Genomic DNA, 57,671 nt, shown 5'->3' with positions numbered 1-57,671 from the left:
TCGGCGCTACCACGACCCCTATTACGACCCCTATTACCGTCGCCACCACCCCCGGCGGGGCTGGAGAAGGGTCTGCCGTAGTTACTGGCGACATGGCCGCCGGCGCGTCCGATGCTACCGCAGGCGTGCGTGGGGCATGTATCGGTATTAGCAACTAGCCCGTGGATTCTAGCGATTGGGTTCGCCCGACGGCACTCTCGCGGCTGCCGACCAGAGCTAGTTCCCAGGGGCTGGGGCAGGGACCGTCGCTTCGCAAATGGGGCGGCGGCCTTCCATCGCAGGGAAATGGAACATTAGCGATCTCTAAAAGTTTCTCGTTTGCGGCAGGATGCTCACCCCATGCCTGTCGTAGATCGGGATACGCACCACCCGATCGGCCCGCGCCCCTCTAGCCGAGAGCGCGGGCTTTCGGACCAGGGGAAGCGATGAGCCGGCCACAACCTGCATCGTGAGCGTTTTCGAGAAGCCGTATTGGCGCGCCGCGTTAGGCGGCAGGATTCTAGACTAATCGATGCGCTTGATACGTCCCTTATCGAGGCGGAATACGCCGTTTTGCCCGCCCTGCTTCTCAAAGTCGGTCTGCAGTTCATCCCAAGTGCCGAGGTACTCTCCGCAATCATCGCAAAAGATTGGTGTCACCGGGCGAGCGTCGTGCGGGATTCTCAGCCTTATTGTGAGACAGTAGGGGCATTCCAATCGATGGTCGAGGAACTGCTGGTGGGACATAGCGACGGGAGAATGCACTCGTCGCGGTATCCCCACAAGGTGACCTGCAATGGATCGCGACGCTCGTTACTCCGCCGACCCATTGTCGGCAAAGGGGTGAGGCGCTCGGGATGCACTGCAGGGAGAAAAGTCGGTCGCGGTTGGAATGGAACAGCTGAAGTTTATGACCGACAAAAACGGTAACCGCTACCTCTACACAAACCTTACGAAGGAACAGCTCGAAGCGCAGGCCGCTTACGACAAGGGCACCCTATGCCCAGAATCGCGACAAGCAGCGCATCATTCTTGGCAAGTAAGCACATTTCGACCTGGCTCGCGTCCACCGTGGGACGCGAGCCGGTTATAAAAGATGCCGGTGGGCGAGAATCGCGAGACGGTTCCGAATAGTTGATTAATGCTTCGGATGCCGTTGCTTGGCTCCGTCGCAGGCTGGTGTGCAAACATCGTCGGCCCGCGCCATCGGTCCCTCCGTGGCACGGGTCTTTTCACGCATCCAAGCCGGCCGAGCTTTATGCCGCGTGATCCCAATGATGAGATGTGACGGTGCGCCAAAATGAGGACCGGCGCCGCGGCTAGACTAAATCTGGGTTGAATGTCGAAGGCGAGTGCAGTCCCACCTTCGAGTCGATCGAGTAGTGGCCGGCGTCCCCCTAACTGAAGCGCCGGCCGGGTTGGGCTTCCGCGATCACACGGCGGAAGTCCGCCTAAGCGCTCCCGTCTGTCTCGCTTTCATCATAGATCATCTGGACCGGCAGATAGGCGTTCGTTTCCAGCCACTCTCGCAGCACGATCTGAATGAGATCTGACTGACCGATTCCCATCTCGCCAGCTATGGACTTCAGCGCATCTTCTGTTGCCGGCTCCAGTGGCACGCCAGAGACGTTGCGGAGCATTAAGGCAGTACGGCGAAGGACGATCTGGAGATCGAAGCGGCCGGTTGGGAGCGTAGACAAGCAGCTGCAGCCGTCATGAATCTGGCGGCCAAGGAACTCAACTCCCCATGAGGAATTAGGGGTTGGAAACGCCCGCTGGTAACCGCTTCGAATCGTGGCGCGTAGCCCCTTGAAAAAATGCCAGCGCTTCACAAATTCTTTCACGCCGCGTTGCGGCCATTCATCAAACTGGAGCCGGGTTGCCGGCCAAGAGCTAAGGAGGTCACTATGCTTGCGAAGCCTTTTGAAAAGCCCGTCCGCGTATGGGTCGGTCTTGGCTTCCCTCGTCAACTCAACACCGTGGCCGATGCATATCAGTTCGTCACGGAATGGTGCGGAAACAGTCCTGAGCAAAGGGCCGCGATACGCGCCTGTAAGGCAGCGCTGACCGGTGACGTCGACGCCGAGACAGCTCGTGGGGTGCTTATCGCCTTCGCTCGCAGGAAAGACATCCTGTTCGAAGGAGAAAATACTCTCCCGTATGAAACCAGCGACTATGATCCGACGGTCCAGCACTGAGCCGATTGTGGGGAGCGCTGGATAAGGTTCAGGGTTGTACAGGAACCGTCAGGAACGTGGGCGGTGTTCGATGAGATTTTCGGTCTGCCGGCCGATTTCGCGGGTCGAACCTTGATCGGCCTGCCGCGCGATGAAGCTTATCGTCTCGCGGCAAATGCCAACCATGGGGTCTTGAGATGGAGGTCAGCGTTGACCTCACAGGGGGCAAGTCCATAGCTCATGTCAGAGGAACAAACCTTCGGTGGCAGGCGAGAGCTCGGTGTACGGGCTCAGCTGCCTTACACGGCTGTGCCCAAGCATGAATTGACGTTCATCATGAAGCTCGGGCTTCTCGATCGTGAGCAGACTCTTGCCCTGGTGAAAAAGCATCAGGGTGATCGAGAGAAAATATATGCCGACCTGGCTGCGCGAAAGAAGTAGCGCCCACAGGGGTATTGAAAGACGCAACTCTCTTGGCAGTCGGGGCGGCATTTTGCCCCTCATCGCCCCGGCTGTGAAGCCCCGCGCAGTCAGGCGTATTCCGCTTCAGAATAGCATCCTCAAGCAGCGCCGTGGTCTTGTTCGGCATCCCTTTGGACCGGCCTGGGCCAGGGCCTTTCAGGTTTTGGTATTTTTTTAACAAGTGCTGGCATTCTCTCTCGCCGACGGTATCAGGGGCCCGGTTGGGCCGGCTGTCTGTGTTGGTTTGCAGGTCGGCTAGTAGCGGCGAGGAACAGCCGGCTCCTGGAGGTTAAGATATTAGCGGAGGCTCATATGCTTGCGACTGTAGGCGCGGTGTTGGCTGCCAGGAATAACGAAGCCGAAATCATTGGTGTGGTTGACCTGGCGAGCAAGACGGAAGTCAAGCTCGGTACCACTCGCCTCGGGAACGCCATCCAGTTCGTCGCCAATGCATCGGTGCTTGGATATGACGTCCGGGCAGCGATGGTATTCTATGGCAAACCGGGTACGCCAAGCCTGAGGGCAAACGACTGCGAGCAGCTGTGGGCGCAGTATGGTGCTACCCTGCTGGATCATCGGCGTAAGAATGAAGCCTACATAAATGCCGGCGATGTAGAGGTTCTAGTCTGGGACCAAGATGATGGCATGTTCACCTTGACCGTTTCGCAACAAGCCTTGGAGGACTACGCTTCTCGTAACGGCCTTAGAGGCGACACCATGTCGACCTTCTATGCCGCATTCCCTACGATTATGGAGGTCGCGGACAAGCTACACGCTGTTTACGGGAAGCCAAGGAAGGTCCTTGTGAAAACCAAAGACCTAAACGGCTAAAATCAGTCTTTTAGACGCGTGCGGGGCAACTTCCCCTTCATCGACACGTTAGGCCCCCAGCTAACGGAGGAAAGTCATGGACGACGATCTGCGCATGAAATTGAAGGAACTCAGCACCAGCATGCAAACCAGGGCGGCTGAACTCGCATTGCCCGGCGGCAACACCGATATCTCCGCGCTGATGTCGGGCATTGCAGTGACACTTGAAGCGCTGTTGGTGATGGCCGAAGAGAGCAGGACGCCGCGGTCTGGACCGTCTGTCGAGCCTGTGACTTCGTTGTCCTGACAGGCTGGTAGGAGGTCAGTGTGACTGATTTTATTGTGACCACGATTGACGGAAGACAGCATCTCGGCCAGAGCGAAAATGCACCATTGGAAAGCCTTGTGGATCAGCTCAGCTCAAAAGGACACTTCGAGCTCGTCGTCGTTTCGGCAGAATTAGGCGCTCCTGGCAGCGAAACCAGCACCGTCTTCTTCAAGCACGGGATCATATCGATCAGTGAAAGAAAGCCGGAAGCTGTGATCGCACCAAGTCCGCCACTTGCTGGTTAAAAGACGAATGCGAGCTGACCCGTCTTCTCCTGTCGCGTGGCAAAGCCGAGCGAGGCGAGGCCGTGGAGCGCGGCAATGAAACAGCCTGGCCGATAGGCGGGATCTTTGCCTCTCTTCTCGCGAAGGTTTTCGTAGGATAGCGAATGGCGGACCTTGCCGGTCCAATAGCCTAAGGGGCGCTACATGGGCGCGCCTTTGTCACCTTCAAAGCCGAGAAGCGCCAGGCCCTATGGGATCGCGTGCAGGGTAGGGCGGGTGCGCTACCTCCGAAGGGCGTGGCGGGAACTCCATCGTGCCTAGGTGCTTGACGTCCTCCAACCCTATTAGACGTCTCTGATGTCGATTCCGATGATCAGGAGCTGTGTCGGAAAGGATGCCCGTTCCATACGTCGGCATAATAGCGCGCCGGACTTGCTCTGTTGTTTGCTTGCCATCGAAGCAATTTCAGAACGGTCTCGGGGAGACAACCATGCGAGAACATACGTCCTCCCAATTCGATCACGACGGTCCGGATGGGTCCGTTCCTCCTTATCCGCGGATGGACACCTGTCAGTTGTCATCGATCTTCCATGATTTCAACAACCTGGTCACGCCTGTTGTGGTCGTCCTGGAAGACTTGCAGCGCCGTAGCGCCGGTACGTCGAGAGAACTCGGAAAGATCGATGCTGCGATCTACTGCGCGTTTCGTGCCAAAGTCCTCGCCCGGGAACTTCTCGAACCCGCGGACGCGCGATCGGCACGGCCTGAGCCGACCGATGTTCGCCAGTTGCTCGAGGAGTTCCAAGTCGTACTTGCGAACGTCCTCTCGCCAAACATCAGATTGACTCTGCACGTCGCGGGCAGCCTCTCATTGGCCTTCATCGACCGGGAGCTGGTTGAACGTGCACTTCTCAATCTCGTCCTAAATGCACGCGATGCGATGCCCGCTGGCGGCGATTTCTCCATTGCCGCCGCTCTAGAGTTTCCACCTTCGAGCAAAACGGTTCGGCCAAAACGGATGATCCGCCTGTCCGTCTGCGACAACCGTGCCGGGATGGATGACGCGACCCTCAAAATGGCGGGTCGTAAGAATTTCTCGACAAAGGCGAACGGAAGCGGCCTTGGCCTCGAGATCGTCAGGCGGATTGTGGAAAGTTTGAGTGGCCGCCTCTCTATAATCAGCACCCTCGCACATGGCACTGCGATCGATCTGTGGCTACCAGCAATCGCCGCGGAATTGAGCAACTGAATGGGTTGCGATTCTCAAGCCAGGTCCGATTCTTGTTTAAGCCTGAATAATGGTGGGCCAATTGCTCGCCATCATTCGCCAACAGCCCCCCACGCTTCCAGTCAAGAATTTCGGTGCCCATGAGGCACGTAAACCAGGAATGAAACCTGGCTAGAATTCAACCGGGGGGCTGGGGCAACTGATCTCGACAACAACTTTGTGACACCAAAAGCGCCGAGCGCCGGTTCGCCGCTTGCTCACATCCTGGCGCACATTGGCAGAGAACGATCAAGAAAGGCGTTCGGGTGAGCTCGGATGCGATGGCCGCGCCAGGGGATCGCCAGTCCCAAACGAATTACCCGTGCCCGGCCCTACATGGGAGACTAGGCGACAACCGCCTTTCGGCGACAGGTCGCGAGACCTGGGTGAACCGTTGCCTCCTCGTCGGCGACTTTGGCTATCGGGAAAATCGGGCATTCAACACCTCGGTGTATGTTTCCTGAGTAAACGAATTAGGTAGACTGGCTGAACAGCAGATGTGCACTGGCTGCATGCTGTAGATGTTTAGTAGCCAGGGACTTCCGCGTATCGCTTGTCCCAAGCCGGCGGCGCTGAGCCGGCGCCACAATTCCTAGATCCACGATACGACAGGATAGGCAGGCCTGTCTGTTTGGTAGCGTAGCTTTTTTAGTCACCAGCTGCGATTTTCGGAAGCGATCTTCTTGCCGAAGTCGCTGACATGGTGATGGCCAATGTCTGGCACTTCGGAAGACAGGCCCGCATGACCACCAACCTACAGGAGTTTCGTTCATGCTACCTCTGCTGCAAGCATTGCATCGAACTGCTGCTCAGCGTGGCGATGGACTGCGGCCGGAATTTCTGCGGATGGCAGGGGAGGCACCCGGATGGACTTTCCCGATTCAAACGCAACTCGGCGCGCTGACCGGCGATCACCGCGCTCCTGCCGCACTGAGGGATGCAAGCCGAGAGGAAATTGCGACTGGTGAGCTTGGTCTCACGTTGCGCAACTCGGGCGACCGTTTGAGCACCTCCTTGCATCCAAGCTACCAGCCGGAGCTCCAACACATGCGTTGCCCGAGGTCTGAGTGCGGGGTTTGTGGAGGGATGTTCGACGCAAGATGCGCATCGCGAAAACTGAAGGGCGAGCATAGGCAATGACGAAGCACCTTCTCGACTCCGGAGCTATTTCCAGCGCTACTGTGAGCAGCGACCTTCGATCTCCAGTTGCAGCCCCTTTGCCGCTCCTGGCGCCCGTGACCTCAAACGAAATCGTAGCGCCGCCGGGGCGCAGGAGCTTCAAGCGCGTCCTTGCAGTCGTTGGCCTTTTGGCAGGGGTCATTGCCGGCGCCTATTACGGACACGGCTACTGGACGACAGGCCAATATCTGGAATCGACCGACGACGCCTATCTCAAGGCCGATTCGACGACGGTCGCACCGAAGGTCTCAGGTTACATCGCCGAGGTGCTGGTCCGCGACAACCAGAAGATCACGGTGGGGCAGGTGCTGGCACGCATCGACGACCGCGATTTCCGCGCCGCGCTCGACCAGGCCGAGGCCGACATGAGGGCCGCCGGAGCAACTGTTCGCAATCTCGATGCACAGATCGTGTTGCAGCGGGCGCTGATCGAGCAGGCGAAGGCAACGGTCGCTGCGACGCAGGCCTCCCTGAGGTTCGCCATGACCGACGCCGACCGTTACGCAACTTTGGCAAGGAGTGGCACCGGCACTGCCCAGAAGGCCGAGGCGAGCCGCGCCGGAGCGGACCAGCTCGCCGCCGGGCTGGCGCGCGACCAGGCTTCAGTCGTTGCGGCTGAGGTCAGGATTGATGTCCTGGCCACCGAACGCGACAAGGCGCTTGCACAAGTGGACCGTGCGGAGGCCGCGGGCGAGCAGGCCAAGCTCAACCTTTCCTATACGACCCTCACTGCGCCGGTCGACGGGACTATCGGCGCGCGCACGCTCAGGGTTGGCCAGTATGTCGGGGCCGGCACGCAGTTGATGGCAGTGGTACCGAGTGCCGTTTATGTCGTCGCCAACTTCAAGGAGACCCAGCTCACATATGTTCGCCACGGCCAACCTGTGCGTGTTGCTGTCGACGGCTTCCCCGGCGTTGAGCTTGAGGGTCACGTCGACAGCCTGTCGCCGGCAAGCGGTCTCGAGTTTGCACTGTTGCCGCCCGACAATGCGACCGGCAATTTCACCAAGATCGTGCAGCGCATCCCGGTGAAAATAGCGATCGACGACCACGAGCTCGGCGGCCTGCTGAGGGTCGGCATGTCGGTCGAGCCGACCATCGACACCAAGGCAACAGTGCTTGCCGAGAAGGACAGGTCCGCACAGACCGCTACGCTCTCGCTCAATTGGAGCGCCGAGGCCGCGACGGAGCGTGCCGAGTAGCAAATTCGCGGGCATCAGGCTCGTCCCATTGCACGCGAGGAATAGCAGCCATGACAGGCATCGTGTCGTCCATCCCAATTCCGGCTCGAACTGCGCGGAGAGAGGCCGCCGGCACCGCCGCCTCGCCCCGGGTCTGGGTTGCGGTGGTCGGCTCCACCCTCGGCGCGTTTATGGCTGTGCTGAACATTCAGATCGTCAACGCCTCGCTGGCCGACATTCAAGGCGCCATCGGAGCCGGCATCGACGATGGCGGCTGGATCTCGACAGCTTATCTCATAGCCGAGATCGTCGTCATCCCGCTGACGGGATGGCTGTCCCAGGTCTTCTCGCTGCGCAAATACCTCATCACCAACGCACTGCTATTCCTCGTCTTTTCAGTGGCTTGTGCGTTCGCCGCCAGCCTCGGGCAGATGATTGTCTTGAGAGCTATCCAGGGGTTCACTGGCGGCGTGCTCATCCCGATGGCCTTCACCCTCGTCATCACGCTGCTGCCCAAGGCCAAGCAGCCGATAGGACTGGCTCTGTTTGCAATGTCGGCAACCTTCGCGCCAGCGATAGGCCCGACAATCGGCGGCTATCTCACCGAGAACTGGGGCTGGCAGTACATCTTCTACGTCAACCTGGTGCCAGGCGCGCTGATGGTCGGCATGCTGTGGTTCTCGCTCGACCGCCAGCCAATGCAGCTCGCCTTGCTCAGCAAGGGCGACTGGCCCGGCATCGGTACCATGGCCGTCGGGCTCGCGGCGCTGCAGACGGTGCTCGAGGAAGGCAACCAGGACGACTGGTTCGGCTCGCCTTTCATCTTGCGGCTGGCGATCGTCGCGGCCGTGTCGCTCTCGCTATTTGTCTGGATCGAACTCACCTCGATCCACCCGCTGCTCAACCTGAAACTGCTCGGGCGTCGCAATTTCGGCTTCGGCGTCCTAGCTAATTTCCTGCTAGGAACAGCTCTCTACGGATCGGTCTTCATCCTGCCGGTCTATCTCGCGCGCATTCAAGGTTACAATGCCGAGCAGATCGGCATGGTACTGGCATGGACCGGCCTGCCGCAGCTCCTGTTGATCCCGCTGGTTCCGCGCCTGATGCAGCGCTTTGACGTGCGCCTTGTGATCGCGACCGGCTTTGCACTGTTTGCCGCCTCGAACTTCATGAACGTGGACATGACCGCCAGCTATGCCAGCGACCAATTGTTCTGGCCGAACATCGTGCGCGCCATCGGCCAGGCGCTGGTTTTCGCGCCGCTCTCGGCGATTGCCACAGCAGGCATCGAGAAGGAGCACGCCGGCTCAGCATCGGCCTTGTTCAACATGACCCGCAACCTGGGTGGCGCCGTCGGCATCGCGCTGCTGCAGACCTTCCTCACCAAGCGCGAGCAGTACCATTCGAATGTGCTGGTGCAGTCGGTCTCATTGTTTGAAGAGGCAACGCGTTCCCGCATCGACAGGCTCACTGCCTACTTCCTGTCGCATGGTGTCAGCGACCACGCGCTCGCCGCGCACAAAGCGGTGGTCGCGATTGCATTGAGAGTCCGGCAGCAGGCCTTCATCATGGCCTTCAGCGACACCTTTTTCCTGCTTGGGATTGGTTTGGTGATCGCGCTCGCGGCCACTCTGCTTCTGAAGAAGCCCGGCCATATCGAAGGCGGCGGCGCGCACTGAGCGACGTGGCCAGCGCGATCAGTCGGGCTGGAGACGACCAACAGGGCAACCTCTGGCAGTGTCCTTAGTTTGGTAGCTTGGCGCCTGCTTGAAATCGCAGGCCGGGTGCGCGATTGTCCGGGCTTGGGAGCGATAGGTTATCAATGGACATGGATCTCAGTCGGCACGAAAGGCAAAGCCTTTCAGTACGGCAGAGGACGAGAACGGCAACATAGGCATCCTTTCGATCCAGACAACCGAGGGCATCTTAGAATTGGCCATCGACCTTACGACCGCTGAAGCCATCACAAATGCCGTCGAGGAAATCAGATCTAAGCTGGCCTCGCAGACCCAAAAAGAAAGCCCGGCTTAAACCGGGCTGTGGAGGCAACTTGGGAACACCGAACTTGGGAGGATCGCGTCCCTTCGGTGCGCCAATTTGCGTCACCATCAGACGGCTGCATGAAGCCATTATGGCGCGCGCCAGGGGAGGCGCTCGCTTGCAGCGGATCAAGCTCCTCACCTACGCCACCGTCGATCGCTTTTGCCGTGCTGGCTCCCATACTTTCCGCTAAGCAATAGGCGGTTTCGCCTAGTGCGCAAAGACTCTCGAAACGTGATATCGGCCGGCATAGCTAGGCCACCTGCAGCGCTACGATCTTCGGCGTCCGGATGTTTTTGGCAGCCCAGTCGAGGGCGAAGTCCGCGACCTCCTCCCAGCCGGGCTGTAGACAGGTCCAGTGTGAACGGTTGGGATAGATTTTCAGCTCGGTATGCGACGGCGCCTGCTTCTGCTTCTCGAACATGGCTTTGGTCATCTTGGCCTCGGCAATGAGGTCAACGCCGCCGCCAATGAGCAACAGAGGTGCGCGATTGGGGTTGTCCCAGCGGATCTTCCCTGCGGCCGAGACCAGACCGTCCCAGTAGATCTTCCCCGGTGTGGGGACGATGTAGCGGTCGTACAAGGTATTGACCTGCCCCGCCGGCACGGTCTGTGCGAAGCGCGTGCTGAAGAATTTCCGCGGCATGGTCATGACGCGTCGCCAGCTTCCCCAGGAAAAGAATACAGGGAAGGTCGACTTGATGGTTTGCCACCCGACCAGCACGCCGGAAGTCGGCGCCGGGTCGATGGCGACGCCGGCGACGCCGAGCCCGCGGTCAAGCAGATGCTGCGTGACGGTGCCCCCGAACGAGTGCCCGATCAGGATTGGCGGCTCGGGCAATGCGCGGATGAGCTCGTCGTAGTGATTGATGAGCTCGTTGATGCCGATCTGGGCGAGGGCGGGGTTCGGGGACGCACGCAGGTCGGTCGGAGATCGGTCGTCGAGCGGCCAAGCTGGGGCGACGACAGTGTAGCCCCTGGCTTCGTAACGGGCCTTGAAGCCTTCCCAACAATGGGCGTTCAGCCAGGCGCCGTGGATCAGCATGATGGTTCTGGACATTGGTCTCTCCGTCGTTCTGCTTGGCACGATATGCCGTGTTCCTCATTGCTCGATCGAACACGCGCCGATCAGAGCGATGCGGATAACTATGTTGAGGGGGGCGCGCGCAGTCGACTGCATCAAGGCCGTTGGTGGCTAATACCTCGGAACAGGATGCCCCACCCGCTGGTGTGCCACCGACAGGGGAGAGTCACTGCCGCCGTTAGCTGGACGCCTGATGTTTGCGCGGGGGCACCCACTCTCGCGAAGGGGCTGCCATAGACCTTCGCATGGCATGACCGACGCTTCCGTTCGATGGTCGGGTAGGCTGCTGCGGGGCAATCTCCTTAGCAGACGCCGGATGGCCGTCCATGGAGGCATGTGCCAATCCACGGCGCCAACGGCGGAGGTGGCCGATACGGCCGTGGGTAAGGCGATCAGAAGGAGATGAACATGGACACAAACACGAGCATGGACAACATTTCACACGCCGGCCGATCGGGTCCTGACGAGCTGGTTCCGTCGCGCTACGCACTCAAGGTCGGCGAGATCGACGTGTTGATTGTCAGCGATGGGATACTGCCAATTCCATCCCCGACTATCGCATACAACGTCGACCCGGACGTCCGGTCAGCCTGGCTGGAGGACGAGTTCCTGTCGCCGGAGATGCTCGAGTGGCCGCTGAACGTGGTCGTGGTGCGCAGCAGCGGCCAGACTATTCTGGTCGATGCTGGGCTAGGGGCTGACCCGGACTTGCATTTGCCGCGGGCCGGGCAGTTGCTTCATCGACTGGAGGCCGCCGGCATCGATCTCGCATCGGTGACTGATGTGGTGCTGACTCACATGCACATGGACCACATTGGCGGGCTGCTCATCGACGGAGTGAAGGAGCAGCTGCGTCCGGACCTGCGGATTCACGTGGCAGCCGCCGAGGTCAAGTTTTGGGAGGCCCCCGATTTCTCTCGCGTCTCCATGCCACAGGGGTTCCCGGACGCGCTTCGGCGTGCTGCCAAGCGATTCGTGCAGGACTACCGCAGCCAGCTACGCACGTTCGAGGACGAGCACGAGGTGGCGCCGGGCGTAGTCGTTCGCCGCACCGGCGGCCACACCCCCGGGCACAGCGTGGTCCGCCTGGCGTCCGGCGGCGAGCGGCTGACTTTCGCCGGGGACCTCGTATTCCAGGTCGGGTTCGACCATCCCGACTGGCACAATGGCTTCGAACACGACCCCGAGGAAGCGACCCGCGTCCGCGTCAGTCTCATGCGGGAGCTCGCGGCGAACCGCGAGCCGTTGGTGGCCACTCACTTGCCGTTCCCGTCTCTCTGCCATGTGGCGGTGGACGGCGAGGCCTTTCGTTGCGTGCCGGCAGTCTGGGACTACTGAACGCTCGCTTGGCTAGGAGCGAACCAGCCTTGATGACGTTGCTGACGAGAAACATAGCGCCATGATCGTCTGTTCGTGCAATGTGTTGACTGATCAGGATGTCCGCTCCGCCGTCAAGGCGGGGCGGCCGCACTCTACCGGCCAGGTCTATGGCCGTCTCGGCTGCAGCCCCAAATGCGGCCGCTGCGCGCTCATCATCCGCCGCATCAACCGAGTGCTTTTGATCAGAATTAGCGAGGTTAGAGCACCAGGAACCTGGCACGCCGGCACGACGTCTCGGTACCTGACTGCGATGTTTGCGCTGATTGCCGGGCCGCTAGTCTTCGGGATCGCCCTTCGGTTGGGTGGTCAGGCACAGGCGCCGGTCACAGCGCGGCTTTCCGTGGGCTATGTAGACCCATACCGAAGCATAGGTTGGGCATCGAAACCTCTCTGCTCGATCGCACCTTGGCGTAGTAGCGCGGCCGATTCTAATTCTGCTATGTAGGTCTCGACGGCTCGTCACACGTTGGTGGGGCATGTGCGGGGTTACCTGTCACTCAATCGGTTCCCAGCGGCAGGCATGAAGCGCAGGTCATTGGTTGACGTGTGGCGGACGCCCGGTTGATAATATACAGTCTAAACGCAGCCAGTTTCGTGTCCAGCAGATCTCCCTGAGGCGAGGAGCATGGGCGTGCTAGATTCAGCACCCGGAGGATTTTCAGGAAGCGAAGGCAGCCCTGTGGCGATTCTCGTCGACGACGACACAGAGGTCCGCGACTCCCTCGCGGAGTTGCTTAATTCGGTCGGCATCGAGTCCATATCGTTCTCTTCGACACAGGAAGTGCTGGATGCAGAGCTTCCCGGCCGCCCGGCCTGCCTGGTTCTCGATGTGCGTATGCCGGGTCTGAGCGGCCTCGATCTTCAGCATCTCCTCCTGACAAAGGGCATACAGACGCCGGTTGTATTCCTGACAGGCCACGGCGACATCGCCATGAGTGTGCAGGCGATGAAAGCGGGAGCGGTCGACTTCCTGACCAAACCCGTACGTGACCAGACCTTCCTCGACGCAATATCGGCAGCCGTCGCTGCTGATGTTGCCCGCAGAGCAGCGGCGACCGTATCACGCAAGACCATGGCGCTTTACGAGACGCTTACGCCCCGCGAACGTGAGGTGCTTAGGTTTGTCGTCTCCGGGGCGATGAACAAGCAGATCGCTTTCGATCTTGGCATCAGCGAAATCACTGTGAAGCTCCATCGGAGCAACATGATGAAGAAGATGAATGCCAGGTCCCTCACGCATCTCTTGAATGCCTGGCAGTCCTTGCCGGCTGAGATGCGCTGAACTTCACTCGAGATGCGGCTCGCTCAAGGGAAGACCTATGCGCAGTGAGGCGCAGTGGTTGGCGGGAGCTTGGTTGATGCCGAAACCGGCGCGGAGCCGGCTTCGAGAGGGTCTGAAATGGAACTGACGTCAATGACACAACGCCGCGCCGTGGCTGCGGCGATCGGCGTTGCGACAGTCTTACTTTCATTATTTGCCGGTGAGCCTTCCGGCCTGCTGGTTGCAATTGCAGTTGTGTGCATATGCGTGGGATGGAGGATGGGATTGGTGGCAGTTGCCGCAGGCAGTCTGCTTTCTGCGGCGGTCCTGCCGGCATATGGGGCCGAGAATGGCGCGCTCAAGTTGGTGGCGTTTGTTGTCGCCGCATTCGGCCTTTGGCTGGTGGTGAACATATTCAGAGGGATGAGTTTTTTTGAACAGGTCCACCAGGAAGCGGGACCTGATGTCGCCGATATTCCGGGCTTCCGCTGGTTCGCCAATCCGGACGGGCGCCTTCGGTTCCTCAACGCTCCAGCCCTCGAGTATGTTGGCGTCACTGCCGACGAAATGCGGGAGATCATGGATGCCGACGACTTTTCCTGGTGGCTGAGATTTGTCCATCCCGACGATGTCGAGACGAGCATGGCGCAATGGCGCCGTAGCTTAGAGACGGGCGAGCCGATGATCGAAGAGCAGCGCTTGCGCCGGTTCGATGGCACCTATCGTTGGTTTCGCGACACCGGTGTTGCCGCGCGCGATGAGCGTGGGCGAATTATCGGTTGGCATGGCCATACCGAGGACATCGACGACCGGCGCAAGGCGGAAGCCGCGCTGCGCCAGAGCGAGAGGGAACTCAGGCTTTTGGTCGATACGGTTCCAACCATGATTTGGCTCATGACGCCGGCGGGATTGCCGTACTATTTCAACAAACGGTTCGTCGATTGGGCGGGTATCGACTCGACCAAGATAGAACCGCGTGGCACGCGCCAATTCGCCACGCATGTGGAGTTGTTCCATCCAGATGACCGCGCGGCCGTCAAGGCCGTGTTCCAGAAGTCCTTTGCCCGCGGAGAGCCCCTCCAGCACAAAGGTAGGCTCTGCCGGAAGGATGGCGAATATCGCTGGATCGATTCACGCTTCGAACCACTGCGCGACGAGGACGGCACTATTCTTCGATGGTACGGCGTCAACTTCGACATCGACGACGAGGTCCGCGCTCAGGAGTCCCTTCGTCTGGCGGACGAACGGCTCGCACGCGCTCTGCGTGCCGCCAGCCTCTCAGAACTGTCGGTGTCCATAGCGCACGAGCTCAACCAGCCACTGCAGGCGGTCGTGTCCAATGCCGGCGCGTTCCAGAGATGGCTGGACGCTGATCCGCCAAACTTCGATCACGCCAGCCGGGTCGCCCAAAAAATCATCAAAAACGCTGACGCGGCGGCGCAGGTGATCAGCCGCATCCGGGCGCTGTTCAGCAAGGCCGAGGGCGAACCGCACGCGATCGATCTGAACGCCGTGATCCGCGAGGTGTGTGATCTGCTGGGTGACAGACTCGCATCGAGCAGGGTCAAGCTGGACCTTCTCCTCGATCCCAACCTGCCTGAGGTGGCTGCCGATCGCGTTCAAATGGAACAGGTGGTCCTCAACCTTATCCGCAACGCCATCGAAGCGATGCAGGATGTAGCCACTAACGCGCGAAGCCTCCGGATCGAGTCGCGGCGTCAGAATGACGGTACAGTGCAGGTCGAAGTGCGAGATCGCGGCCGCGGCCTCAGCAATCCGGACTTGATTTTCGAGGCGTTCTACACAACTAAGCCCGATGGAATGGGAATGGGCCTGGCAATCTGCCGATCGATCGTCGAGGCACACTGCGGACGGCTTTGGGCCGAAAATGTCGAGACGGGAGGGGCATCGATAACGTTCAGTCTCCCCATCAGCGCTGCCAACTCGGCCAAGACACCCAACGCTGCGACCGTAAGCGCCGGAGCGGGCGCTTTCAGAGGCTGATCCGAGAATCGGCTATCGACTGCGCGATCTCGATAAGCGTGTTGACCAAGATGTACAAGATTCCGAAGACCATAGCGACGCCGAGCACTGCCGGGAGATCGGCGCTGGCAAAGGCCTGAACCGTGTAAAGACCCAGGCCAGGCCATCCGAAGACACGCTCGACAATCAGCAAATTGCCGAAGAGAAGGCGGACCTGCAGGCCCAGCATGGACAGCGGGGCCGTGGCAGCATTGCGCAAACCGTGGTGCAACAGCACCTTTGTCTCGCTGAGACCCTTGCCGCGCGCTGTGCGAACGTACGCCTGACTCATAACGTCGTGAAGCGCACCGTTCAGGCTTCGCCCAACTGCGACGCCGATAGGCAAGGCCAGTGCAAGCGCCGGCAAGATCAAATGCAGCAGCGCATCGGCGCTGACTTCAGGGCGGCCGGTCAGTATTCCATCAATAACGTTGAATCCCGTAGGGCCAGCGAAGTCGCGGTAGCCAAGCCGCCCCGCTCCCGGAAGCCAATCCAGTCTGAACCAGAAAAAGTAGGCGAGAAGTAAGGCCGATAGAAAGATCGGCGTGGAGCCCACCCCCACCATAGCGAGCCTTATGCCGGCCGACCTCGGAATCAGAAACTGAAGTGCCGCCATGACGCCGGCGAGCGCCACTCCCAAACCGATAGACGCCAGTCCGAGTTCAAGCGTGGCGGGAAGATATTGCCGTATGTCGTCAGACACCGGCCGCCGGGTTCTTACCGACGTGCCCAGATCCCCATGCACCAGGCGCAATAGAAAGCGCCCGTACTGAACGACTGCCGGGTCGTCCAGTCCGAGCTGTTTGCGCATCGCTTCGACCGTTTCTGGCGGAGCGCTCGGACCGGCAATGGCCCGGGCCGGATCGGCGGGGATGATGCTTTGGAGACCGAAAACGATGAAGCTCATCACAAGGAGAACGACGACGGCGCCGACGATGCTTTTGGTGAGATACGCCAGCATCTAGGTCCCCCTTAGCGCGGCGCGAATGCCGTCGCCCGCAAGGTTGGCGAGGAGGCAGAGGAGAAAGATGATCGCGGCCGGCAGGATCGGCAGCCACCAATAGACGGTGAGACTGTCGAGGGTGCGTGACGTCATAGCTCCGAGTTCAGGCGCCGGAGACGGCAATCCAAGGCCAAGGAAGGACATCAGCGACAACGTCATGATTATGTTGGCGACATCCAACGACGCCCCGATGACCAATGCCGGGATCACGCCCGGTAACAAATATCGCAACAGCAGGCGCGGACCGCGTACCCCCGCCATACGCGCTGCCTCGACATGAGGACGGGCCTTGAGGCGACGAATTTCATCACGGGATATGCGCGCGTACCAGGGCCACCAGAAGATAGCGAGGGCGATCATCGTGTTGACGAGCCCGGGGCCAAGCGCGGCCACGACAGCGAGCGCGATGAGCGTTGCGGGAAGGACCAAGAAAAGGTCGACGATCCGCTCGATGACCAGATCGACCTTGTCGCCCATCAGGCCCGAAATCAGTCCGAGCAGGGAGCCCAAAGCGAGGCTGAAGCCAATAACAGCAAGCCCTGGCAGCCAGGTATATCGAACGCCGAGGATCACCCGCGAGAACAGGTCGCGGCCTATCTCGTCCGTGCCGAACCAATGTTCGACCGAAGGCGGCAGGTAGGCTCCGGCGACGCGCAGTTGTGGATCGAACGGCGTGATCCAGGGCGCCAGCACGGCCACAAATGTGACGACGGGCAGGCCAACAATGCCGAAGCTTTCAAGCCAACCGGCACGCCGGAAGAAATCGAGCCAGTTGAACCGAGGTCGCGCAGGCAGTGTGTCCTGGCTCGGCCGACCGGTCATCGTGCGCCTCCCGCCTGCAGGCTCGGCATCGCCGCGATGAGGGAGAGTGTATAGGCGGACTGTGGTGCCGCAATGATGGCATCTGGATCGGCAATTTCGACCAACTCGCCGTCCTTCAGCACTGCGACACGGTCGGCGACGATCCTGGCGGCCGCCAGATCGTGGGTCACGAACAGCATCGCCATGCCGAGCCGCCGCCGGAGATCGCTAAGAAGGTTCAATGTGGTGGCCGCCAGCGACACGTCCATGGCGCTGATCGGCTCATCGCAGAGCAGAAGCCTTGGGGGTACGATAACCGCGCGAGCCAAAACGGCGCGCTGGCACTGCCCGACCGACAACTCGCCCGGCAGCGCGTCCATCAGGACCGGATCGAGTCCGACCAACTTTATTGCCTCACCGACGCGCCGGCGGCCGTAGTCACTGTCCAGCGAAATGGTCCTCATGCGCTCGCCGATCTGCTCGCCGATCGTGAGCCATGGCGTCAGCGCCGCCACCGGGTCTTGGAACACGACTTGCGGAGAATGCTTGTCGGAGCGCATAACAGTGCCGCTGTCCGGTGCGACGAGCCCGGCAGCAATCCTTAGAAGAGTAGATTTGCCCGCGCCACTCTCGCCCACCAGCGCCACGCACTCGCCAAGCTTGATCGAGAGGTTGACCGACCTGAGCGCGGCGCGCGGTTGACGACGTCCCCAAAACGATCGAGGGCCTGTCGGAAATGTTTTTCCGATATTGGACAACCTCAAGGCCGCGGTTTGCTGGATCGCCTGGGCCGGCCATGGTTCAGCGTCAGCACGTTGAGCTGAGAGCGATGGGGTTTGGTCCTGGTAAAGGCAGGCGACCGCGCCATCGTGGACGGAAGCAAGCGCCAGCGGTGGGCGGATCGCCGTGCAATCTGGCTGGGCGATCGGGCATCGTGTCGCGTAGGCGCAGGCGTTCTCTGTATTTATGGAGGGCGTGCGCTCGGAGGGAAGCGTGGGAAGCGGGCGTCGTCGATCAGAGTCCAGATCGTATCGAGCAGCGAGCAGGCCGGCGGAATAGGGGTGCGCGGCATTGCGGGCCACGTCGTGTATGCGGCCCATTTCAACGATGCGTCCGGCGTAGAGAACCAGGACGCGATCCGCCAGAGAGGCCGCCACAGCCAGATCGTGCGTGATGAACAGAATTGCAGTCTGCTGCTCGTGGGCCAGATCGCGCAACAGGTCGAGGATCTGCGCCTGCATGGTGACATCGAGCGCGGTGGTCGGTTCATCGGCGATGAGCACCTTTGGTCTTGCCATCATTGCCATGGCGATCAGCACGCGTTGACGCTGCCCTCCCGACAGGCGGTGCGGAAGCGCATCGGCGATACGGTCCGGGTCAGGCACGCCGGTTCTGCTGAGCCAGTCTTCGATCGATCCCTCGGCCCCACCATTGGATTCTCGCATCTGGCGGCGGATCGTCATCGTGGGGTTGAGTGCGCCCATCGGATCTTGCGAGATGGCACGGACGAGTTGGCGGCGGGCCAACTGCCAGGTGCGCCTTCCCGCGCCGACAAGCTCGATCCCAGAAAGCCGGATCGAGCCCGCAACCTGCGGCCGGTATTCGCGCGGCAGGAGCCCCTGAAGGGTGAGCCCGATGCTTGTCTTGCCAGAACCGCTTTCCCCGACAAGCGCGATGATCTCGCCGGGAAACATGTCGAAGCTGATGCCATCGAGGACGCGGGAAGGACGGCCTTCGCGGCTGAGGAAGACCGACAGGTCCTTGACGGCGAGAACGGACTCGGTCACAGGTTCGGATATTTGGTGCGAAAGCTTGATCATTTGCGGTGCGAGCCTGACCTGCTTCCGGCACGAACCGGACGTCCGGAGTTCAGTGTCCCCAGCGAACCGTGCTGAAGTCGATGTTGCCGGGTGGGTACACGGGACGGAGGCCAAGGTCCCTTAGACCCTTCACGTGGACAACCACATCGTTGACGTCGACTAGCGGGATCACGACGCCGGCATCGAAATATATCTGCCCCGCTCGCTCGTAGAGAGCGTTGCGTTCTTTGACGTCGGTCAATTTCCCGGCTTGATCCACGATGGCATCGGCTTCCGGCACGACCCGGCCAAAAAAGTTAAGGGGACCGCCTTTGGTGAAGAACACCTTGGCCTGGCTCTCAGGATGTGCGGCATCCGGGCCCGCGATCGTGAGCAGCAAATCGGGAGGATTTGGGTCGTCTTTCAAGGCGTAAGCAGCGCCGGAAGGCAGCACGTAAGCCGTTGCCTTTACCCCGATCGACGCCAGTTGCGCTATCATCAGGTCGGCGATGCGGCTGTAGCTCGGGGCGGCGCTATGGAGGCCAATGACCAAATTGACCGCCCCGTGTTTGGCTATCGCGGCTTTCGCTGCCTCGAAATCGGTCGGAAACCGGATCGAATTCACTGGGGTGAGCATCACGTTCGGATAGACCGACTTTGACACGCTTGCGAACTCACCAAAGGCGTCTTTGATCCACAGCGCCGGGTTGATCGCAGTCAAAACGGCCTTGCGGACCTCGGCGTCTTCGAGCGGCGAGTTTGGCTTCACAAAGAGATCATACGGTATCATGCTTGGGGCCGCGGTGATCTCCAGACCCCCTGGCAGGCTGGTGAGTTGCGCGAACGGATAGTTGAGCGGCACGGCATCGATCGCACCCGCTTGCAATTGAAGTATCTGTTGGCTGATATCGGGCACGACCGAAATCTGGATCTGCCGGAAGAACGGTTTGTCACCCCAGTAGTCGTCGTTGCGCTCGAGCACATAGCGCTGACCACGTTTGAATTCAGCCAGTTTGAATGGACCAGTACCGACCGCATGCTCATTGAGCCAGGTCTTCGCAAAGTCGCCGTTGTCATGCTCGGCGAGCGCTACCGGACTGATAATCTTGGGCCCCCAGGGACTGGAGAGGGCATCGAGGAGCGAAGGCTGAGGATGGCCCAGCGCGAGCATGACCGTTGAATCGTCCGGCGCCCTCATGTCCTTTACGTTGGCCAGGGAGTAGCTCAGGCTCAGCCCACGATCGCGTCGCCTTTCGAACGACTTTATGACTGCTGCCGCGTTGAATGGCGTGCCGTCGTGGAACTTGGCGCCTTGGACCAGGTGGAATGTGTAAGTCAGCCCGTCGTCCGAGATGTCCCAACTCCGGGCAAGCCGACCGACGATCCTGGTAGAACCCGGCTGGTATTCGACAAGGCCTTCGTAGACGTTGTTGATGGCGCTCATCGCGCCGGTCTCAAACCCGTTGTCCGGATCGAATGTGCCGATATCGGCCACATACGGAATGCGTAATACGTCCTGAGCGAACGCTGGCGCCACCCAAAGCAGCAAACCGAGCGCGAGTCCCAACATACGGAGGCCAAGGCTGACCCTGAAAGATTGTTTGGCCGGGCGAGAATAGGACGTCTGCATCAATTGTCCCCGTTGGCCTGGTCTTTTGGCGAGGGACTGCGGCAAGCCATATGCACTCAAATCCTTAGCCGAAGAGGGCGTCTCATGCCCTTGTTCAACTCAGCTCCGCCGATGCCATCGAGGCTTTCCTTCGTGGCTCTACAGCGACGCTACCAGCCAGCATGCACTACCTGGTTGCACCATACGACAGCCCATAGTTAGCAGTCTATGAGACTCGGGCAGAGGGTACCCTATTCTTAGGCATAGATTGTTGAAACGCGATCGCAGCTGGGCAAAGTTCTTGCGAACCGAGTGAGGTCATTGAAAGCACTCGGCCGATATCCGACCGGGCGGCATCGCGGTGAGGATATATCCACCGTGTCGTTTAAGGTAGTCTTCACACACTTAGGGATCAGTCCAAGGCTTGATTTTATCAGGATCGCCATTCACTTGGCCCATCCTGCCGAGACCATGGCATCGCTTCACAGATACTCTCGCAGAATTGGTTCGCGGGAGGAGTCGACGCATTCTGTCCCCAAAGTCGCAAACCTCATGGAGGAGCCAATGTATCTCACGGGAATGCTGTCGCGCCGCATATCCCTTGCCGTGCCAGCTTTCGCAGCCTGGACCGCCATCGGGACGTCACTGGTCAAGTGGCGGCATCTGCGGTTCGCAAATTCAACACACCCCGCTACAGGCCCGAGTTCTACTACATGCGGGGCCTGGGACCAGCCTGCGCGCGTCGCGCCGGCAAGGTTGGGGCGAGGCCAAGTCCGGCCCGCAGGCCGCCAACACCGGCGCGATACAGCTTGGTACGGATTCCTTGGAGGCAGCCAATGAACTGCATCCATTGCGACTCTACTTTTCACCGGCCACCATACCATTATTACTTCTGCTCGCCGATGTGCTGGGACGTCGCCAAGAGAGACACAGCTTGGAGGATACTGTCGGATGGTCTTGGCCCGTCCACGTCGCCTGTTAAGTCCACTCCTTTTTCACGCTATCCTCGACTCAGCTGGTCGGGCGATCGCACATGACGCCTCGACCGGGTCGAAGCGCCATGACCTTTGTTGCAGGCGGTGCGGAGGTGCAGTCGCCAAAGGCCTTTGACTATGCGCTGCGCGCCCGACTGCTTTGAGCTCAACAACGTGTCCAGAATGGCGAGGCCCCGTTCGACCGGCACCTCTCGCATCAGGGTCCGCCAGGCAAGCTACAGTCTCCAGCCGCCGCGCCTGCCAACGAGGCGCAAAAAGAGGTTCTGCTGTAAGTCCCGTGTAGCCGGCCAGCGCCGATGGGCCTTGATGAATGACTTTGCCGCAGGCTGCCACGCCTGAAGAGATACGCCAGATGCCGCTGCTTTTGACCTGGTTCTTCAGTGGCCGGTGAATAGGCTGCTTCGAATCCAGACTGTCGCTCCGCAATCGCCCGCGGCTGGATCGGGGCCCCCGCAGCAAGACGGAGATGACAATCGCGACACGCACCCGGTCGACTGCAGCGCGCTGTTCTCATGAGACGAATGGGCATTCCCCATGCCCGGCACTTGGGTGCCATCTCCGCGACCAACTGCCCTAGCCCTTTGCATCGCCCAACAGATGCCTGCGTAGAATAGTCTAGTGCATCGGGCTGCTTCATTCTTCTCCAACCTGCCTCGAATTCAGTAATTCGAAATGGTCAGGCCAACTAAGAACTCAAAGGAGAAGAAGATGCAAAGTGAAGTACCAAGCAAGGGGTTGGAATGGACCAACCTCATTATGGGCGCCTGCCTGGCCTGCGCTGCCTTCATGTTCGCAGGGCTACCCCTCGCGGCTTGGAGCGCGGGGATCGTCGGCACTCTGATCGTACGCTGCTCTGCTGTGGCGCTCTATCGCTACGGAGCTTGGACCGAATGGTCCAATCTCACCTTAGGGAGCTGGGCAGTGGTTGCTCCATTCCTGCTCGGATTCGGGTCGGCGCAGGGACCAATGTGGACGCACGTTGTAATCGGGCTTTGCGTTGCGACGATCGCTGTCATGCAGCTTGCGGCAAGTCGCAAGTCCCCAGGTGCCCTCAAGCACTGACTCCGAAGCCCACAGATGTATGGTCCAAAGGGACCATCGGGGACGGACTTGCGGAGTTGCTGCCGCGGCCGTCCCCGGAAACGGTCTGGCGGAATATGATGGACTCGAAGCCACCCGTCGTGGCCGCAGGGCCTCCCATGTTAATTGCGGAGCTGCGCGTCGACCGATTGCTGCAAAGGAGTCCTGCTACCGAGGTGTTGGAAATCCTACACGATCGGACTATGCTACCTCGCCCTGCACCTTATGGCTCCTCTTAGGTGAGCATGCGATTCCGTTCGTCTCGCCCCATGGTTCCATGAGGTGCGGTCGGGGTATGGTGGGACTACGGTGGGGGCGTGAGTTCGCCAGCCCAGATCCAGACACCAGGGACAAGTGCCATACTCAGCACTGACGGTATCTGTGCTGGAGGGAGCAGCAAATGATGCACATCTGGTCGCATCGCCCCCAATTGGTGCACTTGGGGCTTTTTTTCGCTGCATATGTCCTGGGTTGCGGATTTGCTCAGTTGCTCGCGATCGTACCTGGAACCGGTATCTCCATTTGGCCCCCGAGCGGACTTTTCATTGCCACGCTTGTCCTCGCCTCCAGGCCCAGCTGGCCTTGGTGGGTAACGGCGGGATGTCTGGCCGAACTGTTCAGCAATTTTTTATGGTTCCACAGTCCCCTGGCTGCAGCCATCCTGATCTACACCGGCAACGCTCTTGAAGCGGTGGTCGGCGCATGGCTCGTGCACCTGACCTGCAGGCGGCCGGTCCGGCTAGAAACCTTGCAGGAAGTTCTCGCATTCGTGGCATTGGCCGCCGGAATCGCGCCAGTCGTGAGCGCGACGGTCGGAAGCGCCACCCTTGCGTGGTTTGGTATGCAATCGCAAACCTTCACGGCGGCCTGGCCGCTATTCTGGATCGGCGACGCCACAGGGGTCCTGATCGTGGCGCCAATGGCGCTGGTCGTGTTCCAGAACTGGCGCGACGTGACTCAGCTCTCAGGCGCGCGTTATATGGAAGTCTGCGTCTTGGGGTTGATATTTCTCGGCGTCGCAACTCTTTCCCTCAGCGGTTATCTGCCGTTCGCCTACATAATCATGCCGCCCCTTCTTTGGGCCGCGGTGCGCTTCGAGTTCAAAGGCGCCGCGGTCGCCTTGGTCCTCCTCGCGCTGATTACGGCGGTGTTCACGATATCCGGCGCCAGCCAATTTGCCGGCGATCCCGAATCGCTGAAGCAAAAGCACATCATGCTTCAGTTGTTTCTGGCCATTTCGGCATTCTCGGCGCTCATCGTTGCCGCCATATCCAGGCAGCACCAACTGGCGCTGAGCACCCTGCGCCAAAGCGAGCGCCAACTTCAGCGGATGATCGATGCACTTCCTGTTCGCGTGTGGAGCGCGACGTCAACGGGCCAGCCGTTGTACTTCAACAAGCGATACCAAGACCATTTCCGAGCTGTTATCCCGACCTTCGATCCTCACCAGCGTATCGAGACATTGGTGCAGGAATTGACTCATCCGGAGGACGCCCCCGAGGTCCAGCGGACGTTAGGGAACTGCTTCGCAACCGGCAACGCCACCACGATGCGGTTTCGTTGGCGCGAGAAGGACGGCGACTACCGGTGGGCGGAATGCCGGGTAGAACCACGGCGTGATGATGACGGTTCGGTTGCCGAATGGTACGGCGTTTCCCTCGACATCGACGAAGAGATGCGCGCGCAGGAGGCGTTGCGCGAGCGTGAACGGGAGCTGTCACTGCTGGTCGACATGGTCCCGGTTAACATTGGACGCATGGCGCCCGACGGCGAGCCGACCTTCTTCAGCAAGCGCACGCTGGAATCTATCGGCCTGGATGACGTTGCGGATTTGGATAGACCAGGGATGAGTCGCGTGGCAGCCATGATAGGGGCGACCGTTCACCCTGAGGATGGACCTCGCATGCGGGAAGTACTTGGCCACGCCCTCGCCACCGGCGAACGCTACACCATCAAGTATCGCCGACGCCGCGCAGACGGCGTGTATCGCTGGATGGAGGGCCGCGCAGAACCGCTTCGGAATCAAACGGGAACGATCGTGCAATGGTATGTGGCTGCCATTGACATCGACGATGAGGTGCGCGCGCAGGAGGCATTGCGCGACCGGGAGCGGGAGCTCGCGCAACTCGTGGATATGGTTCCAAGCATGCTTTGGCGGCTGAGTTCGGAGGGCGAGCCGACCTTCTTCAACAAGCGCCTGATGAATTTTCTTGGGCTGGACATAGCAAATGCAGGCAAGCCTGGCATGAGCCGTCTGGCGGCTGTCATAGAGACGGCTGTCCATCCCGATGATGCTGCAGGCCTGGCGGAAGCGCTCAACCATTGCTTCGCCACTGGCGAGCGCTTCTTCAGGAAGTATCGCCTGCGGCGTGCGGATGGCGCCTACCGCTGGGTGGAGGGTAGTGCGGAGCCGCTGCGAGATGAGGGCGGACGCATCCTCGAGTGGTACGGGCTTACGCATGACGTCCACGATCAACTGCTTGTCGAGGAGGCGCTTCGCCGGAGCGAGCGACAGCTGCAGCAGCTCATTGACACCGTGCCAGTGCAGATGTGGTGCGTCTCGCCGAGCGGGGAGCCAGCCTACATCAACAAAACCATGGTGGATTATATCGGTCTGAAGCTGGAAGATTTTGATGCCGAGGGCGGATTGCCAAGTGCAATTGAAACGATCGTCCATCCGGATGACAAGGCCGCGTTGCTGGGCGCCTTGACCCATTCCTTCAGCACGGGCGAACGGTTCGAGCTGAAGTTTCGCAACCGCCGATGGGATGGCTCATACCGATGGACGGAGGGGCACGCGGATCCACTTCGCGACGAGAGTGGTCGCATTATCCGGTGGTACGGCGCCAACGTTGATATCCATGATCATGTGACATCTCAGGAGGCATTGCTCGAGAGAGAACGCTTCCTCTGGCAGCTCGTCGAAACGCTGCCGGCGATGATTGATTGCGCCGCGCCGGATGGCGAACCGGTTTATCGCAGTCAGCAGCTCCGCGAGTTTCTCGGATACGATCTTGAAGAATTGGACGGTACAGGAAAGACTCGGTTGGCTGGCACGCTCGACGCCGGCGTTCATCCCGATGATGTGGCGGGGGTCAAGGAGAGGTACGCCCATTCGCTAGCCACTGGCGAGCCTTATGCGCGGAGGCATCGTCTGCGGCGTTTCGACGGCGAATATCGCTGGGTCGAGACGCGCGCCGCGCCGATGCGCAACGCCGAAGGCGCCATCGTGCAGTGGAACGTGATCTGCCTGGACATCGACAGCGAGGTTCGGGTGCAGGAACAACTGCGCCTTGCCCAGGAGAACCTTGCGCGTCAGACCCAAGCGGCCAGCCTGGCCGAGCTCTCCGCGTCGATCGCGCACGAGGTGAACCAGCCCTTGGCGGCCGTTATGGCAAACTCGCATGCATGCCAGCGTTGGCTCACGGCCGACCCCCCGAATATCGAGCGCGCGCAAAAAACGGTGGAGCGCGTCATCCGGAACGCCAACGCAGCGGCGGATGTCGTCAGCCACATCCGCGCCTTGTTCAAACAATCCGTAATAACTCAGAGGACCGACACAGCGCTGTCCAGCGTCATTGCCGAGGCGCTGGATCTCATGGCGGAAGAGGCGGGGCGGCATCGTGTCCGCATCAATACGGACATCGAACGCGATCTTCCGCTTCTCCTGCTCGATCGCGTTCAGATCCAGCAGGTCCTGGTCAATCTCATGCGCAACGGTATGGATGCGATGGACTCTGTTGCGGGCGGCAGAGTTCTTGGGGTCCGCGTGCGCCGACTGGGCGATGTGGTCCAGACGGAGATCAGCGATCGCGGGCAAGGCGTCGAGTTTCCAGAGAGAATATTCGAGCCGTTCTTCACCACGAAAGGGCACGGGATGGGCATGGGGCTGGCGATCTGCCGTTCGATTGTCGAGTCCCATGGCGGCCGGCTGTGGGTGGAGACCAACGAACCGCACGGAACGACGTTCCCCTTCACGTTGCCGGTTGCAGCGGAAGCGGCGCCATGACGACGGAAGACCATATTGTCTACATCGTCGATGACGATGAACGCATTCGTGAGGCGCTCAGCGAACTCCTGGCGTCACACAACATGCACGCCATCGCGTTCGCATCAGCCGGCGACTATGTCGGCGTAGCCAAGCCGGACGTGCCGGCCTGCCTCATCTTGGATATCGAGTTGCCGGATATCAATGGCCTGGACCTCCAGAGGCAGATCGCCGAAGGGGATCATCCGCCGATCGTTTTCATCACAGGGGATGGCGACATCCCGTCATCCGTGCGCGCGATCAAGCACGGCGCCGTGGACTTCCTGAGCAAGCCCTTCAGTGACGAGGATCTCATCGCCGCAATCCACGCGGTAATTGCGCAGGATCGGGCAAGTAGATCTGCGCGCGCCGAGCTTGGCGTGCTGAGGCAACGCTATCTCGACCTGACGCCGCGCGAACGCGAGGTGCTGCCGCTCGTGGTGAGCGGCCTGCTGAACAAGCAAGCCGCCGCCGAACTAGGGATCAGCGAGGTCACGCTGGAAATCCATAGAAGGAACGTCATGCAGAAAATGGTGGCGGCGTCGCTCGCCGATCTCGTGCGTATCGCGGAGCGATTGGAAATACCGATTACCCACTCGCGCCGGGCGCGAAGGAACTTAGCGTGAGCAAGGTCAGGCCTGTTGTGGCGGTTGTCGACGACGATTCACGACTGATCGAGTCGCAGGCGGAGCTTCTGGAGTCCGCTGGCTACGTGGCCCGCAGCTTCTCATCGGCGCGACAGTTGCTCATCAGCGGGCTATCGGGCCTGGACGCGCTCATCACCGACGTCGGAATGCTTGGCATGAACGGCTTTGAACTTCGTGACCTGGTGAGAAGGGCGCGTCCGGAGTTGCCGGTATTCCTAATCACAGGCCGCCACGAGATAGCCGATCAGGATCGCGCGCAGGGCGTCAGCGGATTTTTCCGCAAGCCCTTCGATGCTCAAGCCCTGCTGACGGCGGTCGGCGACGCCTTGCGCATTCAAAAAATGGAGGATGACCATGACAGGTGAGCAGCCACTCCCGCGGAGATCGGCACCGCAATCACAGCAGCGAGAAGCGGAGCAGCCGGTTGTCATCATTGTCGACGACGATGCCTCTGTTCGCGAGGCGCTGTCCGAGTTGATCCTGTCGGCGGGCTTCCAGTCGATCTGCTTTGCCTCGACCCGCGAATTCCTCGACGCCGATGTATTGGATACGCCTGGATGCTTGGTCCTCGACGTGCGCATGCCGGGAGCGAGCGGTCTCGACCTGCAGCATCGTCTGGCAAAAAGCGGCAACCCCAAGCCGATCATCTTCCTGACCGGGCATGGCGATATTCCGATGACTGTCCAGGCTATGAAGGCCGGCGCAGTCGACTTTCTGACAAAGCCAGCTCGCGACCAAACCCTACTTGACGCGGTGGTTGCGGGGATTGCCATGGACGCAACTCGACGGGCGGCTGCAGTGGTCGTCAAGCATAATGTCGAGCGGTTTGAGACCCTGACGCCACGCGAACGTCAAGTCCTGCGCGAAGTCGCGCAGGGGCGAGTCAACAAGCAGATCGCGTTCGACCTCGGCATCAGCGAGATCACCGTCAAGCTCCACCGCGGCAATGTGATGCGCAAGATGGAGGTCGCGTCAATCGGCGAGCTGATCCGGGCATGGGAAACATTGCCGGCAACGATGCGCGATGCAGGCGCGGCCACGTCTTCGGCTTGATCCCACGGTCGTCCGTGGAATGCCTAAGCTCGCGGAGAGAAACTCGTCATCTGCGCGGGGCTGGAAGCCCATTCGTCGGGCGGGGCGAACCAAAGGCGGCCGCACCGGGCTTGGAGGGCTTATTCCTCAAAGGGCGCGTTCGCCACGGCATCGACGGAAGAGGGCGCCCGGTATCCCGGCACGAAGCGTTTGCCAAAGTCCCGGGCGAAGTTGTCGTAGGTGGTTTCCGGGTGCGTCTGGGCGATATGACAGATGCACCGCGTCATGCGCCGCTTCATCTCGAGCCGCGGGAATTCACCTACGATCCGGGCGATTTCTGCCGCAGGGATGGTCTCGTACTTGAGTCCGACAACATCCAGGCAGATGCCGGCAGTACAAAGGGCTACCTCCGCCTCCTTGTAGAGGCCGATCGATGGGGTCGAGTTGAGAGCCACGCTGTCCCAGATGAGCTGTGCCCGGCGCTCGTCGACACCGCCTTGTCGCGAGAAGGTCCTGGCCAGATCCGCACCTTCGACTTCGAAACGGCGCGGACCATCAAAACGCTCGTTGAGCGTGATGTCATGCAACAAGGTCCCGACCGCGACGACTTCGGCGTCGTGGCCGATGTTGCTGAGCTGTCCAAGCCGTGCCGCAAACAACCAGGAGCGGACGACGTGATTGAACAAATAGGCCTCGCACTCTCTCCGCGCATATTCGAGAGCCTGCTGCACGAGCGGGGAATCGGGTACCGAGATCCCTGCAAGTATCTGGCTGGTGGTTCGGTTCATCTCGAATTCTCCACATCGCATTCTTGACTGGTTTCGCCGGCCAGGTCGTCGCCGGTTTCAAGCGGCGGCGCGCATGCGATCCGCCGGATGCTGGAGGCGAAAGCCGATTGCCAGCCTGTTCCAGACGTTGATCGTAGCGACGCCGATCGATAGTGCGACGAGTTCATCTTCCGAGAAGGCCTTCCGGGCTTCCTCGTAAACAGCGTTGGGCGCATGGGTTTCTGAGATCCGGGTGAGGGCTTCCGCCCAAGCGAGAGCGGCCCGTTCGCGTTCCGTGTAGAGGGCAGACTCGCGCCAAGCGTCGAGCAGCAGCAGCCGGTCGTCGGTCTCGCCAAGCTTGATGGCGTCTTGCCGGTGCATATGCAGGCAATGCGCGCAGCCGTTAATTTGCGACACCCGCAACTTGACGAGTTCGAGCAGCTTTGGGTCGAAGCTGTTGGCAAGCCAGCTCTCGATGGCGACGAGACCCTCGATGCCCCCGTTCTTGCGGGCCAGGAAATTCAGACGCTTGGTCATGTGAGACTCCATGATGTCGATTGAAGGTTCATTTTCTCGCGGGGCTCGGCGTTGTTTCGTTGCCCCCGACGGCTGACAAACGCGGTTAGCGATAGCCGACACCGGCTACGTAGTCGGAAAGTATCTGCTCTTGGATCTCCTCCCGCTCGAACAGAACTTTCATCGCGTCGCGTATGTCGAGAATACCGATAGGCCTGGCGCCTATGTCGACCACGGGCATGTTCTGGAGGTTAGTGGCAGCCATTGTCTGCCACACCTCATGCAGATCATCCTCCGGCGTGCACGAAACGATTTGTCTGCTCATAAGGGCTGAAACTGGCGGCACTGACGACGGCGAACCGACGAGATGGCGGACGAGGTCAGATTTGCTCAGCACGCCTTCGGCGCCGCCGTTGCCATTGCAGACCACGACAAGGCCGACGCCGGGCCTGGAAAGCGAGAGGGCGGCCGCTTGCACAGTGGCGTTGACGTCGATCACGGCAAGGCGTGGCGAAGTCAAGGCATGCAGTTTGTCGACAAGCATTGCAGCCATCCTCCATGTTCAAACCGATCCGTGCGATGTTCGGCCTCAGTCGTCGTTGTATGTGGTCAGCTCGGTTTCACTGGTATCGACGACGAACACAGCCAGAAGCTTGGCGGGTTCGGTCGTACTGGCATTTTCGCTGACACCGTGAACGTCGCCCGGGAACTCGGAAAAGCTCTCGCCGGCGCGATATGTCGTTACCGGCCCGCCATTGACCTGGCTGCGGATACTGCCCTCGAGAACCGTCGCAAAGATGAACGCGGACTTGGGATGCGTATGACCCGCGGAGGTGCCGCCCGGTTCGTACTCGACGAGCACGGCGCGCATGCTCTTGCCCGGCACATTGGGCAGCGGGTGGTCGTAAATCAGCGTGGCCTTGTCGCCATGGGAATCATGGGCGAGTGCAGAGCCCATTGCGAGACTGGTTGCGATTGCAGCGGTGCAGAGGATCGTCTTGATCATTGTCTTGGCTCCGGTTTGGGGGTGGATGGGGATCGCCGGCCGGGGAGGGGCGACCGGCGATCGGGCTCTCGCGGGGGGAAGCGGCGCGAGCCTATGACTTGATGAAGGCTAGCAGGTCGGGGTTCACCACATCGGCATGGGTGGTGCACATGCCGTGTGGGAATTTCTCGTAGACCTTGAGCGTTGCCTTTTTCAGAAGCTTCGATGACAGCAATGCCGAGTCGGTGATCGGAACGATCTGGTCATCGTCACCATGCATGACGAGCGTCGGCACGTTGATGGCCTTCAGATCCTCGGTGAAATCGGTCTCCGAAAAGGCCTTGATTCCTTGATACTGTGCCTTGGCGCTGCCCATCATCGCCTGCCGCCACCAGTTCTGGATCACGGCTGGGATTGGCTTAACATCGGGCCGGTTGAACCCGTAAAAGGGACCACCGGCGAAATCCGAATAGAACTGCGCACGACTGTCGGCGAGCGATTTACGCAACCCGTCGAAAACCTCGATTGGCAAGCCGCCTGGGTTGGCAGGCGTCTTCAGCATTATCGGCGGCACGGCGCCGATAAGCACGAGCTTTGCAACGCGGCCTTGGCGCTGACCATGCTGCGCTACATAGTGAGCGGCTTCGCCGCCGCCGGTGGAGTGGCCGACATGAACGGCATTTTTCAAGTCGAGGTGCTCGAATACCGCGGCGGCATCTTCGGCGTAGTGATCCATGTCGTGACCTTCGCTGACCTGGGCCGAGCGGCCATGGCCGCGCCGGTCATGGGCGATGACCCGGTAGCCCTTGCCGAGAAAAAAGAGCATCTGCGTATCCCAATCATCGCCGCTCAATGGCCAGCCATGGTGGAAAACGATCGGTTGGGCGTCTTTGGGACCCCAATCCTTGTAGTAGATTTCGGTGCCATCCTTGGTGGTGATCATGCTCATGGTCGTTGATCCTTTGCTTGAATTGGAAGAGAGAAGTTTCTTCCCCCGCTCAGCCTTCGCGAGCGCTGCGCTGGGCAGACCGGCTGCAACGGCGGCGGCCATCGCGCCCTGCAGGACATCGCGCCGCGTCGTTTCGGCAGGGGTGGGGAAATTGTTGCTCATCACGTGCTCCTTCGCGTTTGGGCGCTGGGGCCTCGCCAATCCAGGACGAGGTCGGATCGTGGCGGGTGCGGATCAGTGGCGCTGGAGCGAAGCGTGGGGGAGCCACTGCTCGAAACGGATGGCGCCGATGCGTGCGTTGCCGGCAGGAACCAGCGACCCGTCTTCCAGCTCCGTACCGAAGTAGAGTGCGCGAGGATCGGCAATCACCTGGCGCGGATCGTTCGTCGCTTTCAGGAACCGCGCGACAAACTCATTGAAACGCACCCGCTCAGGCCCGGCGATGTCGATCGTGCCGTTGACCGGAGGCGCAAGCGCAACATCCGCCATGACATCGGCGACGTCATCGGAAGCGATAGGCTGAAAGGAGACTGCCGGCAGATGGACGGCATCGCCGACCATCGACGACTGGGCGATGCCGCCCAGAAACTCGAAGAACTGCGTCGAATGAACGATGGTGTAGGGGATGCCGGAGCTCTTGATCAGTTTTTCCTGGGCCACCTTGGCGCGCAGATAGCCGCTCTTTGGCAGCCGTTCGGTACCGACGACCGAAAGCGCAATGTGGTGTTTCACGCCAGCAGCTTTTTCTGCTGCAAGCAGGTTTCGGCCGGAGGTCTCGAAAAACTCCAGAACGGCCTTGTCTTCGAATGAAGGCGAATTCGCCAGGTCGATTACAATTTGTGCTCCTGCCAGCGCCTCTGTCAGGCCCTCGCCGGTAATCGTATTGACGCCCGAATTCGGCGACGCTGCCAGCACGTCATGGCCCTTCTTGCGCAGCCTCTCGACCGTCTTCGACCCGATCAGTCCGGTGCCGCCGATAACCACGATTTTCATGTCGAAACTCCTCGTTCGCGTTCCATGGATTGAGTTGGCGATTGGCCTTTCTTCGCTGTAGACAATGCGACGGAGCTGCCGGCCAAACTATCGAACGGAAGCATCTGTCGTTCGATGCGAAGGTCTAGGAGCGATGAGCCCAAAGACCGGGAGTCCTATGTGGCGATAGGAGGAGGGCTAGATGCGTGTGGATTGGTTGACCGGGCTCTCGGGTAAGTGGTCGACCCTCCCGCACATAAGAAAACGCATCCCGGCAAGCTTGCGACAAGGCCACCCTGGTCCGCTGGACATGCCGCCCTGATCCTCGATCCAATCGACCGCGCGTACCCCTCGCACTTAGCGTTTGGCAGGACCAGATCAGCTACGCACTCAGGGGCCGCAGGGGACGCCAATTGTCACGCGCAGAAGCAAGACCAGGCACGGCAGGCGACAACGACTTTCGTCGGGATGCCGACAGCGCATCCAACGCGCGTCGCACGGAGCAGCCGACCGCCGGCATCGTTCATGATCTGGGCAATCTCATCCAGGTCGCGTCATCCGCGCTGAATCGCGTCGCGCGAGACCCAGGCGTCTCAACGGCTCCGGACCTTGAGCCCGTGATCGCAAGTGCCAGAACGGCGCTGCAGCGCGCTGGCGCGCTCGTCCGCGATACAATGGCAAGAGCCTTGGAGGCTCCAAAAGAAATCGAACACACGGATTTGAGGAGCTGCCTGGCTGAGGTTGAAACTCTCATCCGAAGCGCATGGGAACTGCAGATCCGGCTCGAGGTCCGTATCGAATCCGATTTACCTCTTGCGATATGTGGCCGTTTGGGCCTGCAGAACGCGGTCCTGAATCTCGTGTTCAATGCGCGCGACGCGATGCCCGACGGCGGCTCGATCTCGATAGACGCCGCATTGGCGGATAATGGCCATGGCGCCCTTGTCGAGCTCCGCGTCGCTGACACCGGTATCGGCATGACCCAGGAAACCATAGCCCGCGCCTTCGATCCTTTCTTCACCACGAAGTGCCAGGGCCTGGGCGGTATCGGCTTGCCGATGGTGAAGCATTTCGCCGAGCAGCACGATGGCAGTGTCGAAATCGACAGCGCGCTCGGGTCAGGCACAACCGTGATCTTGCGACTGCCTGCGGGCGGAGCGCGGGCCGACATCAGGCCATAGCGGCAACCAAATAGCTGAGAATCCTCACACGAAGCCTGCGATCACCAAGGTCGGTCCGTAGAAGGGTTCACGTCCAGGACGGGGAACTCCACCAGTCCATCACTGCACTCGCATCGACCATCGTGGTCACCCGCCTATTTCTGCTCTGGACGGGGCCGATGGCCGGTGTCTCGCGGACCGTCGAGAATTGACGCTGCCTTGTTCTTCTCCAGGACTGCTTCGGTTATCGAGTTGGGCAGGCGCCGTGGCGTCTCGATAAATCCGAGCAGCGGCATGGCTACGATGAAGAACGCGAAATAGCAGATAGTCGCCATTTGGGACATCGTGACATAGGCGCCTTCCGCAGGTTGTGACCCGAGCCAGCCAAGAAAGAGTGCGTTGGCCACGAACAGCCAGAAGAAGAACTTGTACCACGGCCGGTAGACCGCCGAGCGCACCTTTGAGGTGTCAAGCCACGGCACCAAGAATAGCACGGCGATTGAGCTGAACATCGCGAGCACGCCGCCCAGTTTGGAATTGATCGGTCCGACATTGAAGGTGATGGCGCGCAGGATCGCGTAGAACGGCAGGAAATACCATTCCGGCACAATGTGCGCAGGCGTCTTCAGCGGATTTGCGATCGTGTAGTTGTCCGGATGGCCGAGAAAGTTTGGCAGATAGAAGACGAAATAGGCAAAGAAGAACAGGAACACGATGATGCCGAACGCGTCCTTTGCGGTAGCGTAGGGTGTGAAGTCCACAACATCGGTGGTTGATTTCACCTCAATGCCGGTTGGATTGTTCTGACCGACTACGTGAAGCGCCCAGATGTGCAATGTGACCACGCCAGCTAGCAAAAATGGCAGCAGGTAATGCAGCGCAAAAAAGCGGTTCAGCGTTGGATTGCCGACGGCGTAACCGCCGAGCAGCAATTGCTGAATCCAGTCGCCGACCAGTGGAATGGCACTGAAGAAGCCGGTGATGACAGTGGCGCCCCAGTAACTCATCTGGCCCCACGGCAGCACATAGCCAATGAAGGCCGTCGCCATCATCAACAGCAGGTTGGTGCAACCGAGCACCCACAGAAGCTCACGCGGTGACTTATACGAACCACAGTAGAGCCCGCGGCAAATGTGGATGTAAACTGCGATGAAGAAGAATGAGGCGCCATTCGAATGCAGGGAGCGCAGTAGCCAGCCCGAATTCACGTCGCGCACGATCTTTTCGACCGAATCGAAGGCGAGAGTGGTGTCGGCCGCATAGTGCATGGCCAGCACGACGCCGGTCAGGATCTGCGCCACGAGCATGATCGTGAGAATGCCGCCGAACGTATAAGCGTAGTTCAGGTTGCGAGGGACGGGATAGACGATGAAGGAGTCATGCACCAACCGCGGTAGCGGTAGGCGGGCGTCGAACCAGCGCTCGATACCGGTCTTTGGCTTGTAGGTCGAGTGTCCCTCACTCATCGAAATGTCCTCTGCCTCAGCCGATACGGATCTTGGTGTCGGAAAGAAACTTGAATACCGGAATCGCCATGTTCTCGGGCGCCGGGCCTTTGCGGATGCGGCCGGCAGTATCGTATTGCGAACCGTGGCACGGGCAGAGCCAGCCGCCGAAATCGCCTTCCTGGCCGAGCGGTATGCAACCCAGATGCGTGCAGACCTGGACCATCACCATCCAGGCTTCCTTGCCGGGTGTGGTGCGGTTGGCATCGGTCGCCGGCGCATCGGCCAGCAGATTGGCGTTGCGGGCGTTTGGGTCCTTGAGATCGGCAAGGTTGACGGCCTCCCCGTCCTTCATTTCCTTCTCGGTGCGGTTGCGCACGACGACAGGCTTACCGTGCCAGTTCACGACCAGCGACATGCCCGGCGTTAGAGAGGAGATGTCGACCTCGACCGAGCCCAGCGCCTCAGCGGGCAATGCGTGCTCGGCAACAACGGTTTCCCGTTCGGAGATATCGGTCATGATCACGACTCCCAAATTGTCGAAAAACGGCCTCCATGGCGTTTGCGGCAATTGAGCAAACCAGAGGCCAAGGCTACGCTCTTCGAGTTTTCCTCATGTAGAGCTGGAATATGCCGGCCGTGGCGGGATGTGAGCCATCGTGCCAAGAGCAAGAATGTCCAATACTTTCGTTTATGGCCTTCGGAGCGAAGGATGGCAGGACAGTCTAGGACGCTACGGGCGGTCGCATGAGTTCTGGATTCTTCTAACTACTAATCCTCAATTGGGCGGCGATTACACGTCCGGCCTTGCGCGCGCCGCGGCCGCTGAACAATTGCTTCAGCCTGATCGTACCTTGGCATTGTCACGCCTCCCTGTCGGGATCGTAGCTGGGCTCCCCGCCTGCGAGTTTTCTGAAGCGGTTGTCTCACGAACGCCGCTGGCAAGACGGGTGACCCGGAACAGACGTACGTCGGGACGGCAGCTTCGCGCCCAAATTCGGTCATTCCTGTGGGAAAACGAGACACCATTTGTATGGAAAATTAGTCCTCCTCTTGATCCTTCGGTTCGCCAGACCATACGAGATCATACGAGAGATATGGGTTGGCGAACCATCCGCTAACGTATTGATTTCCTGTAGAAAACGGTGACCCTCAGCGACTAACATAATCGTTATTTGTCAATGGGTTACGAAGCGGTTTGCCCAAATTTATTCAAGAAGCTGATCCAGCCACTCGCTGACCGCATTTATCTTCTACCGAATGGCAGCAACGCGCCCAAATTCGGCCGTTGAGGTCAGCCGTACCACGGCTTGAAAGCAGACGTTGCTAGCGACCGCACCGGAGGTCGCGCGGTTGCGCCAGAACTCGACACTGCGATCGGACACTTTCGAAGCCTGGGTGGATGCTCGGCTGGCGGCCTACGGGGCAGTGCGTCCAGCGTACTCGCCAATCAAAGCGCTGGCATGTAACATTCCCTACGGACAACCTGATTGGCAATGGGCAGGGGCCCCGCTCGACCTGTTGGAGGGATGTCCCTTTGGGAGAAAGCCGATATGTCCGGCCGCGTCGAAATCGACCTTGCTAGCCGCCTGGAATCCGCCAACCGGAAGGTTGCCGAGCTGGAAATCGCCAAAGCGGCCACAGCAATTGAACTTGAGCGCCTTTCTGGTGAAAACAAGCGTCTGCTCAGGATAGCTGAGCAACGCGCAAAGGAACTCGCCATTTTCAACAGCGTCGGCGAGGCGATGGCGAAGACGCTAAATGTCAAAACAGTGACTCGCATCGTCGGTGACAAGGTACGCGAAATATTCGGCGCGGACGTCACTGAAATCCTGTTGCACGATGACGCGTCTGATCTGATCACGGTCCCCTATGCGTTCTACAAGGACTACCAGGAACCTGAACCATTTTCGATGGGCGAGGGACTGACCTCCAAAGTCATCCTGTCCGGCGAACCGCTCGTAATCGGCTCAGGTGATCGGGCCAATGAGTTGGGCGCTCTTACGCCTACGGAAGAGGACGAAACTGAATCCTACCTGGGCGTGCCGATCATTGCCGGCGACAAAACTCTGGGCGTTGTCAGCGTGCAAAGCTACGAGAGGGACGCCTTCAACGAATCGCATGTGCGTCTGTTGCAGGGACTCTCCTCCAGCATGGGCGTTGCCATCGCCAATGCCCGGCTCTTCGATGAGACCCAGCGCCTTCTCAAGGAAACCGAGGACCGCGCGGCGGAACTGGCCATTCTCAATAGTGTCAGCGAGGCGATGACGGAGTCGCTGAACCTGGAAACTGTTATTCGCCTCGTGGGCGACAAGGTGCGGGAAGCCTTCGGCACCGAGGTCAGTGAAATCGTGTTGCACGATAATGCGTCCGGCCTGATCCATGTCCCCTATGCATACTATCGCGGATATCGATTCATTGAACCATTTCCGATGGGCGTGGGAGTTTCATCGAAGATCATCCTGACGGGTAAGCCGTTGGTTTTTGGTACTCTGGAGAAAGGGAAAGAGCTGGGCGCTTTCTTTCCCAACGAAGAGGACAGAACCGCGTCTTACATTGGTGTGCCAATCAACTCTGGTGAAAGGACACTGGGTGTTCTGAGTGTGCAAAGCTACCAGAAGAATGCTTTTGACGAAAACCATGTGCGCCTGCTGCAGACGGTCGCCTCCAACATGGGCGTTGCCATCGCCAATGCCCGCCTGTTTGACGAGACCCAACGGCTCCTTAAAGAGACCGAAGACCGTGCGGCCGAACTGGGTGCAATCAGCAAGGTGAGCCAGGCACTCATCGCCGAATCGGAACTTGGGAATACGATCCAGCTCATTGGCAACCAGATGCAGGAAATCTTCAACGCCGACATCGTCTATGTGGCCCTGCTCGACCCGGAAACCAGGCTGATCCGTTTCCCCTATCAGTTTGGCGAAGCCTTCACCACTCTCACCCTCGGCGAAGGGCTGACAAGCAAGATCATAGAGACCGGCGAGCCCTTGCTCATCAACCAGGATGTGAATGAGCGCGGCGCCGAAATTGGAGCGACGCCTGTGGGCAAGGATGCCCTGTCCTATCTTGGCGTTCCGATCAAGACAGCCCAAGGCACCATGGGCGTGATCAGCGTGCAGAGCACAACGCGGGAGGGCATATTCACTGATGACTCGCTCCGCCTGCTTTCGACCATCGCCGCCAATGCCGGTGCAGCCCTGCACAACGCGCAGCTATTCACCGAGCTCAAGCAGCTGTCCTCTGCACTGCAGGAGGCAAAGGAAGCGGCCGAAGCGGCAAATGAGGCGAAGAGTTCATTTCTGGCAACCATGAGCCATGAAATCCGCACGCCTATGAACGGTGTGATCGGAATGAGCAATTTGCTCCTCGGCACTAAACTTGATGACGAACAACGCGAAATCAGTGAGACGATCAACCACAGCGCCGAGGCGCTGCTGACCATCATCAATGACATACTGGACTTCTCCAAAGTTGAAGCCGGCAAGCTGGAACTCGACCCTAGGCCGTTTGAACTGCGCGAATGCCTTGAGAGCGCGATTGACCTGATAGCCCCCAGGACCGCCGAGAAGGGACTGGATCTGGCGTATGTGGTGGAACCCGGAACCCCCGACTGGATCGTCGCAGACAATACCAGGCTACTGCAGGTTCTGATCAACCTCCTCAACAATGCCGTCAAGTTCACAGAAAGGGGAGAAATTGTACTTTCCGTGACGAAAGTTCCGCCCGAAGCGGCGGACACGGGCGGACCCCACGGCGAAAGCGAGGAAGGCGTGTGCACTCTGCTGTTCGCGGTGCGCGACACCGGCATTGGCATCCCCAAAGACCGGATGGACCGGCTGTTCAAATCGTTCAGCCAAGTCGATGCCTCCACCACCCGGCGCTATGGCGGCACCGGACTCGGCCTGGCGATCAGCAAGCGCCTCACAGAACTGATGGGCGGAGAGGTCTGGGTCGAGAGTGTCGAAGGCGCGGGCACGACATCCTTTTTCACGATCCGCGCTCCCACTGGTCCCGCTCACCAACAGGCGCAAATATCCGAGGCCAAAGTTGAACTTGTGGACAAGCGGCTGCTGATCGTAGACGACAATGCAACCAACCGGCGCATACTGACCATGCAGGCCCAGTCCTGGGCTATGGCTCCCACTTCGACTGCGTCACCCTCGGAAGCACTGCGCAGGATTGCAGGCGGCGAAGGCTTCGACCTCGTCGTACTCGACATGAACATGCCCGAGATGGACGGTATTGAACTGGCGACAAAAATAAGGGAACTCGGGAAAAAAGGCGACCTTCCACTGATATTGCTGAGCTCCCTGGTGCCTCTTAGTGAGCGAACCAAGAAGGATATTGAGGGCATCAAGTTTGCGGCAATGCTTCCCAAGCCGATCAAGCCATCGCCTCTGCTTAACGCTTTCATGGGTGTCTTTGCCAAGGCTCCCTTGCGCTCCGCCAGGCCCGATCAGTCGAAGGGGTCAGTCTTCGACGGCGATATGGCAGTCAAGTTGCCGCTTCGCATCCTGCTGGTGGACGACAACGCCACCAACCGGAAGCTGGGCTTCAAGGTGCTGGAGCGCCTGGGTTACAAGGCTGAGCTGGCCGGAGATGGACGGTCGGCAATTTCCTCATATGTCGAAGGACGGCATGACGTTATCCTGATGGACATCGAGATGCCGGACATGGATGGCCTCGAGGCCACAAGGCTGATCCGCACCTCCGCCACTCCCGAGATCCGCCAACCCTACATCGTGGCCCTTACGGCCAACGCAATGGCCGGGGACCGCGAGCGATATCTGGATGCGGGGATGGATGACTATTTGAGCAAGCCGTTGCGGGTCGACGAGCTTGTCGCCTCGTTGAGAAGAGCCACACTGGCAGGCGGATAGAGCCGAACTCAAGCTCAAGCCTCACCAGTTGTCGAGGGGGTAGTTGATCGTGATTGAACGCGAGGCACTAATCAAACTCTTCGAATTGATTGGTGAAAGCTCCGACTCCCTCACTGAGCTCATCGAGAGCTTCCTCGATGAATCCCCGACGCTGCTCGATCAATTGCGACAGGCGTTGGACCGGGGTGACCGGATAAGCCTCGGCCGGGCGGCTCACACTCTGAAATCGAGCGCCCGCGACTTTGGTGCAGGCCAGCTCTCCATCTATTGCGAAGATCTTGAGAAGAAATGCCGGGATGGCATGCCCGAACAGGCAGCGATGCAGGTCGACGCTATTGTTGCCGAGTGCACAGCGGCCCAGAGCCAGCTGAACCTGCATCTTGTTGAGTTGCGTCGAGGGACCTGGTCCAAATGAGTACTGTTCTGGCTGAAGCACTGCGTGAGCCACGGAAGGGCGCCGGTGCTCGAGTACTCATTGTTGATGATTCGAGGACGGTGCGCCTGAAGCTGCAGAAGGCCATTGAGACTCTGGGCCATGAAGCCACAGCTGTTGAAAATGGTGAACTGGCGCTTGAGCAGGTGGCGCAAAATTCCTTTGATCTTGTCCTTCTCGATATCGTCATGCCCGAAATGGACGGGTTCGATGTGCTCAAGGTACTCAAGTCTTCCCGTGGCACACGCGATCTGCCGGTCATCGTCATCTCGGCTCTCGATGAAGAAATGAGCAGCGTGATAAAGGCCATCGGGCTGGGTGCAGAAGATTTCCTGCCCAAGAATTTCGAGCCTGCGCTGCTGGAGGCGCGCGTTTCAACCTGCGTCGAAAAGAAACGGCTCAGGGACATAGAAAAGGAATACCTTCGGCAAGTTGCCAAGCTGACGCGAGCCGCCACTGCCCTCGAAGCTGGCAGGTTCAACCCGTCCAAACTCGGACTTCAGGACGTCACCAGAAGACCCGATGGCCTGGGCAAGCTCGCCAACGTGTTTACGACGATGGCGCAGAAAGTGTATGAGCGCGAGCGCCAGCTGCGCCAGAATATTCGCACGTTTCGTGGTGGTCTGCTCCTGCTCGCCTGCGGTGCTCTCTGGGGACTGATTGTGCCGCTGTCCAAGATGGCCGCAAACATCGCCGCACACCCCATCGGCCTGGCACTGCTCGTTGACGCGATCGGGGCGGCACTTTGCATAGGAATTACTGCAACCCGGAAAACGCTGCCGCCCTTGAACACTCTGACACGGAAAGAGTGGACATACATCGCGGGGTTGGCCTTTCTCAGCTCCGTCATCAATCAATTGCTGGTCTACTGGATGGCGAGCAAGCTCCCCGCCTTCATCGTGTCGATTGTGATTGTCCTCGAAGGATTCGCGGTCTTTCTTTTTGCTGCCGTCATGCGCATCGAGTCGCCTCGATTGAAGCGCTTTCTGGGCCTCGTCCTAGGGCTGGCCGGCGTCGGCATTATCGTTGTTTACGGCGAGACCGGAGGGGAGGAGCATTGGCTGTGGATGGCACTTGCGCTGCTGATCCCTGCGACATATGCGGCGGAGGACCTCTACATATCCGAAAGGCGGCCCACCGATATAGACAGTGTGGCTATCTACGGCCTCGCGCTCGTTGTCTCATGCTTCATGCTGATGCCCTTAGTAGTGGGCTTCGGCGACCTCATTCCCGTTCAATTTCTTGCTGGAGAACTCGGTATCATCGTCGTCCTGATTGCTCTCGCCTCGGCACTGGCGATGATCCTCTTTATCTATCTCATAGCGACCACCGGAGCGGTCTTTGCCAGCCAGACTGCATACGCAACGACCACTGCTGGCATCGGCTGGAGCATCGTCTTGCTGGGTGAATACATCCCCTTATGGACTTGGGCAGCACTGGGGTTGATCATTGTCGGTCTGATCATGGTCGAGCCCAAGCAGGAAGCGGAGGAGGAACCGCCTCTCCTGGATGGGGAGATCGAGGACCTGCCGATATAAGCTGGATGCCCGCTCCGGGGCTCAGATCACGTCGATGCCCGCCGGCGGCTGAAGGTCCGCTTTTGAATATCTGTTCCTCGAAGCTGCCCGTCCGCTCCCGGCCCATATCGAGACGTTCATTGCCTCGATGCTAAGCGTCGGCGCATGGCGCAACTTGCCGGTTCCTATCGACGACCAGGGAACGGCGGAGTTCCACCCTGAGCGGGCTTACGACCTCGGTACCAAACGTCAGATTTTGACCACTAGCACCCGCTCTCCACGGAGAAAAGGCGGAGGCTGTTACATCAGCATCGTGCGGGCATGCGCGCCCCGGAGCTGGGATTCCATCGACCGCAGCGTACGTGAGGCAGCGGCCAAGGTGTCGGCCATCTTTTCGGCCTTGTTCGGGTGACCGTCTTGATGGCGACGAACTCGCCATCCTTGATGTCAATTCGCTTCCAACCGTGCCCCCCTTTTCGCGTCCAATCGCGACCCCTCTGGGTGCCCAGGTTTGGGCTTATCCGGGTAGTGCATAGGAGGGACCCGCGCCCGGAGCGCAGCGCCCTCGGCGTTGCGCGGAGCGGAGGGCGTGGGAGGTTCATGTGCACCCACGCGGGTAAGCCCGGGAGGGGGTCCGGCGGGCCATTCGGTTAACGTGGGGAATCAAACGGCCGCCAGTTATACTGGCGGCCGTCCCTTTTTTTGGATCGTCGCCCCCAGCCCGATCACCAAGTCACGAAATGACGCTTTGGCCGGACCTTCTAGGTACGAGCAGAGATCGAGATTGGATGGTGCATAGTGAATAACCGTAGCCACCAACCGCGTCTCGGAAGTCTGCGGCTTATTCAACGACGGCGAAAAGCGACCATTCACCAGGCACCCCCTTTAACGAGTACATGCCTTGGTCAATGAACCCGATCCGCGAGCCGACAACCAGGTCTTTGACCGTATTGGACACCAGGATACTGCCCGGCGACGCATTGCTGCAGATGCGTGACGCAACATGCACCGCGAGCCCACTCAGATCGGTCTCGCGCCGCTCGCATTCACCGGTATGCAGTCCAGCGCGCATGGTGAGGCCGAGACGCGACAGTTCCTGTATGATTGCCCGCGCGCACTGGATAGCCCGGGTTGGCCCGGTGAAAGCCAAAACGAAGCCATCGCCCGTGCGGTTGACTTCCTGGCCACCGAAGTTCTTCAGCTCTCGTCGCACGACACCGTCATGCGCTTGCAGAGTCTCCTTCCATTTGAGGTCTCCGATTGCCGCGAGCTTTTCGGTTGATCCAACAATATCGGTCACGAGCACGGTCAGGAGGACCCGCTCGGAGGGCGGATTATTTCGGGTTCCAGTCAGGAACTCCTGCACTTCACCTACCAGTCGTTCCTGGTCACCCCACCACGGTAAGTGATCGTCGCCGGGAAGCACGACCAACTTGGCGCCTGGAATATGATCGGCAAGATATTGGGCTTCGGGGACAGAATGCCAGCGGTCTCCGCTGCGATGCAGCACTAGAGTAGGCACCTGAACACTCGGCAAAACACTGCGTATATCGACTTCAAAACTCAGATCGTTGAGCGCTCGAACTGCACCCGGACTTGCGGAATAGCGAAGATAGGCGCCGAACCATGAGCGCGCCGCCTCATCCTTTGCCATGCTCGGCGCAGCCTGGTCGAGCTCAAAAGGCTCACCCCAATTCTCTTCCATGAGCGTGTTCCACGCGTCACGATCCTCTAGCGTTATGCCCCACGGATAGTCAGGCGCCCAGCTTTGGCGAGCATAGCTCCCGCAGAGAATAAGCGCGGCCGTACGTTCGGGATGAGTTGCGGCGAACATTGCCGCCATGTAGCCCCCCTCGGACACGCCAAGGAGGGCTGCCCGTTCCGACCCGGCAGCATCCATGACCGCCCGGATATCATCCACTCGCTCTTCGAGCGTCGCGGGCCCGACATCTCGATCGGATAGACCCACGCCCCGACGATCGAACCTGATCAAGCGCGAGAAATTGGCGAGACGCCTGAAGAACCGCGCATAGTCGGGACTTTCCCATGCATACTCCAAATGGGAGACCCAACCTTGCGCATAGACAAGATCGATTGGCCCGTCACCAAGGACCTGATAGGCGATCGATAGATTGCCGCACTTCGCGTACTGGGTGCGTGGAGCCATGGCGGTTCGAATCCCGGAAACGAAGCCAATCTCAACCGTGGACTGGAGATATGCGATCAAGCACCGTTGAGCCTGCTTCGGACGCCACAATCAGGCCAACAATGGTAGCACGTGGCCAAGTTCCTAACCTTAGCAATCTGCATGCGGTTCATGCGTGCGTGAATTGAAGGCCAAAGGTTCCTGTTCTTGCGCTACTCTGATGGTCCGTTTGGTCGATTGCGGTCGAACGCTTGCCAGCTGGTGACGACGTCGTACTTCAGTTTTTTGTGGCGCTGCCGATAACCCGCCAATCTCAGCGGAGACCCAGAGATCCTTGCCGCCCGGCGTGGTGGAACGCAGAAATGTTGGCATGCCGGGTCGCCCTGATTTCTTTTCTGGAATCGACCTAGAAAATCTGCCCATCTACCAGCCTAGAAGGTCCCGGTAGATGAACAGATCTCGCGGCAAGGGGCAGTTAATCTCCCCACATTAGCAGAATGGCCCGGGGGTCCGGGGGAGGGTTTTGTCAGCTGCGGTTTTTGAAACGCCAACTGGTGTTGCCGGGCTCGATGATGTCGCAGTGATGGGTTAGTCGATCGAGCATGGCGGTGGTCATCTTGGCGTCCCCGAACACCTGGGGCCAATCGGCGAAGGCGAGGTTGGTGGTGATCAGCAGGGAGGTGTTTTCATAGAGCTTGCTGATCAGGTGGAACAGCAACTGGCCGCCAGGCTGGCTTAACGGCAGATAGCCGAGCTCGTCGATGACGATGAGATCGTGGCGCAGCAGCTTCTCGGCCAAGCGCCCACTGCCGCCGGCGGCCTTCTCCTGCTCAAGCTGGTCGACGAGATCGACGAGGTTGAAGAACCGCCCTCTGGCGCGTGTTCGTAGCGGGGATTGTTCTCGCCGCAGTGCTGAAACCCCAAGCCGGTCCAGCTCGCATGCGGAGCAATGATTAGTCGTTCTGGATGTCCGTTTGGGGCAGAGCCGGTATCGAGAGCGACGGCTACTGACCCCTAAGGTCGACTTGACCAATCACAGGGCCGACGACATTGTGGACGTGCAATTCGTAGCCAAGTGGTCGTGTGGCAATGGATTTTCGCGACGCCATCGATAGATCGCTGGCCTGGGCCGGCGGATGGTTCGACTATGCCGCCACGCCGTGGTCTGTCTATCAGGCCGCCATCATCGTCTCGCTCTTTCTGGTGGCGAAGCTCGCGGCGCTGCGGGTCGAGCCGCTGGTCGAAAACCAGGCACGCCAGATCAAGGGCCATCCCGGACTGCTGAGGGTCGTCATCGCGCTGTTGCGGCGCACCGACTGGATCCTTTTCACGGTTCTGCTGTTTGCCGCGCTCAACATTTTGCGCGCAATCACCTGGCCGAGCCGCACCTATCTCCTGCTCGTCGTGCTGTTGCTCTCGCTGGCGTGGCTGTTCGCGGCCGTGCTGTCTCGCATCATCCGCAACCGCCTCGTCGCGCGCACGCTCGGCTGGCTGGCCTGGATCTCCGCGGCCCTTGTCATCCTCGGCGTAGGTGACGAGGCGGCCGCCTTCCTCGACAGCCTCGCAATCCCTTTGGGCGCGGTTCGCGTTTCGGCGCTCATGGTGCTGAAGGCGGCGCTGCTCCTGGTCGCCACCGTCTGGCTTGCGGTGGTAACCGGCAATTATATCGATGAGCGCGTCCGCATGTCCGAGGAGCTGACGCCGTCGATCCGTGTCCTCGTCGGCAAGGTCGCAAAGATCGGCCTCGTGCTGGTGGCCGGCGCCGTCGCACTCTCCGCCGTCGGCCTCGACCTGACGGCGCTGACGGTGTTTTCCGGCGCCGTCGGCGTCGGTCTCGCTTTCGGGCTGCAGAAGGTCGTCTCGAATTTCGTCTCCGGCGTCATCATCCTCCTCGACAAGTCGATCAAGCCGGGCGACACCATTTCGCTGGAAGGCACCTTCGGCTGGATCCGCGAATTGCGGGCACGATTCGTCTCGGTGGTGACACGCGACGGCCGCGAATTCCTGATCCCCAACGAGGACTTCATCACCCAGAGGGTCATCAACTGGTCGTTCAGCGACAGCCTCGTGCGGCTCGATGTGAACTTCGGCGTCTCCTATGATGCCGATCCCCACATGGTCAGCGAACTGGCGATAGAGGCCGCGATCAGCGTCGGCCGGGTCGAGGCCGACCGGCGGCCGGTCTGCTGGCTGACCGACTTCGGCGACTCCTCGCTGAATTTCGTCTTGCGCTTCTGGATCCGCGACCCCCAGCAAGGCTTGACCAACGTGCGCGGCAAGGTACTGCTGGCGCTGTGGGACACATTCAAGGCAAACGGCATAAGCATCCCCTATCCGCACCGCGAGATCATCATGAAGCCGGCGGACGGGCGCTGAGGGTGCGGGAGCGCTGCTGGCCGGCGACGGCGTGGCGGCTGGGATTTCAACCGCAACTCGGTGCCGAGCCGACCTTCGACCTGTGCTACCAGGTCGTGGACCGCGAACCGCTGATCGTCCTGATGCCAAGTGACCATCGCCTCACCAGCCGAGAAGCAATTCACCCGTGGGAATTGGCCGGCGAGATTTTCATCGGTGGTTCGAACAAGGCGAGGGTGCTCGCCGCCGTGACCGAAGACTATCTGCGCCGCTGCGGGCTCGACATCAAACTGGATTATGGGGTGGACAATTTGGCAATGGCCATGTCCCTGGTTTCCTCCACCCGCGGGTTGGCGCTTATGCCTGCCTACGCGAAGAACCTGCTGCCTTGGTCCGTGGTCAGCCGTCCGCTGGAGGGCGAAGCGCCAACAATCGATCTGGCTATCGGCTACAGCAAGGCGAACGCATCCCCGACCCTCAAGCTATTCCTTTCACGATTGGACGAACTGATCGCAGGCGTATCGGAATAGCCAGGCTAACCAGCGGAAAGAGCGAGGGAGATGCCCGCTGCTTCAGCGCCTCGTTCAGAAGTTGAATCGCCTTTTCGGTCTGCCTAGCGGTTCTCTTGCGGTTTGGGAGACGGGTCGCGAGGGTTGGTGACACGCCGGCGGTCGATGCCTTCGCTCGGCAATTCGCCAGAGTCGACAGTCCCTTATACGAGCAAGCCGTGATCTGGGGCGCGTAGGGGCCAGCGAATTCGTCCGCTGCCCCGTGGCGCGATTGCTTCTGCTTTGGAAACTGCCGCCCTAGTTGGTCGCTCGGGGCGGTGCTTCATTTTGCCAGCCGGCCAGCTCCGGCAGGTCGTCAAGCCAGCTTTTCTCCGTTATCAAGGCATCGCCGGCCTGTGGCACAGCCTCGGTGGCGTTTTGAATGAACCAGTCCACCCACTTCCGATAGGCAACCGGATCCAGTTGAGGCGGCAGCACCTTGGCCTTGGCCAGCATGCGTTTGCGGAAACTGACTTGCCTGCGCAGTTTGGTGGTCGTGAACTTGATTGCTTTGCCTTGGTATTCAACCGTCCACCGCCCATCTCCGTGGCTGGTGAGCCTGTCGATGGCGAAATCAACATCGACCGGTCTATCCCGCCAGGGAAGCTCGATGGCATTCTTCCTAAGATCGATAGCCCATCGCCTGTAACTGGCCCCGGCACGCTGGGGCGGCAGCACGCCAGCCTGTTCGAGCATCTTCCTGCGGAAGGTAGGCTGCTTCTTGAGCTGCCCTGTCGTCAGCTCGATGCGATGCCCACCGAATTTCGACGTGCCACCGGATCCTCCCGTGGCCGAAATACTTCTCCAGCTTGTCGATGAGGAACTCGTCGCAGGTGAGCACCACGCATCCCTGCTCGATGCTTTCGAGAATGTACTGGCTATCAGTGGGCATTATGCGGCCTCGTGCAGGACCTCTCAGAAGCTTAGAGATTCAAAAAATCCAGATGTCGGGGGGCACCATTCAACCGACCCACCAAAGTGGTATCGTCGCGAACTGGAGAATTGTTCGTCAGCGAGGCTATCGTAATTGTCGAGTCTATCGATTTTCTCCTGACGGACAACTGGTCCGCTCGTGGGGCGGTGCGGGGGCCGCTCCAGGGTGTTTTGTGATACCACACAGCATCGCTCTCGACGGGCAAGGGCGCGTTGTGGTGTGTGATCGCGAGAACGATCGAATACAGATATTCTCTTCTGACGGCGAGTTCCTGAATGCTTTGAACAACGTTCAGGCCGACGGATGTGGCCTTCGATCGTCACGGATATATGTACGTGACCGAACTTCCGCGTGGTCCCAAGGACCTAAAGTCGTGGCCGCGTAACGCCGCACGTCGCTTGCTCGGTCGAGGTCTCGGGACCGCCGCTTGCAATCAATGGCCCAGGCCGCACGAAGCAATAACTTGAAGTTATCTGGAGGCGCATTTTTTTCATGCTCCCACGGCCGCTCAACGGTCGCTAGGTTCGAAGAATAAGAAGTGGGGACCGAGCCGTTCAGAAACTGGGACGGCCGAAAACAAACAGCTTCACGACGTCATCAACAAGGTTGCCGGCCGCACCTGACGGGTGCGTGCGGCTCGTTGGGAGTTCGAATGGTGCATATGACGCCGTCCATGCTGGCGATCTTCAGGGGATTTCATCCTGCCGCGAGATCGGGGCTCGGCGCAAAATGAAGGCTGCTTCCGGCAACACGCTCATCGATGTGCATGCGGTAAGCAAACGTTACGGAACGCATGTTGTTCTGAACAATATCGATCTGGAAGTCGCGTCCGGCGAGGTTCTTGCCATCATTGGTCCCAGCGGATCGGGAAAGAGCACGCTACTTCGCTGCATCAACTATCTCGAGCCGCCATCCGCCGGCACAATCACCATTGGGCCGACGACGATCAACGCGGCGCAACCGGTGTCGCGCTCCGAGTTGTCCAGCCTGCGCCGCCGCGTCGGCATGGTTTTCCAGTCCTTCAACCTCTTCCCTCATATGTCGGTGCTGCGCAATGTCAGCCTGGCGCAAGAGCGGGTGCTCAGCCGTGGCCGGGCCGAGGCGGACGAGCGCTCGATGCAACTGCTGAGCCGGGTAGGACTTGCCGACAAGGCCGCGCAGTTTCCGGGCCGCTGTTCGGGCGGACAGCAGCAGCGGATCGCCATTGCCCGGGCTCTTGCGCTGGACCCGGAGGTCATGCTGTTCGACGAGCCGACTTCGGCGCTCGATCCGGAGCTAGGGCTCGAAGTGCTCTTCGTCATGCGCGAGCTGGCAGAAAGCGGCATGACGATGATCGTCGTCACCCACGAAATGGGCTTTGCCGAAAACGTGTCCGACACGGTCATGATCATGGCGGACGGTCACATCGTGGAAAAGGGTCCTTCGGACCAGGTCATGCGCGATCCGCGGCAGGAGCGGACCCAGCGATTCCTTCGCGCGGTGCACGACAGATGAGTGCATCGGATCTCATACCCTTTCTTCGAGGTCTCGCCTGGACCGCAGCCCTGACCTTCGGCTCTTTCACCATCGGCGCAATCCTCGCCGCGCCACTCCTGGCGGCGCGCCGGAGTCGACTGCTTCCGGTGCGGCTCCTTGCCTCGGTCATGATCCAGATCGTGCGCTCGATCCCTCCGATCCTTTGGCTCTTCATCATTTTCTTCGGAATCGGAATGGGCCTTTTTCCGATAAGTCCCTTCGCGGCTGCGCTGACTGGCCTCGGCCTGATTGCTGCAGCCAACATCGCCGAAATCTATCGGGGCGCCCTGACATCTATTCATCACGGACAATGGGAAGCCTGTGCCGCCCTCGATCTCCCTCGCTGGTACACGATGTGGGACGTCGTGGGCCCTCAAGCCTTGCGAGTCGCCCTGCCGTCGGCGGCGAGTTATCTGATCGGCTTGATGAAAGAGACGGCCGTCGCTTCGACGATCGGGGTCATGGAACTCGCCTATCAGGGTAACCAGCTTTCGCAGCTCACTTTCCGCGGCCTGGAAGTCTTCGCCTTCGTCGGTCTTTTCTACATCCTCCTCAGCCTGCCGGTGGCCTGGTTGTCCCGGGTCGCTGATGCGCACCTCAGATCGAAGGTGGCGCGCTGATGTTTCCCAGCTATGGCGAAGTTTCAACATGGATCCCTGAACTTCTCGGCGGCCTGTCGATCAGCCTTCAAGTGACTGTGCTCAGCCTTCTGTTTGGAATTCCCCTCGGTCTTTTCCTGGCTCTGGGAGTGCTTGCGCGCAACAAGGTGCTTCGGGCGGGATCGCTATTCATTGTTGAAATCGGACGAGGTGCCCCAGCGCTCGTGCTTTTGCAGTTCATCTATTTTGGATTGCCGAGCGCCGGGCTGACGATCGAATCGTTCGCGGCGGCCGTGATCGCGCTCGCCTGGAACACCGGCGCCCATACGAGCGAGATCATCCGGGCGAGCCTGCAATCGATCGCCCATGGCCAGCGCGAAGCAGCCGAGGCGCTTGACCTGAGTCGGAAGGACGAACTGCGGTATGTCCTTTTGCCGCAAAGCTTGAGGGTCGCGCTGCCTGCTCTTCTCGGCTTCTCCATCCTCATTTTCCAGGGCACCTCGCTCTGCTTTACCATCGCGTTGCCGGAACTCGTGAGCCGCGCTTACGAAATCGGCTCCACCACATTCCGCTATTTCCCCGCCCTCATTTGTGCGGGCGCCCTGTACGCGTGCATCTCCATACCTGCCGCCCTCCTCGTCAGCCATGTCGAGAGGCGTGCAGGTGTCTTTGCTGAACGTTAACCTCTAGTGAAAGGACTTCCGGCATGCCTGCATTCAAGTCGAAGAATTATCTCCTCCTCTCCGGCATTGCCAGTCTGCTCCTGTCTGCCCAGATCGCATCCGCTGAGGATTGCAAACCGAAGCACGCCTTCAACACCATCGAGCCGGGTACGCTGACGGTGGCCGTGACGACCTATGCCCCGCACTCCTTTGTGGATGACAGTGGGAACATGAAAGGTATCGACGGCGACATCGCTGCCGAATTCGCCAAGCGCGAATGCTTGAAGGTTAAAGCTGTCGCTGTGGATCCTGCCGCCGCGATCCAGTACGTCCTTTCCGGCCAAGCCGACATTACCACCGGCGACTGGTATCGCACCGCCGAGCGGGCGAAGGTCATGAGCTTGTCTGCGCCGCTTTACACCGATCAGATGGCGATCTATTCGCGGGAAGGTTTCAACAAGGTTTCCGATCTCGAAGGTAAGAAGGTCGGCACCGTTCAGGGCTATCTCTGGGTTGCGGATCTCAAGACCGTGCTCGGTTCTTCGCTGAAGCTCTATCCGAATTCCGTCAATATGCAGCAGGATCTGTTCGCCGGCCGCATCGATGTTGCCACCGACGGCTACTCGACCGGCGTGGTCGCCGAGCAAAAGGGCGCGCTGAAGGATGTCAAGGTAGCCGTAGCAGCTTCGGATCCGCGTGTTAAGGCAACGAAGGAAGCCGCGCAGGCGGGCTTCCCGTATTCGCTGAAGGCAGAGGAATTCGGCGAAGCGCTCGATGCCGATATCTCGGAGATGCACAAGGATGGCACGATCGTCAAGATTCTCAAGTCATATGGTCTTGATGGCACGGCGGCCGACACGGGCGCTCCTCGCCTGATCCAGTGAGACGATGAACGGGGGAGGAATATCTCCCCCGTCTTTCCGCAGATTGGAGACATGATCGATGACTGTCTACACGGTCACGCGCAAGACACAGTCCTGGTATGGAGAGCAGATCGGCATTCTTATTTTGGATGCTGCCTATCCCTGCATTCCAGGCAATGTCGGCAACGCCACCACATATGATTATCCCGTTCGATTTCAGGAAGTACGCGGCGCGTCGATCGACAGGCTCCTGAACCAACGTGACCCAGCCTTGAAGGAGGCCTTCGTAGAGGCGGCAGCGGAGCTGCAGAATCGCGGCGTCAAGGCTATTACCGGCGCCTGTGGGTTCATGGCCTATTTCCAGGAAGAAGTCGCAGCGTCGGTCGATATTCCGGTCTTCCTGTCGAGCCTCATGCAGGTTCCTTTCATGCGCGCGCTTTGCGGTGGTCGCGTCGGTATTGTTACGGCAAATGCCTCGCGGCTTACGCCTCGCCATTTCGAGGCGTGCAACGTGCCGGACGACATTCCTCTGGCGATAGCAGGCATGGAAGAACAGACGGAGTTTCGGCAGGCGATCCTTGAAGAAAAGGGGACGCTAGACTCGGCTGCGATCGAGCGTGAGGTGATCGGGGTGGCCCGCCAACTGGTTGAAGCGCATCCCGACGTTCGCTCCATCCTGCTGGAGTGCAGCGATCTCCCGCCCTATGCCCACGCAGTTCAGGCTGCCACGGGGCGGCCGGTTTTCGACTTCATCACTATGATCAACTACGTTCAGCAAAGCGTCGCCCGCCGCCGCTATATCGGCAGCATGTAAAGCACCGAAGATCAGTCGGCGGTCGTCGCACGGACACCTGCTGCCGAGGTGTCGAGCTACGCCTTCGGCCAATCGAAAACCAAGTGAAAGCGGCCGAATTTAGGTGTGTCGATATGCTGAACAAGCGAAGCTGTTGCTGTGTTCATCGATCAGGTGCCGCGTCCTGCTCTTCGCCGAAAATCGGTGCGTCGGCGTCCTGTTCGAGAATCCAGTCGCGAAATAATCTGGCGCCATGCTTTTCTGGACGCTGCGCGGGCATCACGACGTGAATTGCCTGGCCGGAACGATAAACGGCATTCAGCGGATAGATCAACCGCCCCGCCTGGACATGGTCGTGGACGAGATGTTTCCAACCAAGAGCGATACCTTGTCCAAGAACGGCTGCCTCGATGGAGCCGAGCGCATCGGTGAAGACAAAATCCTGCTTGAGGCGAATGATCGGGACGGAATGGTGGATCAGCCATTCGCGCCAACCGAGGCGCATGCGATGCCGCTCCTCGAAATGCAGCAACGGATGGCTTAGCAAATCGGCGGGGGTGCCTATGGGGCCGTGCTCTCGCAGATAGCGAGGACTGCAGACTGGGATTATCTCCTCCGTCACAAAGTGCCATGATTGAACATTCGGCCACCTGCCGTTCCCGAGGCGCGCCGAAATATCGATATCCTCCTCATCCAAATCCTGATCGTCGCGGGTGCTTTCCTCTATCCGCAGCGCGATATCGGGATGCTTTGTCTTGAAGTCCGTTAGGCGCGGAAGCAGCCAAAGCTGCACGAAAGAGGCGGAGAAGGAAACCCTGACCGTGTCGTTCGAGTGTTTTGTCCGCAAGGCGGTCAGAACCATGTGTAAATGGTCGAACGCCTTCTGCGTCTCTTGGTAAAGTCTCTGGCCCTCGGCGGTCAGTTCAAGGCGGGTGTGCTCTCGCCTGAACAGTTTCAGGCCGGTTGCGTCCTCGAGGAGCTTGATGGTCTTGCTCACGGCGGGTTGGCTGACATTCAGCTCTTCGGCAGCCGCGGTGAAGCTGCGGCGGCGAGCTGCCGCCTCGAAGACGAAGAGATAGTTTGCGGAGGGTACGAGAGACCGCAGTCGGTGCATAAGTTGAAGTTATGCCGCGCCCCATTTTTTTGCAACGCCACAATCCGGCTCATCCCCGGTACCTTGGTCGGAAAGCAGGTCAGGGAGTCTCGCCATGCAAACACATGCTCGTGCCGTCGTTGTAGGAGGCGGATGCGTCGGTGCCGCCATCCTGTACGGTCTGACAAAGCGCGGCTGGTCTGATGTGGCGCTGCTGGAGCGCACACAACTGACGGCCGGCTCGACCTGGCACGCCGCCGGCCTTATCCCTTCCTATGCACGCAGCATCAATATCGGTCGCATGGTCGCTAAAACGATCGAGATCTATGAGGGATTGACGGCCGAAACCGGTCAGCAAGTCGGCTGGCACAAATGCGGCCAGCTTCGCATAGCCAACACCCGCGACCGTCTTGATGAATACAAGAGCTACATGAGCGTCGCCGCCGTGCAGGGCATCCGCGCGCAGCTCCTCTCGCCCGCGGAGGCTCGCGCGCTTTGGCCCCTGCTAGAGAACGACAAGATGCTGGGCGCTCTTTACCATCCCGACGACGGTCATATCGCGCCCGCCGATGTCACCCAGGCTATGGCCAAGGGAGCGCGCGATCGTGGCGCGAAGGTCTATCTGAACACCGAGGTGCGTGGCTTCGAGCGCCTGCCTGGCGGCGAGTGGAAGATTCTCACCGACAAGGGGGAGATAGTCTGCGAACATATTATTTCCGCCACCGGCAACTACGCCCGCCAGACCGGCGCGATGCTCGGCTTGGAAATCCCCGCGATACCGATCGTCCACCAGTACTGGAACACCGAGGCGGTACCGGAAATCGTGGAGCGCAAGCGCCAGGGCCTGCCGGAAATGCCGATCCTTCGTGACGAAGGGTTCGAAGGCTACTTGCGCGAGGAGGGCGACGGGCTGATGTTCGGCCCTTATGAAAAGACGGAGCATCTGAAACTCTTCGCGGAGGACGGCGTTCCCAAATGGTTCGGTGCCGATCTTCTGGAAGAGGATTTCGATGCCGTTTCCTGGAACTGGGAGCGCGCCATCGAACTCGTTCCCACGCTCGGCCGTGTCGGCATCAAGGCCAACGTGCGCGGCCCATTCCAGATGACCGCGGATGAGTTGCCGCTCGTCGGAGCGGCTTGGGGGTTGGAAAATGTCTGGCTCGCCGAGGGCGTTCCCGGCGGCATACTTTGGGGCGGCGCCATCGGCTACTATCTGTCGGAACGCATCGTCGAGGGCGCGAACAGCCTCGACATGTCCGAGCTCGATCCGCGCCGCTTCGGTGACTGTGCCAACAAGGAATGGACGCGGCGCAAGGTGCGCGAAAGCTGGGGTACCCATGCCGATCAGCATTATCCGGGTCAGGATATGCCTGCGGGCCGTCCTCAGAAGACAGCCCCGTCCTATGACATCCTTACGAAGCGTGGCGCAGTTTGGAGTGTACTGAACGGATGGGAAATGCCGAACTGGTTCGCTCCGGAAGGCGTCGAAGCCAAGGATCAGTACAGCTGGCGCTGGACCGAAAAGGGCAAGTATGTCGCTGAGGAGGTGCATGCCGTGCGCAGCGCTGTGGGGCTGGTCGAAATGACGCCGATGACGAAGTTCGAGGTCTCCGGCCCGGGTGCCCAAGCGTGGCTGGACGGCATTCTTGCCAACCGGTTGCCGAAGGCTGGCCGCGTCAACCTTTGTCATCACCTCACCGAGGCGGGCGGCGTGCAGGCCGAATATGTCGCCGCGCGTCTGGAGGATGGAACCTTCTACCTGATTTCCACGCCCCGGGCCGAACGCTGGAACTTCGACGACCTGTCGAAGCTTTTGCCGAAGGACGGCACCGTCCTGCTGCGCAACGTCACGAACGAACGCGGATGCTTCACCATCGTCGGCCCCAAGGCGCGTGAAGTTCTACAGACGCTCACTGAGATCGACCTCTCCAACGAAGAGTTTCCCTGGTTCGCGGTCAAGTCGGGCACGGTCGGGCTGGCGACTGACGTCCGGCTGCTGCGCGTCAACTACGAAGGCGAACTCGGCTGGGAGCTTTATCATCCGCTCCCGTATCAACGCCATCTGCTTGAAGCGTTGTTGGCTGCAGGCGAGGCGCACGGTTTGAGGCTCATTGGTCTGCAGGCGCTCGAATCGCTCAGGTTGGAGAAGTCCTACCGGGCCATGTATCGCGACATGAACCCCGAACTCACGGCCTGGGAAAGCAGACTCGACCGCTTCATTCGCCTCGACAAGGGCGAGTTCATCGGCAAGCAAGCGCTCCTGCGTCAGAAGGAGCAGGGCATCAAGCGGCGGTCCGTCACGATCGCCATCGACACCGACGGAGCCAGCTCGCTTGTCCATGAGGGTGTCTATCACGACGGCAAGCTGGTCGGACAGGTAACCTCCGGAAGCTATGCGTACACTCTGGGACACGACGTCGCCCTTGCGCTCCTTCCGGTCGAACTGGAAAGTCCTGGAACCGAACTGGAAGTAAAGCGGGTTGTGGATGCGAACGTCAAGGTTCGCGTGAAGGCTGATGGTTCGGCGGTGGAACTCGCCAACGTCAAGATGGCGATGAATCCGTTCGACGAGATCGCGGTTGAAGAGGCGATCCGGCTGAAGGAAGCCGGCAAGGCCGAGGAGATCATCGTCGTTTCGATCGGCCCGCAGCAGGCGCAGGAAACCTTGCGCACCGCGCTTGCCATGGGTGCCGACCGCGCCATCCTGGTCAAGACCGACGAACAGACCGAGCCACTCGGCGTCGCCAAGGTGCTGAAGGGCGTCGTCGACGCCGAACAGCCCGGCCTCGTCATTCTCGGCAAACAGGCGATCGACGACGATTCCAACCAGACCGGCCAGATGCTGGCGGCCCTGCTTGGCTGGGCGCAGGGCACCTTCGCCTCCAAGGTGGTGCTCGAGGGCGACAAGGCCAAGGTGACGCGCGAAGTCGATGGCGGCCTGCAGACGGTGGAGCTGAAGATGCCGGCGATCGTGACCGCCGACCTTCGCCTCAACCAGCCGCGCTATGCCTCGCTGCCTAACATCATGAAGGCCAAGAAGAAGCAGCTCGACGAGAAGAGCCCGGCCGACTACGGCGCCGACGTCAAGCCGCGGCTGAAGGTCATCAAGACCGAGGAGCCGAGCGGCCGCAAGGCAGGCGTCAAGGTCAAGAGCGTCGCCGAACTGGTCGACAAGCTCAAGAACGAAGCCGGCGTTTTGTAAGCGATCGCGAAAGGAACCACGAAAATGACAATTCTCCTCATCGCCGAACACGACAACGCCACCCTTTCCGACCAGACCGCCAAGGCGCTCTCGGCGGCCCTGCAGATCGGCTCGGACGTGCATGTGCTGGTGGCCGGCAAGGGCGCCAAGGGTGCGGCGGATGCCGCAGCCAAGCTGAAGGGTGTCACCAAGGTGCTGCTCGCCGAAGCCGACGAACTCGCCGAGCGCCTCGCCGAACCGACGGCGGCACTCGTTGTGTCGCTCGCGGGCGGCTACGACACCATCATCGCGCCGGCGACCTCGTCGGGCAAGAATGTCGCGCCGCGCGTGGCGGCCCTGCTCGATGTCGCGCAGGTCTCCGAGATCATCGAAGTCGTCTCACCCGATACGTTCAAGCGGCCGATCTATGCCGGCAACGCCATCCAGACGGTGCAGTCGACCGACGCCAAGAAGGTGATCACTGTCCGCACCGCCTCCTTCCAGGCAGCCCCCGAGGGCGGATCGGCCTCTGTCGAGGCCGTGAAGGCGGCGGCCAACCCCGGCCTCTCCACTTTCGTCGAGAACAAGCTCTCGGAGACCGACCGTCCGGAACTGACTTCGGCCAAGATCATCATATCGGGTGGTCGCGCGCTGGGCTCGGCGGAAAAGTTCCAGGAGGTCATCCTTCCGGTCGCCGACAAGCTCGGTGCCGCTGTCGGTGCTTCGCGCGCCGCAGTGGACGCCGGCTATGCGCCGAACGACTGGCAGGTCGGCCAGACCGGCAAGGTCGTCGCTCCCGATCTCTACATTGCGGTGGGCATCTCCGGCGCCATCCAGCACCTCGCCGGCATGAAGGATTCGAAGGTCATCGTCGCCATCAACAAGGACGAGGAGGCACCGATTTTCCAGGTCGCCGACTACGGCCTCGTCGGCGACCTCTTCGTCATCCTGCCGGAACTGCAAAAGGCGCT

General features: G+C 60.1%; 47 protein-coding genes and 3 pseudogenes. 31 read left to right on the top strand and 19 right to left on the bottom strand.

Features of this window, described 5'->3' with window-relative positions:
* Positions 1–847: 847 nt before the first annotated feature.
* Positions 848–1,022, top strand: a pseudogene (locus AC1DZU_RS31165) (PRC-barrel domain-containing protein); the annotation flags it as partial.
* 408 nt (positions 1,023–1,430) lie between these two features.
* Here the strand turns inward: AC1DZU_RS31165 and AC1DZU_RS31160 are convergent.
* A complete protein-coding gene (locus AC1DZU_RS31160) occupies positions 1,431–1,823 on the bottom strand; it encodes a hypothetical protein (protein ID WP_477290691.1) in 393 nt (130 codons plus the stop codon).
* A 63-nt stretch (positions 1,824–1,886) separates the two neighbouring features.
* Between AC1DZU_RS31160 and AC1DZU_RS31155 the strand changes: the two genes are divergently transcribed.
* A complete protein-coding gene (locus AC1DZU_RS31155; RefSeq protein WP_477226488.1) occupies positions 1,887–2,177 on the top strand; it encodes a DUF982 domain-containing protein in 291 nt (96 codons plus the stop codon).
* 222 nt (positions 2,178–2,399) lie between these two features.
* Here AC1DZU_RS31155 and AC1DZU_RS31150 read toward each other — a convergent pair whose 3' ends face one another.
* Positions 2,400–2,648 carry a hypothetical protein gene (locus AC1DZU_RS31150; RefSeq protein ID WP_477290688.1) on the bottom strand — a complete coding sequence of 83 codons (249 nt, stop codon included), beginning with the start codon at positions 2,646–2,648 and terminating at the stop codon, positions 2,400–2,402.
* A 282-nt stretch (positions 2,649–2,930) separates the two neighbouring features.
* On the opposite strand from AC1DZU_RS31150, the gene AC1DZU_RS31145 reads away from it, so the two are divergent.
* From AC1DZU_RS31145 to AC1DZU_RS31120, 6 genes are all read left to right on the top strand, one after another.
* Positions 2,931–3,449, top strand: a complete 519-nt coding sequence (locus AC1DZU_RS31145; RefSeq protein ID WP_477290686.1) for a hypothetical protein — start codon at positions 2,931–2,933, stop codon at positions 3,447–3,449.
* Between the two features lie 76 nt (positions 3,450–3,525).
* On the top strand, positions 3,526–3,735 hold the full coding sequence (locus AC1DZU_RS31140; protein WP_477290684.1) for a hypothetical protein: 210 nt from the start codon (positions 3,526–3,528) through the stop codon (positions 3,733–3,735).
* Between the two features lie 20 nt (positions 3,736–3,755).
* Positions 3,756–4,001, top strand: a complete 246-nt coding sequence (locus tag AC1DZU_RS31135) for a hypothetical protein (protein ID WP_477290682.1) — start codon at positions 3,756–3,758, stop codon at positions 3,999–4,001.
* Between the two features lie 469 nt (positions 4,002–4,470).
* Positions 4,471–5,229 (top strand): ATP-binding protein, encoded by a 759-nt coding sequence (locus tag AC1DZU_RS31130; protein ID WP_477290680.1) that lies wholly within the window; start codon positions 4,471–4,473, stop codon positions 5,227–5,229.
* A gap of 1,154 nt (positions 5,230–6,383) precedes the next feature.
* Positions 6,384–7,628, top strand: a complete 1,245-nt coding sequence (locus AC1DZU_RS31125; RefSeq protein ID WP_477290678.1) for an HlyD family secretion protein — start codon at positions 6,384–6,386, stop codon at positions 7,626–7,628.
* Positions 7,629–7,678: 50 nt separating this feature from the next.
* Complete coding sequence (locus AC1DZU_RS31120; RefSeq protein ID WP_477290676.1) at positions 7,679–9,286, top strand: MDR family MFS transporter; 1,608 nt, start codon at positions 7,679–7,681, stop codon at positions 9,284–9,286.
* Positions 9,287–9,900: 614 nt separating this feature from the next.
* On the opposite strand, the gene AC1DZU_RS31115 is transcribed toward AC1DZU_RS31120, so the two are convergent.
* Positions 9,901–10,707, bottom strand: coding sequence for an alpha/beta hydrolase (locus AC1DZU_RS31115; RefSeq protein WP_477290674.1), 807 nt, complete (start codon positions 10,705–10,707; stop codon positions 9,901–9,903).
* Between the two features lie 432 nt (positions 10,708–11,139).
* Between AC1DZU_RS31115 and AC1DZU_RS31110 the strand changes: the two genes are divergently transcribed.
* From AC1DZU_RS31110 to AC1DZU_RS31095, 4 genes are all read left to right on the top strand, one after another.
* On the top strand, positions 11,140–12,069 hold the full coding sequence (locus AC1DZU_RS31110; RefSeq protein WP_477290672.1) for an MBL fold metallo-hydrolase: 930 nt from the start codon (positions 11,140–11,142) through the stop codon (positions 12,067–12,069).
* A 61-nt stretch (positions 12,070–12,130) separates the two neighbouring features.
* Complete coding sequence (locus tag AC1DZU_RS31105; protein ID WP_477290670.1) at positions 12,131–12,556, top strand: (2Fe-2S)-binding protein; 426 nt, start codon at positions 12,131–12,133, stop codon at positions 12,554–12,556.
* Positions 12,557–12,736: 180 nt separating this feature from the next.
* Complete coding sequence (locus tag AC1DZU_RS31100) at positions 12,737–13,393, top strand: response regulator transcription factor (RefSeq protein ID WP_477290668.1); 657 nt, start codon at positions 12,737–12,739, stop codon at positions 13,391–13,393.
* 117 nt (positions 13,394–13,510) lie between these two features.
* Complete coding sequence (locus AC1DZU_RS31095) at positions 13,511–15,376, top strand: PAS domain-containing sensor histidine kinase (protein ID WP_477290666.1); 1,866 nt, start codon at positions 13,511–13,513, stop codon at positions 15,374–15,376.
* Here AC1DZU_RS31095 and AC1DZU_RS31090 read toward each other — a convergent pair.
* From AC1DZU_RS31090 to AC1DZU_RS31075, 4 genes are read right to left on the bottom strand one after another with little or no spacing between them, the layout of a single operon-like run.
* Complete coding sequence (locus tag AC1DZU_RS31090; protein ID WP_477290664.1) at positions 15,366–16,355, bottom strand: ABC transporter permease; 990 nt, start codon at positions 16,353–16,355, stop codon at positions 15,366–15,368. The genes AC1DZU_RS31095 and AC1DZU_RS31090 overlap by 11 nt on opposite strands.
* Positions 16,356–17,219, bottom strand: a complete 864-nt coding sequence (locus tag AC1DZU_RS31085) for an ABC transporter permease (RefSeq protein WP_477290662.1) — start codon at positions 17,217–17,219, stop codon at positions 16,356–16,358.
* On the bottom strand, positions 17,216–19,018 hold the full coding sequence (locus tag AC1DZU_RS31080) for an oligopeptide/dipeptide ABC transporter ATP-binding protein (RefSeq protein ID WP_477290660.1): 1,803 nt from the start codon (positions 19,016–19,018) through the stop codon (positions 17,216–17,218). The genes AC1DZU_RS31085 and AC1DZU_RS31080 overlap by 4 nt, the downstream gene beginning before the upstream one ends.
* Before the next feature lie 49 nt (positions 19,019–19,067).
* Positions 19,068–20,627 carry an ABC transporter substrate-binding protein gene (locus tag AC1DZU_RS31075; RefSeq protein WP_477290658.1) on the bottom strand — a complete coding sequence of 520 codons (1,560 nt, stop codon included), beginning with the start codon at positions 20,625–20,627 and terminating at the stop codon, positions 19,068–19,070.
* A 1,646-nt stretch (positions 20,628–22,273) separates the two neighbouring features.
* Between AC1DZU_RS31075 and AC1DZU_RS31070 the strand changes: the two genes are divergently transcribed.
* From AC1DZU_RS31070 to AC1DZU_RS31050, 5 genes are all read left to right on the top strand, one after another.
* Entirely contained in the window at positions 22,274–22,663 is a 390-nt protein-coding gene (locus tag AC1DZU_RS31070; RefSeq protein ID WP_477290656.1) for an SPW repeat protein, read from the top strand.
* A gap of 418 nt (positions 22,664–23,081) precedes the next feature.
* Positions 23,082–26,690, top strand: a complete 3,609-nt coding sequence (locus AC1DZU_RS31065; RefSeq protein ID WP_477290654.1) for a PAS domain-containing protein — start codon at positions 23,082–23,084, stop codon at positions 26,688–26,690.
* Positions 26,687–27,334, top strand: a complete 648-nt coding sequence (locus AC1DZU_RS31060; protein ID WP_477290652.1) for a response regulator transcription factor — start codon at positions 26,687–26,689, stop codon at positions 27,332–27,334. Before AC1DZU_RS31065 ends, AC1DZU_RS31060 begins: the two co-directional genes overlap by 4 nt.
* A complete protein-coding gene (locus tag AC1DZU_RS31055) occupies positions 27,331–27,720 on the top strand; it encodes a response regulator (RefSeq protein ID WP_477290650.1) in 390 nt (129 codons plus the stop codon). Before AC1DZU_RS31060 ends, AC1DZU_RS31055 begins: the two co-directional genes overlap by 4 nt.
* The gene (locus tag AC1DZU_RS31050; protein WP_477290648.1) at positions 27,710–28,408 is read left to right on the top strand and encodes a response regulator transcription factor; all 699 of its coding nucleotides are present in this window, start codon (positions 27,710–27,712) and stop codon (positions 28,406–28,408) included. Before AC1DZU_RS31055 ends, AC1DZU_RS31050 begins: the two co-directional genes overlap by 11 nt.
* Before the next feature lie 119 nt (positions 28,409–28,527).
* Here AC1DZU_RS31050 and AC1DZU_RS31045 read toward each other — a convergent pair whose 3' ends face one another.
* The 6 genes from AC1DZU_RS31045 to AC1DZU_RS31020 form a co-directional block, all read right to left on the bottom strand.
* A complete protein-coding gene (locus AC1DZU_RS31045) occupies positions 28,528–29,175 on the bottom strand; it encodes an HD domain-containing protein (protein ID WP_477290646.1) in 648 nt (215 codons plus the stop codon).
* A 57-nt stretch (positions 29,176–29,232) separates the two neighbouring features.
* Positions 29,233–29,691, bottom strand: a complete 459-nt coding sequence (locus AC1DZU_RS31040; RefSeq protein ID WP_477290644.1) for a carboxymuconolactone decarboxylase family protein — start codon at positions 29,689–29,691, stop codon at positions 29,233–29,235.
* A gap of 85 nt (positions 29,692–29,776) precedes the next feature.
* Complete coding sequence (locus AC1DZU_RS31035) at positions 29,777–30,214, bottom strand: CBS domain-containing protein (protein WP_477290642.1); 438 nt, start codon at positions 30,212–30,214, stop codon at positions 29,777–29,779.
* Positions 30,215–30,259: 45 nt separating this feature from the next.
* Positions 30,260–30,676 carry a cupin domain-containing protein gene (locus AC1DZU_RS31030; RefSeq protein WP_477290640.1) on the bottom strand — a complete coding sequence of 139 codons (417 nt, stop codon included), beginning with the start codon at positions 30,674–30,676 and terminating at the stop codon, positions 30,260–30,262.
* 91 nt (positions 30,677–30,767) lie between these two features.
* A complete protein-coding gene (locus AC1DZU_RS31025; RefSeq protein WP_477290705.1) occupies positions 30,768–31,604 on the bottom strand; it encodes an alpha/beta fold hydrolase in 837 nt (278 codons plus the stop codon).
* Positions 31,605–31,838: 234 nt separating this feature from the next.
* Positions 31,839–32,597, bottom strand: coding sequence for an SDR family oxidoreductase (locus AC1DZU_RS31020; protein WP_477290638.1), 759 nt, complete (start codon positions 32,595–32,597; stop codon positions 31,839–31,841).
* A gap of 392 nt (positions 32,598–32,989) precedes the next feature.
* Between AC1DZU_RS31020 and AC1DZU_RS31015 the strand changes: the two genes are divergently transcribed.
* Positions 32,990–33,757 carry a sensor histidine kinase gene (locus AC1DZU_RS31015; RefSeq protein WP_477290635.1) on the top strand — a complete coding sequence of 256 codons (768 nt, stop codon included), beginning with the start codon at positions 32,990–32,992 and terminating at the stop codon, positions 33,755–33,757.
* Between the two features lie 134 nt (positions 33,758–33,891).
* Here the strand turns inward: AC1DZU_RS31015 and AC1DZU_RS31010 are convergent, their stop codons facing one another.
* A complete protein-coding gene (locus AC1DZU_RS31010) occupies positions 33,892–35,202 on the bottom strand; it encodes a cytochrome b (protein ID WP_477290633.1) in 1,311 nt (436 codons plus the stop codon).
* A 16-nt stretch (positions 35,203–35,218) separates the two neighbouring features.
* Positions 35,219–35,701, bottom strand: a complete 483-nt coding sequence (gene petA, locus AC1DZU_RS31005) for a ubiquinol-cytochrome c reductase iron-sulfur subunit (RefSeq protein ID WP_477290631.1) — start codon at positions 35,699–35,701, stop codon at positions 35,219–35,221.
* A 1,033-nt stretch (positions 35,702–36,734) separates the two neighbouring features.
* Between petA and AC1DZU_RS31000 the strand changes: the two genes are divergently transcribed.
* From AC1DZU_RS31000 to AC1DZU_RS30990, 3 genes are read left to right on the top strand one after another with little or no spacing between them, the layout of a single operon-like run.
* Entirely contained in the window at positions 36,735–40,061 is a 3,327-nt protein-coding gene (locus tag AC1DZU_RS31000) for a GAF domain-containing protein (RefSeq protein WP_477290629.1), read from the top strand.
* Between the two features lie 49 nt (positions 40,062–40,110).
* Positions 40,111–40,476 (top strand): Hpt domain-containing protein, encoded by a 366-nt coding sequence (locus tag AC1DZU_RS30995; protein WP_477290703.1) that lies wholly within the window; start codon positions 40,111–40,113, stop codon positions 40,474–40,476.
* On the top strand, positions 40,473–42,032 hold the full coding sequence (locus AC1DZU_RS30990; protein WP_477290627.1) for a response regulator: 1,560 nt from the start codon (positions 40,473–40,475) through the stop codon (positions 42,030–42,032). Before AC1DZU_RS30995 ends, AC1DZU_RS30990 begins: the two co-directional genes overlap by 4 nt.
* Positions 42,033–42,852: 820 nt before the next feature.
* Here the strand turns inward: AC1DZU_RS30990 and AC1DZU_RS30985 are convergent.
* Together AC1DZU_RS30985 and AC1DZU_RS30980 are read right to left on the bottom strand one after the other, a co-directional pair.
* Positions 42,853–44,238 carry an adenylate/guanylate cyclase domain-containing protein gene (locus AC1DZU_RS30985; protein WP_477290625.1) on the bottom strand — a complete coding sequence of 462 codons (1,386 nt, stop codon included), beginning with the start codon at positions 44,236–44,238 and terminating at the stop codon, positions 42,853–42,855.
* Positions 44,239–44,683: 445 nt separating this feature from the next.
* Positions 44,684–45,037, bottom strand: a pseudogene (locus tag AC1DZU_RS30980) (ATP-binding protein); the annotation flags it as partial.
* Between the two features lie 209 nt (positions 45,038–45,246).
* Between AC1DZU_RS30980 and AC1DZU_RS30975 the strand changes: the two are divergent.
* Together AC1DZU_RS30975 and AC1DZU_RS30970 are read left to right on the top strand one after the other, a co-directional pair.
* Entirely contained in the window at positions 45,247–46,533 is a 1,287-nt protein-coding gene (locus AC1DZU_RS30975; protein WP_477290623.1) for a mechanosensitive ion channel family protein, read from the top strand.
* 2 nt (positions 46,534–46,535) lie between these two features.
* Positions 46,536–47,042: a LysR substrate-binding domain-containing protein gene (locus AC1DZU_RS30970; RefSeq protein ID WP_477290621.1), complete on the top strand. Its 507-nt coding sequence runs from the start codon at positions 46,536–46,538 to the stop codon at positions 47,040–47,042.
* 276 nt (positions 47,043–47,318) lie between these two features.
* On the opposite strand, the pseudogene AC1DZU_RS30965 reads toward AC1DZU_RS30970, so the two are convergent.
* Positions 47,319–47,952: pseudogene (locus AC1DZU_RS30965) on the bottom strand (hypothetical protein).
* Between AC1DZU_RS30965 and AC1DZU_RS30960 the strand changes: the two are divergent.
* From AC1DZU_RS30960 to AC1DZU_RS30935, 6 genes are all read left to right on the top strand, one after another.
* Positions 47,876–48,379: a hypothetical protein gene (locus AC1DZU_RS30960; RefSeq protein ID WP_477290619.1), complete on the top strand. Its 504-nt coding sequence runs from the start codon at positions 47,876–47,878 to the stop codon at positions 48,377–48,379. The pseudogene AC1DZU_RS30965 and the gene AC1DZU_RS30960 overlap by 77 nt on opposite strands.
* Positions 48,380–48,723: 344 nt before the next feature.
* Complete coding sequence (locus AC1DZU_RS30955) at positions 48,724–49,488, top strand: amino acid ABC transporter ATP-binding protein (RefSeq protein ID WP_477290617.1); 765 nt, start codon at positions 48,724–48,726, stop codon at positions 49,486–49,488.
* On the top strand, positions 49,485–50,129 hold the full coding sequence (locus tag AC1DZU_RS30950) for an amino acid ABC transporter permease (protein ID WP_477290615.1): 645 nt from the start codon (positions 49,485–49,487) through the stop codon (positions 50,127–50,129). Before AC1DZU_RS30955 ends, AC1DZU_RS30950 begins: the two co-directional genes overlap by 4 nt.
* Positions 50,129–50,791, top strand: a complete 663-nt coding sequence (locus AC1DZU_RS30945; RefSeq protein WP_477290613.1) for an amino acid ABC transporter permease — start codon at positions 50,129–50,131, stop codon at positions 50,789–50,791. The genes AC1DZU_RS30950 and AC1DZU_RS30945 overlap by 1 nt, the downstream gene beginning before the upstream one ends.
* A gap of 23 nt (positions 50,792–50,814) precedes the next feature.
* Positions 50,815–51,654 carry an ABC transporter substrate-binding protein gene (locus AC1DZU_RS30940; protein WP_477290611.1) on the top strand — a complete coding sequence of 280 codons (840 nt, stop codon included), beginning with the start codon at positions 50,815–50,817 and terminating at the stop codon, positions 51,652–51,654.
* A 58-nt stretch (positions 51,655–51,712) separates the two neighbouring features.
* A complete protein-coding gene (locus AC1DZU_RS30935) occupies positions 51,713–52,447 on the top strand; it encodes an aspartate/glutamate racemase family protein (RefSeq protein ID WP_477290609.1) in 735 nt (244 codons plus the stop codon).
* A 142-nt stretch (positions 52,448–52,589) separates the two neighbouring features.
* On the opposite strand, the gene AC1DZU_RS30930 is transcribed toward AC1DZU_RS30935, so the two are convergent.
* Positions 52,590–53,540, bottom strand: a complete 951-nt coding sequence (locus AC1DZU_RS30930) for a LysR substrate-binding domain-containing protein (protein WP_477290607.1) — start codon at positions 53,538–53,540, stop codon at positions 52,590–52,592.
* Between the two features lie 94 nt (positions 53,541–53,634).
* Between AC1DZU_RS30930 and AC1DZU_RS30925 the strand changes: the two genes are divergently transcribed.
* Together AC1DZU_RS30925 and AC1DZU_RS30920 are read left to right on the top strand one after the other, a co-directional pair.
* Positions 53,635–56,721 carry an FAD-dependent oxidoreductase gene (locus AC1DZU_RS30925; protein ID WP_477290605.1) on the top strand — a complete coding sequence of 1,029 codons (3,087 nt, stop codon included), beginning with the start codon at positions 53,635–53,637 and terminating at the stop codon, positions 56,719–56,721.
* 24 nt (positions 56,722–56,745) lie between these two features.
* Positions 56,746–57,671, top strand: a 926-nt coding sequence (locus AC1DZU_RS30920) for an electron transfer flavoprotein subunit alpha/FixB family protein (protein WP_477290603.1), incomplete at its 3' end; no start/stop codon positions are given.

The organism is Mesorhizobium sp. P2_A12, from assembly GCF_056405075.1.
Note: the sequence above shows the minus strand (reverse complement) of the source record. Positions and strands in the feature narration are given on the sequence as shown.

Coding starts and splice junctions, on each gene's coding strand:
- AC1DZU_RS31130 (WP_477290680.1), top strand. CDS start 4,471: ATGCGAGAACATACGTCCTCCCAATTCGATCACGACGGTCCGGATGGG.
- AC1DZU_RS31075 (WP_477290658.1), bottom strand. CDS start 20,627: ATGCAGACGTCCTATTCTCGCCCGGCCAAACAATCTTTCAGGGTCAGC.
- AC1DZU_RS30945 (WP_477290613.1), top strand. CDS start 50,129: ATGTTTCCCAGCTATGGCGAAGTTTCAACATGGATCCCTGAACTTCTC.
- AC1DZU_RS30940 (WP_477290611.1), top strand. CDS start 50,815: ATGCCTGCATTCAAGTCGAAGAATTATCTCCTCCTCTCCGGCATTGCC.
- AC1DZU_RS31065 (WP_477290654.1), top strand. CDS start 23,082: ATGATGCACATCTGGTCGCATCGCCCCCAATTGGTGCACTTGGGGCTT.
- AC1DZU_RS31110 (WP_477290672.1), top strand. CDS start 11,140: ATGGACACAAACACGAGCATGGACAACATTTCACACGCCGGCCGATCG.
- AC1DZU_RS30950 (WP_477290615.1), top strand. CDS start 49,485: ATGAGTGCATCGGATCTCATACCCTTTCTTCGAGGTCTCGCCTGGACC.
- AC1DZU_RS31120 (WP_477290676.1), top strand. CDS start 7,679: ATGACAGGCATCGTGTCGTCCATCCCAATTCCGGCTCGAACTGCGCGG.
- AC1DZU_RS31035 (WP_477290642.1), bottom strand. CDS start 30,214: ATGCTTGTCGACAAACTGCATGCCTTGACTTCGCCACGCCTTGCCGTG.
- AC1DZU_RS31025 (WP_477290705.1), bottom strand. CDS start 31,604: ATGAGCATGATCACCACCAAGGATGGCACCGAAATCTACTACAAGGAT.
- AC1DZU_RS30935 (WP_477290609.1), top strand. CDS start 51,713: ATGACTGTCTACACGGTCACGCGCAAGACACAGTCCTGGTATGGAGAG.
- AC1DZU_RS31030 (WP_477290640.1), bottom strand. CDS start 30,676: ATGATCAAGACGATCCTCTGCACCGCTGCAATCGCAACCAGTCTCGCA.
- AC1DZU_RS31070 (WP_477290656.1), top strand. CDS start 22,274: ATGGTCAGGCCAACTAAGAACTCAAAGGAGAAGAAGATGCAAAGTGAA.
- AC1DZU_RS31085 (WP_477290662.1), bottom strand. CDS start 17,219: ATGACCGGTCGGCCGAGCCAGGACACACTGCCTGCGCGACCTCGGTTC.
- AC1DZU_RS31105 (WP_477290670.1), top strand. CDS start 12,131: ATGATCGTCTGTTCGTGCAATGTGTTGACTGATCAGGATGTCCGCTCC.
- petA (WP_477290631.1), bottom strand. CDS start 35,701: ATGACCGATATCTCCGAACGGGAAACCGTTGTTGCCGAGCACGCATTG.
- AC1DZU_RS30955 (WP_477290617.1), top strand. CDS start 48,724: ATGAAGGCTGCTTCCGGCAACACGCTCATCGATGTGCATGCGGTAAGC.
- AC1DZU_RS31115 (WP_477290674.1), bottom strand. CDS start 10,707: ATGTCCAGAACCATCATGCTGATCCACGGCGCCTGGCTGAACGCCCAT.
- AC1DZU_RS31040 (WP_477290644.1), bottom strand. CDS start 29,691: ATGACCAAGCGTCTGAATTTCCTGGCCCGCAAGAACGGGGGCATCGAG.
- AC1DZU_RS31140 (WP_477290684.1), top strand. CDS start 3,526: ATGGACGACGATCTGCGCATGAAATTGAAGGAACTCAGCACCAGCATG.
- AC1DZU_RS30975 (WP_477290623.1), top strand. CDS start 45,247: ATGGATTTTCGCGACGCCATCGATAGATCGCTGGCCTGGGCCGGCGGA.
- AC1DZU_RS31010 (WP_477290633.1), bottom strand. CDS start 35,202: ATGAGTGAGGGACACTCGACCTACAAGCCAAAGACCGGTATCGAGCGC.
- AC1DZU_RS31145 (WP_477290686.1), top strand. CDS start 2,931: ATGCTTGCGACTGTAGGCGCGGTGTTGGCTGCCAGGAATAACGAAGCC.
- AC1DZU_RS30930 (WP_477290607.1), bottom strand. CDS start 53,540: ATGCACCGACTGCGGTCTCTCGTACCCTCCGCAAACTATCTCTTCGTC.
- AC1DZU_RS31080 (WP_477290660.1), bottom strand. CDS start 19,018: ATGATCAAGCTTTCGCACCAAATATCCGAACCTGTGACCGAGTCCGTT.
- AC1DZU_RS31045 (WP_477290646.1), bottom strand. CDS start 29,175: ATGAACCGAACCACCAGCCAGATACTTGCAGGGATCTCGGTACCCGAT.
- AC1DZU_RS31060 (WP_477290652.1), top strand. CDS start 26,687: ATGACGACGGAAGACCATATTGTCTACATCGTCGATGACGATGAACGC.
- AC1DZU_RS31020 (WP_477290638.1), bottom strand. CDS start 32,597: ATGAAAATCGTGGTTATCGGCGGCACCGGACTGATCGGGTCGAAGACG.
- AC1DZU_RS31000 (WP_477290629.1), top strand. CDS start 36,735: ATGTCCGGCCGCGTCGAAATCGACCTTGCTAGCCGCCTGGAATCCGCC.
- AC1DZU_RS30990 (WP_477290627.1), top strand. CDS start 40,473: ATGAGTACTGTTCTGGCTGAAGCACTGCGTGAGCCACGGAAGGGCGCC.
- AC1DZU_RS30960 (WP_477290619.1), top strand. CDS start 47,876: ATGAGGAACTCGTCGCAGGTGAGCACCACGCATCCCTGCTCGATGCTT.
- AC1DZU_RS30925 (WP_477290605.1), top strand. CDS start 53,635: ATGCAAACACATGCTCGTGCCGTCGTTGTAGGAGGCGGATGCGTCGGT.
- AC1DZU_RS31095 (WP_477290666.1), top strand. CDS start 13,511: ATGGAACTGACGTCAATGACACAACGCCGCGCCGTGGCTGCGGCGATC.
- AC1DZU_RS31155 (WP_477226488.1), top strand. CDS start 1,887: ATGCTTGCGAAGCCTTTTGAAAAGCCCGTCCGCGTATGGGTCGGTCTT.
- AC1DZU_RS31100 (WP_477290668.1), top strand. CDS start 12,737: ATGGGCGTGCTAGATTCAGCACCCGGAGGATTTTCAGGAAGCGAAGGC.
- AC1DZU_RS31090 (WP_477290664.1), bottom strand. CDS start 16,355: ATGCTGGCGTATCTCACCAAAAGCATCGTCGGCGCCGTCGTCGTTCTC.
- AC1DZU_RS31150 (WP_477290688.1), bottom strand. CDS start 2,648: ATGCCGCCCCGACTGCCAAGAGAGTTGCGTCTTTCAATACCCCTGTGG.
- AC1DZU_RS31125 (WP_477290678.1), top strand. CDS start 6,384: ATGACGAAGCACCTTCTCGACTCCGGAGCTATTTCCAGCGCTACTGTG.
- AC1DZU_RS31050 (WP_477290648.1), top strand. CDS start 27,710: ATGACAGGTGAGCAGCCACTCCCGCGGAGATCGGCACCGCAATCACAG.